Raw genomic sequence first — 55,293 nt, forward strand, 5'->3', positions numbered from 1 at the left:
TTGGCATCCGGGCGCAGCCACGGCAGTAGACCGTTTTTACGCAATTCCGCCTGACGCTCAACCAACCGGTGCGAATAATGGATCGGGGCAGGCATGAACGAATCGGTTTCGTTGGTCGCGTAACCAAACATCAGGCCCTGGTCGCCTGCGCCCTGATCTTCGGGCTTGCTGCGATCCACGCCCTGAGCAATATCGACGCTCTGTTTGCCGATCAGATTGACCACGCCACAAGTGGCACCATCGAAGCCCACATCGGATGAGGTATAGCCAATCTCGTTGATCACATCACGTACCAAGGTTTCGAGATCCACCCAGGCGTTGGTGCTGATTTCACCGGCAATGATCGCCACACCGGTCTTCACCATGGTTTCACAGGCGACGCGCGCCTGTTTATCACGGGCAATAATGGCGTCTAGCACCGCGTCGGAGATCTGGTCGGCAATCTTATCGGGATGCCCTTCGGAGACGGACTCGGAGGTAAACAGGGAAAATGATGCGTGCATTAAGTAATCCGGTTGGTAAGTGAGTTATACGAAAGGGGTAAATGCGCTGGGAAAGACTTAGCTCACGCGGTCGTAGCCGCCGAGTTCGCCTTTTTTGCTGAGCACGAATTGCCAGAGTTGAATATCGCGCGCTCGAAAGGCCCCCGCGCAGCTGAGCAAGTAATAGCGCCACATGCGGTAAAAACGCTCGCTGAACTGATCTTTGAACTGAGGCCAGTTGGCTTCAAAGTTGGCGTGCCAGGCCATTAACGTCTTGTCGTAGTCGGCGCCAAAGTTATGCACGTCTTCCACGACAAATTGCGGTTCCGCCGCATCGGTGACCTGACCGAGGGCAGGTAGCTCACCATTGGGGAAAATATACTTATCTATCCACGGGTCGGGAGAAGTGCCGCGGACATTTTTACCAATAGTGTGCAGCAGAAAGAGGCCGTCGTCTTTCAGGCAGCGATGGGCGACGTCCATGTATTCACGGTAATTTTTACGCCCAACGTGCTCAAACATACCGATACTCACGATACGATCAAACTGCTCGGTTTCGTCGCGATAATCCTGCAAACGAAACTCGACGGGCAGGCCGCTTTTCATCAGGCTCTTACCGTATTCCGCCTGCTCTCGAGAGATCGTTAATCCGACGCATTCAACCCCGTAATACTCGGCGGCGTAAGCCATAAAACTGCCCCAGCCGCAGCCGATATCCAGCACGCGCATGCCGGGCTTAAGCTGCATTTTACGACAGATCAGATCGAGCTTGGCTTCTTGCGCTTCTTCTAGGGTAGTGGCGTTTTTCCAATAGCCGCAGGTGTAGGTCATGCGTTTATCGAGCATGGCCGCATAAAAATCGTTGCCTAAGTCGTAGTGTGCCTCGCCGACCTGAAACGCACGCTTGGCGGTTTGCAAATTAATCAGGCGATTTTTCAGGTGGTGAAAAACGAGCTTGTGCGGGTTGAGTTGTTCAGGGAGACGTGCGCGCAGTAGGTGAAAGAAAAATTGATCCAGCGACTCGGCGTCCCAATCACCCATCATGTAGCGTTCGCCAAGGCCGAGGTTGCCGTGAGAGAGGGCGTCTTCAATGACACCTTGGGCATTGAGGTTAATATCCCAGGGACGACATCCATTGATACGAATATCGGCCTTTTCGAGCAGGTCAGCAATAAAACGTTGGGAAGAAGACGTTTCGTCATAAAAAGCGGTGTGCGTAAAAGTGGAGTTTTTCAAATCCATAGCCCTACAAAAAAGTGTAGTAAAGACCAGTTGGTCGTCTTTACGAGGGAATTAGCCCTCAGTGGGGTCTGGAAAATAACCGCTAGGGTGGAAGTAAGCGCATCTAGTCTTCCTTTTGGCGAGATAAAAGAAGGGAGTGAAATAAAGGGGAGCTTGAGCGGCTAGGGTGGAGTCTGCATCAAAATTTGAGAGGACATCGGAAACTCCAAAGGAAGGGATTGATGCTCGGAGCCTAAAATTCGTAAAAAACAGGCATTAAGCATTGCAATTTTAACGATTATTGAATCAGTTTGCACCTAGGCGGCTAACGTAGAGTCGCAAGGCTGGGCCCTAACCAAACAGCTTCGGGCCAGACTAAGCAGTCCAGCGATCGCCGTGTTAGCGTATGGGCTAACAGCCTTTACCTAGAGATTGATATTTGTCGATGCGCGAAACACTGGAAAAATATCAAGTCTGGCTGTATCTCATGGCGATTTTTGCCGGAATGGGCGTAGGGGTTCGTTGGGACGCGGTGCAGTCGTGGGAAGTGGCGCTTTGGCCGCTCCTTGGTGCATTGCTTTATGCCACCTTTACCCAAGTCCCGCTTTTACATATCTCGTTGGCGTTTCGAGATCGCCGCTTTATGGCGGCCCTGGTGCTGGGCAACTTTATGGCGATGCCTCTGGTGGTGTGGGGGTTGGTAACGCTATTTGCGTTAGAGGGTGGCATATTGCTGGGGGTGCTGCTGGTGTTGTTGGTGCCCTGCACGGATTGGTTCATTAGCTTTACACATCTCGGCCAGGGAGACAGCGCTCGGGCGATTGCCGCAACGCCGGTGCTGTTATTGCTCCAGCTTGTGCTATTGCCGCTGTATGTCGCGGTCATCATGGGTGAGCAGTTGGCCGGCGCCCAGCTGCTAAGCGAATTATTGCCTGCTTTTGGGGGGCTTATTCTGACCCCGCTATTGTTTGCGTGGCTTACCGAGAAAGGGGCCGAGCGTTATGCCTTGCTCAAGCGAGGGGTGAGCGTGATGGGCTGGCTTCCTGTGCCGTTGTTGGCCGCCGTGGTGTTTTTAATTGCCGCCTCGCAAGTTCAGTTGGTGGTCGATACCCGAGAAACGCTGTGGCAAGTGGCGATGATATTTGTGCTGTATCTGCTTGCAGCGGCGTTGCTGGGCAAGGGGCTGAGTTCAATGTGTCGACTGCCCATCGCCTCAGGGCGAACGCTGGCGTTTAGCCTGGGGACGCGCAACTCCTTTGTGGTGCTACCTCTGGCGATTGCCTTGCCTGAGATATGGACGGCCGCCGTGGTGGTGATTGTGCTTCAGTCGCTAGTTGAGCTGCTAGGGATGTTGGTTTACCTGAAATGGCTCCCACGGCTGATAAACGAACGAGCCGCTGACCCATACGAATGAGCATTAAACTGTGCACGATGGGATTGCTCAACGTCGAGTGGCGTAGCGGTGGCCTAACCAAACCGCTGTAAGCCACAGCGGAAGGCTTGCTAGCACATACACACAGGCCAACGTTACGTTCGACCGGGCGAGGGTGATGGCCTCTAAACTAAATAGAGAGAAGGTGGTGAACCCACCGCAAAAGCCTGCCACCCAAAAAGGCTGCCAGTGTGTTATGCGTGCATTAGCTGCCTTTGCAAAATGGGCGGCGAGCCAGCCGATGAGCCAGGCGCCTGCCACATTGACCAGGAGTGTGCCCCACGGAAAGACACTGCCGAATGTGCCCATCGTCAATAAAGAGATGACGTAGCGTAGCGCACTGCCCAAGCCGCTGCCGATGCCCACGGCAGCGTAGGTCGCAAGCATTTTCATAGGCCACCGCCTGCCAGCCACGCGCCTACCCCACAGGCTATGACGCCAAGCACCACCGTAAATAAGACATTGGCAAGCGCCTTGCCGGGCGCACCTTGTTGCCATAGGCCTAGGGTTTGAAGGCTAAACGACGACACCGTGGTAAAACCACCCAGTAATCCGACCGCTATGATCAGCCAGAAGTTGCCGGGTTGCTTGGCGTCGCCCATGTTGAGTGCGCTCGCCAGCCAGCCTAAGGCGAATGCACCCAGCAGGTTAATGGCTAACGTGCCCCATGGGAACGCGCCGCCGACCCATCTGGCGAATAGATTAGCGATGCCGAATCGGGCCATTCCCCCGACTGCGCCGCCGACTGCCACCAGCACAATGCTGTTCAAACCGATACTCATTGGCGCTTCCCTAAACAGTGCGACCGGATAATTAGACAAGCTTAACATGCCACAAAACCTGGTTATGTTGTCCATCGTTGTCGTGAACGGACAGGCGCTGTCACCGGTCAATGAGTTCGTGTAGAAAGGAATTTGAACAACAACAATCAACTCGTTCCACTGTTTAAAGGAGACGCACGCCATGACCGACCAGGTACTCGCGGCCATTGATAGCTCACAATTTTCCACAGGCGTTTGTGACTATGCGGTATGGGCGACCAATCGGCTCGAAGCCCCGCTGTCGTTTATTCATGTTATCGATAATCATCCACAGACCTCGGAACCCGACCTAACCGGTAACTTGGGGCTAGGTACGCGCGAGCATCTGCTTGAAAAGCTCTCAGACGTTGAGGAGCAGCGTGCCAAGCTGGCCCGGGAACAAGGGCGGCTTCTTCTGGAGGATGCCAAACAACGTGCCCTCCATGCGGGTATCGCTGCGCCGGAGACTATGCAGCGCAACGGCACGCTGGTGGAAACGTTGGTCGAGCAGGAAAATAGCGTGCGGCTTCTGGTGGTTGGCAAGCGTGGGGAAACCGCTCACCAAGCAAGCGGTCACCTGGGGTCGAACCTAGAGCGGGTGGTGCGCGAAATGCATCGGCCGATTCTGATGGTACCGAAAGCATTTACCCAACCCGAGACGGTCATGATGGCCTTTGATGGCAGTAATACAGCGCGTAAAGGAATTGAAATGCTGGCCAAAAGCCCGTTGTTTAACGGGGTAACATGCCACGTGGTCATCGTCGGCGCGGAAACCGCCGAGAACCGCTCCCAGCTCGACTGGGCGCTAACCATCCTAGAAAGCGCGGGGTATGCCGCCGAAGGCGCGATTCGTGCGGGTGACGTGGAAGAAACGCTGCGTGCCTACAAGGAAGAACATGCCATCGACATGCTGGTGATGGGGGCCTACGGCCATTCACGCATTCGCCAGTTGCTGGTGGGCAGCACGACGACCGCGATGCTGAGAAAAGCCCAACTGCCGGTATTGATCTTGCGCTAAGCACGGGGCGCTTGCTGAGCCACCTTGAGCGTGCCCTGCGCCAGGCACCACGCCACGACGATAAATAACAGCATCGCACCCAAGATAGCGCTGAAGGGTACTCCCGCGCTTAATGCCAGCCCAAGAGCGGCCGGTGCGATGCCGGTGGAAAACACCATGGAAGCGCTAAGCGCAGAGCGCACGCGACCCAAATGTTCAATGCCCCAGAGCCTGATGAGTAAGCCCGAGGCGATCAACTCCTGGGCTCCCATCGCCAAACCACCGCCCACCATAAGGGCCCAGACACTGGCATCCCCACCGGCCACAGTGGCAAACAACATGGCGGTGGCGTAGGGAAGCAAATAGAGCCGCGCTAACCGCGTCGGGCCGATTTTATCGATCCAGCGGCCGCCCAGCAGCGCCCCAGGCAGCTTAGCGACACCCATTCCGGCCAGGGCCAGGGCATAGACGCTGAGCGAGCTGTCTAACGCCTCGGTAAGCTGAGCCTGGTAAATAAATAGCCCGGTCATGGTAATGGGTAATGCCATTAATAGCGGCAACAGCAACCAAAAGTGAGGATCGCGAAATGGCTGCGGCCCTGAATTATCGCGTTGAACTGGCTTTTCATTTGGCGCGTTAGACCAGGGAGCACGGTGGAGCAACCATAACCACGGTAAGGCCAGCGCTGCACACAGTAGCCACCAAAAGGATGGCCAGCTTAGCCAGAGCAGCGAAAAGGCAACGAGAGGAGGCAGCAACGCTTCCCCAAACGGGATACCCAAGCTTGCTAGCCCCATGGCACGGCCGCGCAGGGTGGTGAACTCCCGGGCGGCCAGCGTATTGCCTAAATGCGTTAACATGCCTTGGCCGCACAAGCGTACCAAGCCTAAGCCGAGAACGCCCAGCCACCACCATGGTGACAGGGTTAGCAGCGCGACCCCGACGATTAGCGCGATCAGCACCGTTATGGCAAATCGGCGCGGGGCGATCCAATCAATTGATGGCCCCAGGCGAAGCATGACAAACCCGGCCACCAGTGTCACGACCGAGTAAGCCGTGCCAAATTGGCCTGCGCTCAGCTGCCAATGGTCGGCCAGAGGGGCCTGAAAAAGCCCTACAAAATAGCTTTGCCCTAGACTTGAGCTGAACATGGCCAAAAAGGCGATACTCAGCACACTACGATGGTCGCGCAGCAAGGTGCGATAGCCCATGGTGCAGTATCCTTTGCATAACTAGCTGGCGGGTGGAATCACTTACAACAAGTTCATTAGCGCAATTGTAACAGCAGATCATAAGGAGACGGTGATGAACCATCCCGATATAGACGTGCAGGCCATGAAGACGCGCTTATTAACGCTGCGCGAAACACTACTCGACGAAAGTGCTGATAGCGCCGGGGCCAGAGATACGGTGACGCTAGATCAAACCTCCGTAGGGCGTCTGTCACGCATGGATGCACTTCAGGGGCAGGCGATGGCTAAGGCCGAAGAGCAGCGCCGGCAGTTAAACGTCACGCGTATCGCCGGGGCGCTTCAGCGCCTGGAGCAGGGCGTTTTCGGCGAATGCATCGAGTGCGGGGAATGGATTAACACCAAACGCTTGGAAAGCGATCCGCTGGTCCTCAAGTGCATCGACTGCGCCGAATAGAGCTTAATCGGCGGGCGTGGTATTTTTAGCCGCGTGTTCGAGACGGATTCAACCATCACCAGGAGCCCTAATGACGATTCAACGCCACGATACCAAAGCTCGCATGAGCCGCGCAGTTCTGCACCAGGGAGTGGCCTATTTGTGTGGCCAAGTTGCTGGGCCGGAGGCCCGCGAAGGTGATATTACCCAACAAACCCACAGCATGCTGGCGCGCGTGGACGCGCTGCTAACCGAGATCGGTTCATCTCGCGAGCAGCTGTTAACCGCGACGGTTTACCTTAAAGACGGCGATGATGTGGCCGCGATGAACGCCGTTTGGGATGCCTGGGTACCCGAAGGCTATGCCCCAGCCCGCACCTGCGTATGTGCTCCGCTGCCGTCAGACGAACTCAAGGTCGAGATTACCGTCACCGCCGCGGTCAATGGCTAATGATCTTTGCTGGCCGGAAAGCGCGTATCGCGCAGGCTGTCTTTGATTTTTTTAAGGTGCGGTAGAAAATCTTCGCCGCGCCTTAGTGTGACGCCGGTGGCTAGGGCATCGATCAGGGTCAACTGAATCACTCGGGACGTCATCGGCATGTAATGGTCGGTGTCTTCCGGCGTGGCGACCTCAAGGGTTGCGGTGCATTCCTGGGACAACGGCGAATTAGGCGCGGTAATGCCCAGCACTACCGCGCCTGACTCACGTGCGACGCGCGCAATATCGACCAGCTCACGTGTCCTTCCGGTATAAGAAATAATCACCACCACATCGCCGGTGTGGCAGGCCGCCGCGATCATGCGCTGCATTAATACATCGATATGCACCATGACCGGCAGGTTAAAGCGAAAGAACTTGTGCTGGGCGTCCTGGGCGACTGCGCCGGACGCGCCCAGGCCAAAAAAGTGGATCTGTTTGGCTTGGGTTAAGTAGTCCACCATGCGCTCGACAGCCCCTAAGTCGATTTCGCGCTGGGCTTCATCCAATGCCGCAATGGTGGCACCAAAAATTTTCGGGGTGTATTGGGTGGCCGTATCACCAGGCTCAACGGCGCGGGTCACGTAGGGTGTGCCGCCGGCTAAACTCTGGGCGAGTTTGATTTTGAAATCAGGATAGCCTTTAGCGCCAAAGTTACGGCAAAAGCGGTTTACCGTTGGCTCGCTGACACTTGCCGCTTGGGCCAGACTGGCAATGCTAAGGCTGGTGGCGACCGCCGGATCATTGAGAATCACATCGGCGACTTTACGCTCTGAACGGTTGAGGTCCTCCAGGCGTTGGCGTATCCGGTCAAGCAAGTCGTGAGCCATTAAACGGTCTCCGTGGTAGTAGATGGCAAGTGCGGATGCCAGTTATCGCACCAGTGGGTAAATTCGTTGGCGGGTAGCGGCCGTGAAAAATAGTAACCTTGGGCGGTTTCGCAGCCAATACGTCGTAGATACATGGCTTGGGGCGCTGTTTCAATGCCTTCCGCGACCACATTACAGCCAACACTATGCGCCAGTTGAGTAATCGTGCGCGCCAGTTGACGGTCTACGTCGCATTCTTCCAAGTCCATGACAAAGGCGCGATCGATCTTCAACGTTGAAAACGGCAGCGTCTTAATATACGCCAATGAAGAATGGCCGGTGCCAAAGTCGTCGATGGCCACGGCAATGTTCGCCTGAGTCAGCTGCGCGAGCTGCTGGCGGGCATTCTGCATATCGCTCATTAAGCCAGATTCGGTAACTTCAATGGCGAGAAACCGAGCGGGTATCCGGCGTGCCGCCAACTGGCATAACAAGCCCTCGGCGAAATCTTTACGCGCCAACTGCCGGGCCGCCACGTTCACTGCAATGTGAAAGTTATCGCCCAGCACGCCCTGTTGTCGCCAGTCGGCGATCGTCCGCATGGCTTCTTCCAGCACCCACTCGCCAATCGCGAAAATATCTCCACTGGCTTCCGCCAAGGGAATAAACATGCCTGGCGATATTTGCCCCAGCTCAGGATGGTGCCAACGCAGTAGCGCCTCGGCGCCGGTAATACGCTGATCAACCAAGCGGAGTTTGGGCTGAAAAGCGAGCGACATTTCACCGCGCTCGGTTGCGCCGCGCAGGGCTTGCTGCACGTGTAGGCGATGGCGTTGCTGAGCCTCGAGGGTTTCACTGTAGCACTGCACCGAAAAGCCATGCGGAGGCGGGAGCGCCAAGGCCGCCATGTGCACAAGCCGTTCGGTATCAAATGCGCCGCTGGCGCGGCTGATACCCACTCTCGCTTCTAGCGGCAGCAGCATATCGTCAACCTGTTGGTCGTTTTCGAACGCCTCCATCAGGTGGTGGGCCAACGACAGAAGTGAACGCTTGTCGTCGGTGGCGCTAATCACTAATAGTTCGCTGCCACCCCACAAGCCGAGGGTGTGTGAGTCACTCAGGCGCTCGTCTAGGCGCTGTGCGATGTGGCGTAGCAGCCGTTCGGCAACTCGGTAACCGTGCAGCCTGATAACGTCATCCAAACGATCCAACACGATAAACAGTAGCCCGGTGGCCTTGTTGTGCGTTGCCGCTTCGCTAAGGGATTGGACGAGACTACGGCGATTGGGTAACTGGGTAATGGGATCGGTGCGCGATTGACGGTAAAGCTCGCGGGTGCGTTTAGCCACCATGCGTTCGAGCGAGTCGGCCTGTTGGTCTCGGACGTGGTAGCGATGCTCGATGCTCAGCACGTTGTGAATACGTTGTAACACTTCGGCACGCTGGAAAGGCTTGGTCACAAAATCGCGCACGCCCAGCGCCAGGGCGCGCTGCTTAGTCTCATCGTCTATTTGGGCGGTTAGCACGATAATCGGCGGCGTTTGGCGTTCAAACGCGTTGTTAAGCTGTTCGATAACCGCGTAGCCATCCAGGTGCGGCATGCGTATATCCAGCAGCAATAGATCGGGTAGCTTCTGCTGGCAGTGGGCGAGCACCTCACGGGGATCACTGAGGCCGTGAATATTATGAAAGCCTTGGTCGTCCAGTAAGTCGAGCATCAACTCAACATTGACTTGATTATCGTCTACTACCAATACGTGCTTGTAATGGAATTTCATGGCTCCTGCCTAATGGGCGCTCCCAGCAAATGGTGCAGTGTGTCGGTAAACTGTGCAATATCAATCGGTTTGGTTAAGTAGGCATCAAACCCCGCGCTGAGGCCCTTTTTGATGTCGCTAGGCAGCGCATTGGCGGAGAGAGCAATCACGCGCACACCGTTGTACTGGGGGGTGTTACGCAAGCGGGTTAGCGCTTCATAGCCATTCATGCCCGGTAGGTGAAGATCCATTATCACGACAGCAGGTATGGAGTAACGCATCATCTCCAGGCCGATCTCAGCGCTTGACGCGGTGCGCAGCGTCACGCTTTCCATGGCGTCGATGATGTCTTCCATCAGGCGTTGATTGGCGGGGTTGTCTTCGATATATAGCAGCGCGTCCTGGTTCGCGGTTTCTAGCGCGCTGTGTTCACCTGCGCCAGGGGGCCGCTTGGTGACAGGCGAGGTCGACACCGGCAGCGTAAACCAGAACGTCGCCCCATGGCCTGGCTGGCTGTCGACGCCGATTTGCCCGTGCATGTGTTCCACTAACTCCCGGGTAATGGATAATCCAATGCCCGTTCCCTCTATATGGCTTTCTTCAGCGTCCAGGCGGTTAAACGGTTCAAACAGCTCGCCGAACCGCGTGGAATCAACGCCGGGCCCTGTGTCGCTTACGCTGATCTTGACGACATCCTGCTGATGTTCCGCGCGGATTTCGATGCGCCCGTTGGCAACGTTGTATTTGATAGCGTTGGACAATAGGTTGAGCAGTATTTGCTTGGTGCGCGTGTAGTCAGCATACACTCGTAAGCTGGTGTCAGGCGGCGTACAGAGCAGCGTGATCCCCGCTGCCGCAGCGTTGGCCTCCAGGGTGCCACACGCATCGTCGAAAACATTGACCAGCGAAATGGCCTCAATGGAAAGCGTCAGTTGGCCCGCTTCGATTTTGGCCAAATCCAGCACGTCGTTGATCAAGCTGAGCAGGTGTTGGCCACTCTTTTCAATTTGGCTGACCTGGCGCTGTTGCTTATCGTTCAACGGGGTTCGCGTATTGCTAGCAAGCAACTGGGCAAATCCCAAAATGGCATTGAGCGGCGTGCGCAGTTCGTGGCTCATCGAGGACAAGAACTCGCTCTTGGCCTGGTTGGCGCTCTCAGCTTGATCGCGAGCGCCGGCTAAGTCTTGCATGACCTGCTCGCGTTCGGCCATTTGACGGTACAGGTTAATCAGCAACGCACAGGTATCGGTGAAGGGTTGCAGCCAGTCCAGCAAGCTTTGGTTCAATGGCTGACGGCTGTTGGCGATAGCGAACATACCGATGAGCTGGCCCCCGCTGACAATAGGCACGCCCAGGTAGTTATCAAGCTGCGGATGCCCCGGTGGATAACTGCCTTGCTGGTTATCTCCGCCTACATTGTTGGTCATGACCACCTCGCCGTAGGCGAAGACGCGACCCAACAGCGAGTCGGGGTTGGTGAGCATCATGTCACTGCTACGTAGTTGCTCCATAAAAGGATGCCATTCGGGGTTCCTCGAGAGGTCAGTAATGGCATGTAGCTTTAGCGCATTGGTGGTCGCGCTGGGAATCACCTCGCCAATCAAGGCGTAGTCGCTGTCGGTGAGGTCGCTGAGTGCTTCCATCAAAAATATCCACAGCTGCTTGCCGGACATCAGCGCCGGGTAGTCGGTAATGCCTTGATGCAGTACTTTGAGTAAGCTCTGTTCTTTTCGGGTGCGCTGATTAGCGGCGTGAATCTGACTTAGGTCGGTCAGAATGCCGATAAACTCCACTACTTGGTGGTGCTCGCCATGAATGGCGTTAATCGCCAATTGCACCGGGACGCGGTGCCCCGCCTTGTGCTGAGCCTCAACTTCGCGACCGCGGCCAATCACCTCTGGGTGGCCGCCGGCTAAAAACTGTTCGATAAACGCATTGTGCTGGTCGTGTATTTCAGGCGGGGTCAGCATGGCCACGTTGTACCCCACCACTTCGTCCTGCGCGTAACCTAATAGCGCCAGGGCGAAGGGATTGATATTCAGTATCATGCCGGTGCTGTCGATGTGCACGATGCCGGTAGCACTGTCATTAAACAGGGCGTCATAGCGGCGGGTGGTTTGCACTAGGGCGTGACGAATGGCGTGCTGCCGAAACAATTCTTCCACCTGACCTGCCAGGCTTTCCATCAACCTCAGTTCTTGCTGGCTAAAGGAGCGGGGTTGGCTATCGAGTAGGCACAGCGTGCCAACCGCGAGACGGTCATCGGTGTGCAGTGGATAGCCTGCGTAAAAGCGAATATGTGGCTCGCCGTGAACGAAGGGGTTATCGATAAAACGCGGATCAAGGCGTGCATCATGCACGATCAATGGTGCATCAGCGGTGATCGTGTGAACGCAAAACGAGGTCTCGCGCTCGGTTTGGCCAACGTTAAAACCCAGATGCGATTTGAACCATTGGCGGTGTTCATCAATTAACGAAATGATCGCAATGGGTACGTCAAACAGCTCGCGGGCAAGCTGAGTCAACCGATCAAACGCCACTTCGGCGGGGGTATCGAGCACGTGAAGCGAACGCAATGCAGCCAGGCGCTGGGGCTCGTTTTCGGGGGGTGGTGGCGCTGGCATGGCCGCTCCGTCAGGCAAAAGACAACAATGTCTTATATCCGTTATCGGCCAATCGCGCCCCGGCTTAAGCCAGGCGGAGCAGTTTTAATAGCCAGCGCCGGTAAGGCGGGTAAAGCTGAGGCGTGGGCGAACGGTTGGCTTGATAAAACACGCCGCGTAGGTGACTGAAGCGATGAAAGCCGTGGCGGCCGTGGTAGGCCCCGTGGCCGCTGGCACCTACGCCGCCAAACGGAAGTCCAGGCACCGAGTAATGCAGTAACGTTGTATTAAATACCAGCGCGCCTGACTGGCTGGCGCGCTGCCATTGGCGCTGACGATCGCGCTGGTGAGTAAACACATAGAGCGCCAAGGGGTGCGGCCGCGCATTAACAAAACCGAGAGCGTGGTCGTTATCTTTGACGCTAATCACCGGCAGACAGCGGCCGAAGATTTCCTCACTCATCACCGTGAGGCGTTGGTGGGGGTCAAGAATCAGCGCGGGGGCATGGGAGCCGTGATCAATCACCCGGCAGCCGTGGTTGCGCGCCTCGGCAAGCATCGCCTCGCTGCGCTTGCGGTGCGCCTCGGTTAGCGGTTGGGTGGCGTCTTGTGCCGAGGGCCGCTGTTTTAAAATTGCCTGGCTCAGGGCGCTCGTTAATGCATCAAAGTGGCGGCTTTCAACCAATACATAATCTGGCGCGATACAGGTTTGCCCGCCGTTCATGCCTTTGCCGAACATAATCGCCTCGGCGGCGCGGGTAAAGTCGGCGTCTTCGGCGACAAAGGCGGGGCTTTTGCCGCCCAGCTCCAGCGTGGTTGGGGTCAGGTTGTGGGCAGCGGCCAGCGCGACCTTTTGGCCCACGGAGGTGGATCCGGTAAACAGTAAATGATCAAACGGTAGGGCGCTAAACGCCTGTCCCGTGGTGGCGTTGCCTTCGATCACGCTGAGCAACTGGGGGCTTAAGTATTGATGAACCAGGCGGCTAAGCAGCGCGCTGGTGTGCGGCGTTAATTCGCTGGGTTTGAGCATTACGCGATTGCCCGCCGCGATGGCATCGATAACCGGCATCAAAGCCAAACTCCACGGGTAGTTCCACGGGGAGATAACGCCCACCACCCCCAACGGTTGAGGAACAATACGCGCTCGCGCCGGCAGCAAACGCCAGGGAACACTGACCCGCCAGGGGCGCATCCAGCGCCATAGGTGCCGACGCGCATGTCGCACGGCATCGAGTACCGGCTGAATATCGGCTAGCTGAATTTCAATGTCGCTGCGCTGGCCAAAATCGGCTTGAATGGCCTCGATGATGGCGTGTCGATGTTGCTTGGTCATCAGCGCAAGCCGGGCTAAATGGGCACGCCGCTCGGCCAGCGATGGGTAGGGCGATTGGCGGAAAGCGAGACGTTGGGTCTCAAGGCAGGCGTTCAAGTGTTGAGTCATGGCGTCTCCTTGGGGCGCTGGCGAAAGGCGCGACGTCGCCAAGCGCCGCAACAGGCAATATGCGCACCGTAACAGGTAGCGGGCCTGCATAGTGTAGAGTAGTTTAACTTAAGCCAACCCAATAGCCGGGAGATGCTATGCCAGCGTCGTTATCGCTTACGCTGTTATCCACTATGGATGCCGTGTCGGCCAGCCAGTGGGATGCGCTGGTTGATCCGGATCAGCCGTTTTTGCGCCATGCCTTCCTGCAGGCGCTGGAGGCCAGCGGCTCGGTTTGCCCAGCGACCGGCTGGCAGCCATGTCATTTAACCGTCTGGCAAGGGGCGCAGCTGGTGGGCGCTATGCCGCTCTATGAGAAGTATCATTCTTACGGCGAGTATGTGTTTGACTGGGGCTGGGCCGATGCCTTTGAGCGGGCCGGGGGTGACTACTATCCCAAAGCGCTGAGTGCCGTTCCGTTTACCCCAGTGCCCGGACCGCGAGCGCTGGTGGCACAAGGGATCGATCCCCAGGCGGTATACGCGGCCTTGGCTCAGGGCTGGCGCGAGCACTGCCAGCGTCAGGCATTGTCGAGCTGGCATTTATTGTTTGCCGACACGCCAGAGGTCGAGGCATGGCTTAAGCAATGTCCCGAATTGATCAGCCGAGAAGGTGTTCAGTTTCAGTGGCGTGATCAGGGCTTCGGCGACTTTGATGGGTTTCTCGCCTCCCTGACATCCAAGCGGCGCAAAATGATCAAGCGCGAACGCCGTCTAGTCGCCGAGCAGGGTTTTGAGCTGGTGCGTTTGTCCGGCGAGCAGATAACGCCCGACGCGCTGAAGCACTTTTACCGCTGTTACGCCATCACCTACCAAGAGCGCGGTCGACCGCCGTATCTAACGCAAGATTTCTTTACCCGCTTATACCGCGATATGCCCGATGCGCTACTTCTGGTGCAAGCTTGTCTAGACGGTCAGCCCGTGGCGGCCGCGCTTTACTTTCAAGGCACTCAGACGCTTTACGGGCGCTATTGGGGCAGCGAGGTACTTGCCGACTGTCTGCACTTTGAAGCTTGCTACTACCAGGGCATCGAGTTTTGTCTTGAGCAAGGGCTTACGCTATTTGATCCGGGGACTCAAGGCGAGCATAAGCTGCTCCGTGGGTTTGCTCCGCAGCGCGTGCGCTCCTTGCATTACCTCACGCATCCCGGCCTGGCAGACGCGGTGGCAACGTTTTGCCGTGAAGAAGGCCATCAGGTGGCGGCTTATCGAGACGCGGCATTCGCCGCGTTACCGTATAAATGAAAGCGACTCGCTGGCCGGTTAGCTTAATGGCATAATGCGCGCCAATTTACCCGCATAACCACAGGCTAGCGCCATTGAAAGGAGAGCGGTCATGCGCAAATGGCTATTACTTGCGCTGCTGCTGGTGTTGGGCATGCTGCAATATCAGCTGTGGCTCGGCGAGGGCGGCTGGCACGACCTACAGCAATTAGAGCAGCGTGTTGCCGTGCAGGAGGCCGAAAATGTCCCCCTGCGCGAGCGTAACGCCCGGATGGCGGCCGAAGTGACCGACCTTAAAAACGGCCTGGACGCCATTGAAGAGCGCGCGCGCAGTGATATGGGGATGGTGCGCACCGATGAACAGTTTTTCTGGGTGCCGGGCGTGGCCATTAAACAAGAGCTGATTGGCATCAATGCCAGCATGATGGACAGACCGGAGTTGCCCGATGAGTAAGCCCTTGTGGTTGGTGGTGCCTGCCGCCGGGCAAGGGCGCCGTATGGCGGCGGATAGACCCAAACAGTACCTGCCGCTGTTGGATCGCCCGGTTCTTGCGCATACGCTGGAGCGCTTGCACAGTGCGTTTCCCCAGGCGCGGCTGATCCTCTGCCTGGACGATGACGACCGTTGGTTTACCCCTGAGTGGGTGCCGTTTGCTCAATGGCAGCGGGTGTCCGGCGGTGCCGAGCGTATGGATAGCGTACTCAACGCGCTTAACGCGATTGACGCGCAGGACAACGATCTGGTGCTTATTCACGATGTCGCCCGGCCCTGCGTGACCCAGAGTGACCTGCTGGCGCTTTATCAGGCGGCCGAATGCCACGCCGCGGGCGCGCTCTTGGCGATGCCGGTGGCGGACACGATGAAACGCGCCAGTGCCTCCGGTACCAGCCTGCATACCGAGCCCCGGGACGCCTTGTGGCACGCGCTCACGCCGCAAGGGTTTCGCTATCGCCAGCTTTATCGAGCGCTAAGCGATGCCCGCCAGCGCGGTACGCTAATCACCGATGAGGCTTCGGCGGTAGAGGCCTTAGGAGACGCGCCACAGTTGGTGCCCGGGCGGCGCGATAACCTTAAAGTGACGCACCCAGATGATCTGGCACTGGCGGCCGCCATTCTCACCTCACAACTGACCCCGCCCGATAGGAGCCTTTAATGCGCATTGGCCACGGATTTGATGTTCATCGTTTCGGTCCCGGCGACCACCTGATGCTGGGTGGTGTGAAGGTGGCGTTTGATCAAGGCTTCGTTGCCCACTCCGACGGTGATGTTCTGCTGCACGCGCTGAGCGATGCGCTGTTGGGGGCCTGCGCGCTGGGTGATATTGGTCATCACTTTCCCGATACTGATCCAGCGTGGCAAGGGGCGGATAGTCGTGACCTCTTGCGTCAGGTGATGGCGCTGGTACGTGCTGAAGGGTATAACGTCGTCAACGTAGACACCACGGTGATGGCCCAGGCGCCCAAGTTGGCGGCCTATATCAGCTCCATGCGTGATGCTATCGCGACGGATCTGGGCGTGACGACGGGCCAGGTAAACGTCAAGGCGACTACCACCGAACGGCTGGGATTTACCGGACGCGGTGAAGGAATCGCCGCCGAGGCAGTGGTATTATTAACACCCCTTGAGACACCCCATGCTTGAATTACCCCATTGGCAGCGCCGCCTGGATGCCACCTTTGGCCCGCCCAAGTCCGGTTGCTTTCGCCAGTCACCGGACGATTTCTTAGTCGACGAGGTGCTGGATTTTGCCCCGGAAGGCCACGGTGAGCATTTATGGCTGCGTATTGAAAAGCGTAATTTAACAACGTTGGAAGTCGTTAAATTGCTCAGTAAGCACTGCGGGGTGACGCCCCGCGACGTGGGCTACTCGGGGATGAAAGATCGTATCGCCGTCACGCGGCAATGGCTAAGCGTGCACTTGCCCGGCAAAGAGGCACCCTCCGGTCTGACGCAAGCGCTAATCGAGGGTGGAGTGCGCGTTTTGGAGCAGGTTCGCCACCCGCGCAAGCTAAAGCGTGGCGTGCATCGCTATAACCGTTTCCAGTTAAGGCTCAGTGGCGAGGCGGTAGAAGCGAGTGAATTCGATCATCGCTGGGCGGCGCTGTGCCAAGCGGGCGTTCCCAACTACGTGGGCCCGCAGCGTTTTGGTCCATCGGGGCGTAACCTGCAGCGTGCCGAGGCATTGCTAGCCCGCGGCTGGCGCAAACGCGATGATCGGCATGGCATCTTGTTATCGACCGCGCGTAGCTTTTTGTTTAACGAGTTGCTCAGTGCAAGGGTGGTCGATGAGCAATGGCATCAGCCGGTTAACGGCGATACGCTAATGCTCGAAGGCACCCAAAGCGTGTTTAGCGTCGACCAAGTAGACGCCACGCTGCGTGCGCGTGCCGACGCTCTGGATTTGCATCCCGCAGGCCCCTTATGGGGAGTTGGCTCAGTAAGCCAACAGGCGGCGGGCGAGTATGAAGCCGCGCTGCTCAATCGGTATCCGACACTCTGCGACGGCTTGCTGCGCAGCGGCGTCAAGCGAGGGCAGCGGGCATTACGCATGTGTTTGAGCGAGTCATCGCTAAACCGGGATGCGCAGAGCGTGGTACTCTCATTCGGACTGCCTCGCGGTAGCTTCGCCACCGCCGTGATTAGCGAACTGATGACGCCGCCTGATTAAGGGGGCGGTCGCGCTGGGGTGGGCGTAACCAACTAAGGAGATTTTCATGCGGCGTTTGCTGCTATCCAACGACGATGGTGTTCATGCGCCGGGGCTTAAGGCGCTTTACGATGCGCTGGCCAAACATGCCAATTTGCGCGTGGTCGCGCCGGATCGTGATCGCAGCGGGGCGAGCAACTCGCTTACGCTTTCGCGGCCCCTGGCGATGACGGCCTTGGACAGTGGTTTCTATAGCGTGGATGGCACTCCCGCTGATTGTGTCTACTTGGGGGTCAATGGTACCTGGGATGAAAAACCCGATTTGGTCATTTCCGGTATTAACCACGGCGGCAACCTGGGTGACGACGTGCTGTATTCCGGCACCGTCGCCGCCGCGATGGAAGGGCGGAATTTGGGCATGTCAGCAATTGCCATGTCGCTGTGCGGTCAAACGCACTTTGCCACGGCCGGCCATTTGGCCGCGAGCCTCGTGGGGGCGGTGGATCAGTTATCGCTGCCGCCGCGTACGTTGCTCAATGTGAACGTTCCCGACGTTCCCTGGGACGAGGTGAAAGGCGTCAAAGTAACCCGTTTAGGCTACCGCGGCCCGGCAGAAAAACCGTTGGCAGTAAAAGATCCTCGCGGCCGCACCCGCTACTGGATTGCCCCGGTAGCGGCCAATGCCGACGACGGCGAGGATACCGATTTTGCTGCGGTCGAGGCTGGCTTTGTATCGATCACGCCGCTGCAAACCGACTTAACGCGCCACCAGGCGCTCAATGACGTTCGAGATTGGTTGGATGCGTTTGCCTGAATTGTCGCCGGAGGAACTGCGCGGCACTGGAATGACCTCGCAGCGTACCCGAGACCGCATGGTCAAGCGCCTAATGCATCAAGGGATTTGTGATGCACGGGTGCTCAAGGTCATGGCCAACGAGCCGCGCCATCTATTTGTCGATGAGGCGCTGGCCCACCGTGCTTATGAAGATACCGCGCTGCCCATCGGGTTTGGCCAAACCTTGTCGCAGCCGCTCATTGTTGCGCGGATGACCGAACTGGTGTTGCGCGCCGAACCGACCCGCGTGCTGGAACTTGGCACCGGTTCTGGCTATCAAACACTAATTCTGGCTCGGTTGGTCGATGAGCTTTTTTCCCTTGAGCGGATAGAGGCTTTACATCGGCGTGCTGCCTTCCGGCTCAGCCGCTTGGGAGCGCGGGCTTCGTTGTCGGTTGCCGACGGCGGCCAAGGGTGGCCGGCTGCCGCGCCGTTTGACGTTATTTTGTTGACCGCCTGCGCGCAAACGTTGCCCGAACCGCTGTTGGAGCAACTGAGCCCAGACGGGGTGTTGATTGCGCCTTTAGAGGCATCCGACGGTAGCCAATGGCTTACCCAGATAAAACGCGTTGGCAGCGCGTTTGAAAAACGCCGCCTGGAACCGGTGCGTTTTGTTCCATTATTGCAAGGAGTGGTCGATTGAAGCGTCAGCCTTTTAGATTGTTATTAACCGGTGTCGGGATGGGCGCCGCTGACGCGGTGCCGGGAGTGTCGGGTGGTACGATTGCGTTTATTAGCGGTATTTATGAAGAACTGATTTTAACCATTAAACAGTTTGGCCCAAGTGCTGTTGGCGCGTGGCGCCGAGGCGGTTTACGTGGGGTGGGCGAGCATCTTAATTTGGCGTTTTTACTGCCCCTACTCGCCGGCATCATCCTCAGCGTATTTAGCGTGGCCCACCTGGCGCTGTGGTTGATGGAGGCGCACCCGCTGTTGCTGGATGGTTTTTTCTTTGGCTTGGTCGCCGCATCGGCGTTGGTGGTGGGCGATTCGGGAATGCGCTTTAAGCTGCGCCACCTTTTTCCGCTGCTCACTGGTTTGTTGCTGGCCCAATGGCTGCCGGGTTTAATGCCGCTGGTGTCAACAATAGGTAATGAATCGCTGGTATTAGTAGTGGCAGGGAGTATTGCCATCAGCGCGATGCTGTTGCCGGGCGTGTCGGGTAGTTTTTTGCTGCTGACCATGGGACTCTACAGTACGGTTTTAGGGGCGGTGCGAAACTTTGATATGGCGACAATATTATTGTTTGGCGGCGGTTGTCTCATGGGTCTAGTGGTGTTTTCCCGGGTGTTATCCTGGTTGTTACGCTACCACCGTGGTTCCACGTTTCAATTATTATTAGGTTTTATTGTCGGTTCACTCCCCGTACTCTGGCCGTGGCGGGAACTCGTGCGTTATCAATTGGGTGGTAACGGTGAAATGATTCCGTTGGAACATCGCTATTTATTGCCCAGCGATTATGCGCAACTAACCGGTGAATCCGCGCAGCTGATCGGCGTTATTGCGTTGATGGCGTTTGGCGCATTACTCGTTGTACTGTTGCATCGGCGTGCCCTTAAGCGCACGCCCCCCTCGTCTCCCCAGACCGCCTCCGCTGCTGAAAAGGAGTAGGCTTTGCATGCGTAAGATAGTAATGATGTCCGCACTGGCGTTAGCCGTTGCCGGTTGTGCCAATCAGCAGGGCGGCGGCCCTCAGGTGCGTGATTTAAGCGCTGCCAGCGATGCGGTGCAGCGCTCTCCCGAATATCAGGTGAAAGAGGGTGATACGCTTTACGGCATCGCTTGGCAGCACAACCTGGATTACCGGGACGTTGCGGCGATCAACAATATTGAGCCGCCTTACCGCATCTATCCGGGCCAGACGATTGCCCTGCGTAAAGGGGCAAACCCATCGACGACCAGTGCTGCCGCGTCGTCTCAAGTCGCCTCCAGCGGTGCGGTTGCGCGTGGCTTAGCACCTGAAGCGTCGTCGTCCAGTGATGACCAACAGATGGACTGGCTGCTGCCCGACGAATCCGCCATTGAGCGCAATCAGCGCCTCAGCGCTGAGCGAGAGGCCGCTGCGGCGGCTGAAGACGAGACCGACAACACGGCTCAAGCACCTCGTGAAGAGGTTGCCAAGGCCGAAACGGTTTCAGAGCCTGAGCCAGCGCCCGTTTCACGGGCTGACACCGAACAAGCTGAGCCAGAGCCAGAACCAGAACCTCAGGCTGAGTCGTCAACTGTTGCAGCCTCCGAGCAAGACACGTCAGCGGCGGCTCCCAATCGCGAAGAGCGTACCTATACGCCAGCCGAGACCATTAATTGGCAATGGCCGAGTGATGGCAACGTGGTGGGCGAATATGGCCAAGGCGAAAGCATCACCGCCGGGATTGATATCGCTGGAGAAAAGGGGCAACCTGTTAGAGCCGCCGGGCCTGGCATTGTGGTGTATGCGGGGAGTGGCGTACGCGGTTACGGCAACCTCATCCTGCTCAAGCACAACGATCAATTCCTTAGCGCCTACGCGCACAATGACAGCATAAATGTCAGCGAGAACGATGTTGTGGAAGCCGGTGAGGTAATAGCCACGATGGGAGATAGTGACGCGGAAGACGTTAGGTTGCATTTCGAGGTTCGCCGCGAAGGCCAGCCACAAGATCCCCTGGAGTTTCTGCCGTCACGCTAATTGTTATCAGCCATTTGAGTCGCGCGTTATATAGACCCTCACAATGGGCAGCGACATGGACGCTTTTAATAATAATAACGGGAGTCGCATGAGCGTATCCCAATCTGAGTTTTAAAGGCGGGTAGGCGATTTTATGGGGGTAAGGCGCATGAGTATGCTGGAAAAAGATCTACAGGAAGTAGACCTCAACGCGGTTGAGGGAGCGCTTGACGACGGTGAGGAGGCGACCGCTGAAGAAGATGCCTTCGAGAAAGCGTTAAGCCGCGAGGATCGTCAGCAGCATCAAAGCCTTGATGCCACGCAGATCTACCTCAACGAAATTGGCTTCTCGCCGCTGTTAACGCCGGAAGAGGAAGTCTACTACGGGCGGCTGGCGCGCAAAGGAGATCCGCTAGGCCGTTCGCGGATGATTGAGTCTAATTTGCGGCTGGTGGTGAAAATTGCCCGCCGCTATTTAAATCGCGGGCTAACCCTGCTCGACTTGATCGAAGAAGGTAATTTGGGGCTGATTCGTGCCGTCGAGAAATTCGACCCCGAGCGTGGGTTCCGCTTTTCAACCTATGCCACCTGGTGGATTCGGCAAACCATCGAGCGGGCGTTGATGAATCAAACCCGCACGATTCGGCTGCCGATTCACGTGGTTAAAGAGCTCAATATCTATTTGCGCGCTGCCCGCGAACTGACCCAAAAGCTCGACCATGAAGCGACACCGGAAGAAATTGCCGATCATCTCGATAAACCCGTGGAAACGGTGAAAAAGATGCTTGGACTGAACGAGCGGGTGTCATCGGTCGATTACCCCATGGGCGGGGAAAGCGATAAGCCGCTGATCGACACGCTGAGCGATGAAGACGAGCATGGCCCCGAATCGAGCTTGGTGGATGGCGACGTTAAGGAGCACGTGGATCACTGGCTTGACGAACTCAACGAAAAGCAGCGCGAAGTCGTCGTGCGGCGTTTCGGTTTGCGTGGCCATGAAGCGGCTACCTTGGAAGAAGTGGGTGCTGAGATAGGATTAACCCGCGAGCGTGTTCGCCAAATCCAAGTCGAGGCACTCAAAAAGCTGCGTCGATCCTTAGAGAAACAGGGCTTATCACTTTCATCTATTTTCGAAAGTTAGCGATCTCTGGAAAATCTCTAATTGTCGCTGACACCGGGCCATGTGCCCGGTGAATTTATTTAGCGACACGGTTAATAAAACTTCATAGTGAATAAACAAGCGAGACCCTGTCATGCGCCCGCTGGTGGCCCATATTGATTTAGACGCACTGCGTCACAACTATCAGCTGGCGTGTCAATGCGCGCCACAAAGCCGTTCGGCGGCGGTTATCAAAGCGGATGGCTACGGCCACGGTGCGCTCGCCTGTGCCCGTGCCTTAGCCGGCGAGACACCGGCGTTTGCCGTGGCCTGCCTGGAAGAGGCGGTGGTGCTGCGGGAAGGCGGTATCACCACGCCGATTATCCTGCTGGAAGGCATCTTTAGCGCCGATGAGTTGGCACTGGTCGACCATCATCAACTATGGATGGCGGTACATAGTGCCTGGCAGGTTGAGGCGCTGCTGGCTTTTTCGCCACGCGAGCCGATTCCCGTCTGGGTCAAAGTGGACTCGGGTATGCATCGGCTGGGATTTGCGCCAGAGAACGTTAGCGCTGTCTGGCAGCAGCTGAGAGAGGCACCCCAGGCCACGTCGCTGCATTTAATGAGTCACTTTGCGACGGCGGACGCTACCGACAGTCGCTACTTTCAGCAGCAGATGGCGTTGCTGCAAATGCTTGCTACGACCCTAAACGCACCGTTGTGCCTGGCCAACTCGCCGGCGACTTTGGCTTGGCCGGTCGCACATGGCGCTTGGAATCGGCCGGGCATTATGCTGTATGGCAGTAATCCGTTGGAAAGCGCGACGCCCGTCACCGACCAGCTACGCCCGGTGATGACGCTACGCTCCGAAATTATTGCCCTGCGCGATGTCGAAGCGGGCGAACCCGTTGGCTACGGCGGCCGTTGGCAGGCACCGCGCCGCTCGCGCATCGCCGTGGTGGCTGGGGGCTATGGCGATGGCTATGACCGCCACGCCCAGGACGGCACCCCCGTGCTGGTGAACGGCCAACGCTGCCCGCTGGTGGGCAAGGTCTCCATGGATATGTTCACGGTTGACGTCAGCGAGGTGCCCGACGCGTCGATCGGCAGCGAGGTCGTGTTATGGGGGCGCGCAGCCAATGGGGCGGTGTTGTCGGTCGACGAGGTGGCCAGTAGCTGCGATACCATCAGCTATACCCTGCTCACAGGGGTGTTGCCCCGCGTACCGCGCCGCTATCATGGCGCTTTTGTATAAATGGCGAGACGCATGTCGACATCATCACCAGACTCATCCTTTTCACGCTCGTTCGCGCACCCGCGTTTTTGGTTAACTTGGCTGGCGATAGCGGCGATGTACGTCGTGGCCTGGTTTCCCTGGCGGCTGAATATCGCTATTGGTTCGGGGATCGGGCGTTTGGCATGGCGATTTGCCAAACGCCGTCGGCACATCACCGACGTCAATATAGCGCTGTGTTTTCCGGAAAAAAGCGCTGCCGAACAACGCCAATTGGTTAAACAAACCTTTATTGCCAATGGCATTGGGTTGGTGGAAACCGCCGTTGCGTGGTGCCGAAGCCCCGAGGATTTTCGCCACCGGGTGGCGTGTATCGGTGAAGAAAATCTCGCTAGGGCGCAGGCACAAGGTAAGGGTGTGTTGATCATTGGCGTGCATTTTTCGCCGCTGGATTTGGGGGGCGCGCTACACTCGCTGTTTTTCACCTCGGACGCCGTGTATCGCCCTCACAATAATCCGCTGTTCGACCGTTTTATGACCCGGGCTCGTTCGCGGGTTTTTGGCCAAATGATTGATCGCCACGACCTGCGTGGGGTGATTCGGCGACTAAAAGCCGGCCATTCGGTATGGTACTCGCCCGATCAGGATTTTGGCCGCGATGCCAGCGTGTTCGCGCCGTTTTTCGGTCAGCAGGCGGCGACCGTGCGGCTGACCGCTAAAATCGCGCGGATGACCGGAGCGCAAGTGGTGCCGTTGATTTTCTATCGCAACCCGGATGATCGTACTTACACCTACGAATGGTTGCCTGCGCTGGAAAACTATCCAAGCAATGATGAGGTCGCCGATGCCACGCGGGTGAATGAATTTATAGAGCAGGCCATCCGCCGGCATCCCGAACAATATTTGTGGCTGCATCGGCGCTTTAAAACGCGGCCGGAAGGCGAGCCTGGGTTTTATTAACCTTGGCGTATGCTATTTAGGCATAAAAAAGCCGGCAGCGATGCCGGCTTTTTGCGCTTCGCGCGTCGATCAGTCGAGATTACGCGAGTAGAAGATCTCCAGCATCTCTTTGCGCAATCGGCTTTCGATATCGCGCGCCTCTTCAAAGCTGATGTCCTTCTGCGAGGTACCAAACAGGTAGTTATCCAGCTCAAAGTTCTTGAGCAGCATCTTGGTGTGGAACATGTTTTCCTGGTACACGTTCACATCAATCATTTGATAGGCGTGCTTGGTATCTTCGGCCAGGTAATCCTGAATCGAGGTGATATCGTGGTCGATAAACAGTTTTTTGCCGTCCACGTCGCGGGTAAAACCGCGCACCCGGTAGTCCACCGTGACGATGTCGGAGTCAAAGCTGTGGATCAGATAGTTCAGCACCTTGAGGGGGCTGATGTGGCCGCAGGTCGACACGTCAATGTCTAGGCGAAAGGTGCTGATGCCGTTATCGGGGTGTGATTCGGGATAGCTATGCACCGTGACATGACTTTTGTCCAAATGCGCGACCACGGTTTCGGGCAGCGGCCCGGGGCCGGGTTCTATTTGCTCGGGGTCTGTCTCGTCCAACTCGTGCTCGGCAATCAGAACCGTCACGCTGGCACCGTGAGGCTCGTAATCCTGGCGCGAGATATTCAGCACATGCGCGCCAATGATGTTGGTCACGTCTTTAAGAATCTGCGTCAAACGTTCGGCGTTGTAGAGCTCATCGATATAATCGATATAAGACTCACGCTGCTCCTCGGTTTTCGCGTAACAAATGTCGTAAATGTTAAAGCTTAGCGAGCTGGTCAGGTTGTTAAACCCGTGGAGTCGGAGATTATCTGACACGTCCGAACCTCCCTATGGCAGATGAAAACACCCCGACGCGCCAACGCCGGAACCGATCATGCATCTTGTAAGCGCTGAATTAGGGCTGGCGCTTGATATGCATGCTGAGGAAAACTCAATTAGACACCCGACAATCGCAGGGGCTAAATAAGCCGGCGTATTATGCCCGCCCCTGGCGCGGGATGCATCTGGCTGCGCAAGTTTTTTTGATCCGCTTGCGGGCCCTTAACGCATCGCCACGCTGTACCGATTAGGCCTCGACAATTTCGAAAGAATGGCGGATTTCAACGCCGCCGTTGGTCAGCATGATCGACGCGCTGCAGTACTTCTCCGCTGACAGCTCAACGGCGCGCTGAACCTGCTTTTCTTTAAGGGCGTGGCCGGTAACCACGAAGTGCACATGAATGCGGGTGAACACAGACGGCACGCTATCGGCTCGTTCAGCGTCAAGCTCCGCCACGCAGTCGGTGACGTCGGCCCGCGCCTTGTCGAGAATATTCAAAATATCGAAGGCCGTGCAGCTGCCCATCCCCATCAGCAGCATCTCCATCGGACGTGGGCCAGTGTTGCGGCCACCATGATCCGGCGGGCCGTCAATTACCACGCTGTGGCCGCTGCCCGATTCCGCGACAAACTGGCGTCCATCCGTCCATTTTACCCGTGCTTTCACGTTGCGCTCCTCGTCCAGGCGATCAAGATTTGTTGCGCAGCATAACATCTCTTGTCCACGTCGCACTGCCTCATTGTGGCGGCCAGCCGCCCTGGGTAATCATCACGCGGCCTTCAACGCTGGGATTATAGAGGTAGACCCATGCCGTGCCGAATTGTGTGGTCAGTAGCTGACGTTGGTACTCGCCCTGTTCGGGGTCGTGATGGCGGTGGTCTTCCAAGGCGTCAAGCTGGGCGAGCTGGCTTGCCGTCACACGATAAACTTCCACGACAATGCCGCGGGAAGCCTGCCACTTTGCGCCGGGGTAGGGGCCGATATCGTAGAGGGTTAAGGCCGTATTGATGTCGCTTCCCAGCCAAGTCGCCGTAGACAGCCAATGAGCGTTGTTTAATCCTCGCTTTAGCGTACCGTATACCGCCACCAGCGCGGTGGTGGCAACGGCGGCGTCGAGGTGATCGTCGTTCATGAAGAGGCGCCCCCAGGTTGCAAGTGGTTTTCCAGCTCGGCCAGCCGCGCGGGTGTGCCAACGTCCACCCAGTGGCGGGCGGTGTGCTCACCGCTAACGTGCTGGGCGTTGATGGCGTCTCTTAACAGCGGGGCCAGGGCAAAGGCGCCCGCTGGTTGGCCCGCTATCAATTCAGGCCGAATCAGGCTGATGCCCGTATAGGTGAGGCGCGGGGCGGGGCCCTGGAAAACACGACCGCCGCGCAGGGCAAAATCCCCGTCTGGATGGTGGTCGGGATTGTCGACTAACACCAGGTGCGCGAGGTCATCGGCGGCTAGCGCGTGCTCGCTGGGTAAGTGATCGCACCAGACGTCACCATTGATCAGTAAAAACGGCGCTTCGCCGAGTAACGGCAGGGCCTTATGAATTCCCCCGCCGGTTTCCAGCGGACTTGTTTCACGGCTCCATTGAATGGACACGCCATAGGCGCCACCGTCGCCTAGCGCTTCGATTATCTGATCCGCCCGGTAACTAACGTTAATGACTATCTGGTCGAACCCTGCGCGCTTAAGCCGTTCTAGGTGATGCACGATGAGCGGTTTTCCAGCGACCGGCAGTAAGGGTTTGGGGCAGTGGTCGGTAAGCGGTTGCATCCGTTTTCCCAGGCCCGCGGCCAGAATCATAGCTTTCATGTATCGACCTCGCTCAAGCGCGCGGCAATGGCGGGCCGCAAAGTTTGGCGAACCCAGTGAGCGAAATCAGCATGCGCCGGCAATCCTGCCAGGCTGTCATCTAGATGGTCCATAAAGTGGGGCAGGCGCGCCAAGTAGCCCGTTTTTTGGTCGCGCAGGGTTAAACGACAGAAAATGCCCAGCACTTTTAAAGTGCGCTGGGCGGCCATCGCTTGGCTTTGGTGGAGGAAGGTGGTGGCATCGATGCTTGGGGGCATTCGACCATCGCGCCGGGCTTGTGCGTGAAACGCAAGGATGAACGCCGTAAACTGGTCGTCGTTAAAGCGCCAGTAACGCCCGCGCAGCAGCGAAATAACATCGTAGCTGATCGGCCCGGCCACCGCGTCCTGAAAGTCGATCATAAACAGGCGCTGATCGTGAGCCATCAAATTCATGGCATCAAAATCGCGGTGGACGCATACAACGGGCTGCGCTAACGCCTGGTCGACCAGCTCAGCGCGCAACGCTTTCCAGCTGTCTGGCACGGCCAGGTCAAGCCATGCTGAGAGGCACCACTCGGGGAAGAGGTCGAGCTCCCGGCCCAATAGCGCAGCGTCGTAGGTGGGAAGTGCCTGGGGTGAAACGCGATTTTGTAAATCGGCAATCAGCGTTAGCGCCTGATTATGGTAGCCTCGGACACGGGTTTCATCCGTGAATAACTGCTGCAACGGCGTATTGCCTAGGTCGTCTAGCAGTAAAAAACCTTGCTCAAGGTCGGCGGCATGAACCTTAGGCACGGGCAAGCCCGCGCCATGCCAGCTGTGGGCGATAGTCACAAACGGCTGGCTATCTTCCTGACTGGGCGGGGCATCCATAACTACCTGGGTAGCGCCGTCGGGCAGAGTTAACCGGAAATAGCGCCGAAAACTGGCGTCGCCTCCGGCCGGGGCGAGGGTGATGGCGTCCGCTGAGAGACCGTGCTGATGCGCGGCCCAAGCGATAAGGGCGTTAATCCTCGATGAAGACATGCAAGCTCCTGGCTGGTCGGGCATGATGCGGACTGTATAATACCGATTCTCGATGCCAAGGATAACGAACATGGGCAAGCGATTTTCGCGCGCGGTGCCAGTGGCGCAAACATTGATGGGCAGTTTGCTGGCCGGCGCCTCGTTTTCTGCCGTGGCACAGAGCGAACCGCTCTCGGCAGACGCGCTAGACTGGGAACCCTGGGGGAAGGAAGAAGCGGCGACTCAACTATGCCGTGGACGTTATGTGATGCCCGGCTATCGCTTGGCTGAACAAGATAGCCCCGAAACGCTTGCGGCAGAGGCCACTGAGGCAGATTACGACATCGACGGCCGAACAATTTTGCGTGGCGATGTGGTATTGCGGCGGGCCAATGAAGAAGTCGAAGCTGATCAGGTCACCATGCCTGCGGATCGCGAGCGGGTGAACGCCGAAGGCAATATTGCGCTGCGCGATGGCACAGCGCTGGTGCGTGGTGATAGCGCTGAAATAATGCTCAACGAAGACCGCACACAGTTGGATAATAGTCGGTTCGTGCTTTACGACCAGCACCTGCGTGGTCAAGCCGGGCAGCTCGAACAGTTGGAAAAAGACCAGTACCGTCTTCAGGATGCCCGCTTTACCACCTGCGACCCTGGCAAAAATACCTGGCAGCTTGTGAGTAGCGACATCCACCTGGATCAAGCCGAAGGTTTCGGCACAGCGCGACATGCGCGCCTGGAAATCAAAGACGTGCCCGTGATGTATGTCCCCTGGGTGCGCTTTCCGATTGACGACCGCCGCCATACCGGCTTGTTAACCCCAGCGATCTCCTTGTCCGGCGATGGTGTCGACTATACCCAGCCGTTTTATTGGAATATCGCCCCGAACCGCGATGCGACCATCACCCCGCGCTGGATGTCTGACCACGGCCTGCTATTGAACGGTGAGTTTCGCTACCTGCTTGAAGAAAGCGGAGGCACCGTGGAAGCCGGCTTTTTAAACAGCGATAACGGCGGTTCAGGCGGAGCTGAAGGTCGCTTGGAAGGAGAGGATCGCTGGTATTTTGAGGCGCAGCACGTCGGGCGCGTTAACCCGCGTAGCGGGTATCGCTTACGTTACGGTGCGGCCAGCGACGGTCGTTACTTCGATGACTTTGGCGGCGAGTTTGGCAGCAGTGACCGCGCTAGTATGGAACGCTTGGCACAGGTCGATTATCGCGGTGAGCGCTGGCAGTTGGATGCCCGGGCTCAAGGCTTTCAGCGGTTGGACTACCCGCTTAACGAGCGTGACAAACCGTTTTATCGTCTGCCGAGTTTAACCGCCAATGCCCGTTGGCAATTAGGTAATGGCTTGTATAGCCAATGGCGCTCTAATGCCACTTACTTCTGGCGCGATGTGAACGAGCAGCGGGTGATCGAGCGCGAGGCCGCTACGGGTAGCCGACTGCACTTAACGCCGGCGTTTGGTTGGCGGTTTGATCGACCCTGGGGCTATATCGAGCCACGCACGGAGTTTTGGTACACCGGTTATCAGTTGGATTACGGTGACCGTGCCACCGAGAATAGCGAATCGCCGAGCCGCAGTATTGCGGTATCTTCGGTGGACAGCGGCTTGATATTCGAGCGCGAATTGGCGCTGGGCGGGCGCGAGTACCGTCAAACCTTAGAGCCTCGCTTGAACTACGCCTACGTGCCGCGCACTGACCAAAGTGAACTGCCCGACTTTGATAGCAGCGAGCGGCCCTTTTCCTGGAACCAGCTTTGGTCTGCTCAGCGCTTCTCCGGGGCTGATCGGGTGGGTGATTTGAATCGGCTGTCGCTGGGGGTCGAGTCGCGGTTGCTTGAAGATGAGACGGGGCGTGACCGGCTATCCGTGGGGATTGGTCAAAGTGTCTACTTTGACGAGCGCCGGATTGATATTGAAGGGGATGCTGATACGCTGCCGCCGCGCAGCGACGGCGAGCGTTACTACCAAGCCACTCGGGATCGCTCCCCCCTGGTGACGCGGGTCGATTGGCAAATTAATAACCGCTGGAGCACCGGCTACGAGTGGCTTTATGACGATAACCTCGACCGCACCGAAAGTTCCACCGTGGACGTACGCTATCGTCATCCTCGAGGCCACGTAGTGAACCTTGGCTACCGCTGGGAAATCCAAGACTTCGACCCTGGCGTAGAGCCGAGTGATGACAGCTTCCGCAACTACAATCGTGAAGAATGGGATCTTTCGTTTGCGTGGAAGGCCAGCCCGCAGATTGATCTGATCGGCCGATACCTTCACGATCAAACCAACGACCGCGCATTGGAACAGCTAGCAGGCGTGCAGTGGAGCGACTGTTGCTATGGCCTCCAGTTGGTATGGCGCGAATGGGTCGACGACAGCGACACCGCACGTATCGGCGATGACTTTAATGACCGGGGCCTTTTCTTACGTTTTGTGTTCCGTGGTTTAGGCGGCGTTGGCCAAAGTACCGATGGTTTCTTTGAACAAGCCATTCCGGGTTACCGCCCGGCGCCTTTATAAATTCGCTTTTTGAATGGCAACTGACAGAGATTGACGTTATGAAAATGAGAAAGACCTTGCTCGCCCGCGCCACGATGCTCTCGCTAGGCGGTGCCTTGGCCCTGTGCATGGCGGCAGCCGTTCCGCTGAGTGCTCAGGCCCAAACATCGGCACCCACTGAGCGCCAGACGCTCGACAGTGTGGTCGCTGTGGTTAACGAGGGCGTTATCATGCGCAGCGAGCTGGATGACCGTATGGCCCAGGTCGAGCGTCAGGCCGAGGCACGCGGTGAGTCGCTTCCTGCCCGTGGTCAACTGGAGTCGCAGGTGCTGGAGCGCATGATTGTTGAGGAGATTCAGCTGCAAATGGCTCGCGACGCCAACCTCAGCATCGACGATACTGAGTTGAACCGTCAGGTTCGCTCGATTGCCGAGTCGAACAACATGAGCCTGGAAGAATTTGCCGATGCGCTGGAAGCCGATGGCATTACGCTGGCGAGCGTGCGCGAAGACGTGCGCCGAGAAATGCTGATGCGTCAGGTTCAGCAGCGCCAAGTCGGCAACCGAGTCAATATCAGCGACAGCGAGGTGGATCGCTTACTAAGCCAGCAGTCGAGCCAGTCAGGCGAACAAGCCGTTATCCAGGAAACCCGTGCCCGCCACATACTGATTGAACTAACCCCGACCCGCAATGAAAGCCAAGCCAGGGCGAAAGCTCAAGAGGTGCGCGAGCGGTTAGGGCGAGGCGAAGATTTTGCTAAGGTTGCCCGTGAAATGAGCGACGATAACGGCAGCGCGCTCAACGGTGGGGGGCTTGGCTGGCTGCGTCCAGGACAAACAGTGCCTGCGTTTGAAGACGCAATGCGCGAACTACCGCTGAATCAAATTTCTGAGCCGATCCGCTCGCAGTTTGGTTACCACATTATTCAAGTCCAAGAGCGCCGTCAGCAAGACGTGACCCAGGAAGCCCAACGTGAAGAGGTACGGCAGGCCATTTTCCAGCGCCGCGCCAATCAGGAGCTGGAAACCTGGCAGCAGCAAATTCGCTCTCAAGCCTTTGTTGATGTTCGCCTGTAATGCAATGCACCCAGACATCGCCGGTGGTGATTACCACCGGTGAGCCCGCCGGTATTGGGCCTGAGCTTGTGCTGATGCTGGCTGCCCAAGGGGCCTTGCCTGCTGGTACCATAGCGATTGGTGACCCGCAGATGCTGCGCCAGCGAGCGGCGGCTTTAGCGCTTGTGGTCGACATTATTGAAACTGCGCCTGGGCAATCCTTGCCTGAGCGACCGGCGTCGACGCTGCCGGTTTGGCCCGTCGCGCTGAGTGAGCCTGTAATTCCCGGCGTGCTCAACACGGCTAACAGCCGCTATGTGCTTGAGACGTTGGCGTTGGCGGTGGACGCTTGCTTGGCCGGGCAGGCGGCAGCCATGGTGACCGCTCCGTTGCATAAAGGCGTGATTATCGATGCGGGCGTCACGGGGTTTACCGGGCATACCGAATGGCTGCGCGATGCCTGCGGCGTCGACGAGGTCGTCATGATGTTGGCGACCGATAACGCGCTCCACGCCCAAGCACCCGGCTGGCAGGGCAGTGGCGATTTGCGTGTTGCCCTGGCGACCACGCATTTACCGCTGCGTGAAGTGGCGGAGGCGATCACCTATGAGCGTGTAATGCGCATTAGCCGCTTGCTGGACGCCGATTTGCGCCAACAGTTTGGGCTAACGTCGCCGCGAATTGCGGTGTGTGGTTTGAACCCCCATGCAGGGGAGGATGGCCATCTGGGGCGCGAGGAGTTGGATATCATCATTCCCGCCCTCGATGCTCTGCGTCAGGAAGGTCTTGCAATGTCTGGCCCTTTCCCAGCGGATACGCTGTTTACGCCGCGCCATCTAGCCGATGTTGACGCCGTTCTGGCCATGTATCATGACCAAGGCTTGGCGGTGCTAAAGTACGCCGGCTTTGGTCAGGCTGCCAATATCACCCTGGGTTTGCCACTGGTGCGTACCTCGGTGGATCATGGCACGGCGCTGACGTTGGCTGGAAAAGGCGTCGCCGACCCCCGCAGCCTTCAGGTTGCGCTATCATTGGCGCGACGGCTCGCCGAGCAACGCGCTTCCTCGCTCCATTAACCCGGTGCGTAGCCAACGATGTATTTGCTCAGGCTTATATTTGCCCAACGACTGACCCCCAAGGAATCGTGTTAGATGTCTCACGCGCCCCAGCAACACCGCGCTCGTAAACGCTTTGGCCAGAATTTTCTGCGTGATCTCGGCATTATTTCGCGCATTGTGCGCGCTATTGGGCCACGAGAAGGCGACCGTCTGATTGAAATCGGCCCCGGCCAGGGTGCCTTGACCGAGCCGCTGCTAGACGCTGCCGGTTCACTGGAAGTTATCGAGCTCGACCGCGACCTGATTCCAGGCCTGCGGGTGCAGTTTTTCAACTACCCCGATTTTGTCATCCACGAAGGCGATGCGCTGAAGTTCGACTTTGCCGCCTTGAAAGGCGAAGGGCCGGCGCTGCGCGTGGTGGGCAATCTACCGTATAACATCTCGACGCCGCTGATCGTGCATTTGCTAACCATGGGCGATGCCATTGCCGATATGCATTTCATGCTGCAAAAAGAAGTCGTCGAGCGTTTGGCGGCGGAACCCGGCGGCCCCGATTGGGGGCGCTTATCGGTGATGGCGCAGTATTATTGCCAAGTAGAACAGCTGTTTATTGTGCCGCCTGAGGCCTTTGTGCCGCGCCCCAGCGTGGATTCGGCCATCGTTCGCCTCACGCCACACACGGCGCTGCCGCATACCGCGGATGATCCCGTGCTGCTGTTTGAGCTCGTTAAACTGGCCTTTGGCCAGCGGCGCAAAACGTTGCGTAATAACCTAAAAGGACGGGTCAATATCGATGTGTTGGAAGCGCTGGGCATTGACCCGGTGCGCCGCCCGCAAACGCTGACGGTCGCCGAGTTTGTGGCGATTGCCAACCGTGTGGCGGCCGATGAAGGGGGTGTCACGCAGTGAGCGACTTAGCGATCGACGTCACGGTCACACCGGAGTACCGCGCAGAAGAGTCGAACGAGGCAGACTCGCGTTACGTATTTAGCTACACCATTAACGTGCGCAATGACAGCCCGCACAGCGTCCAGTTAATGGATCGCTACTGGAAAATCACTCAGGGCAGCGGTGACTATCAGGAAGTGCGTGGTAAAGGGGTGGTAGGTCAACAGCCGTTGATTGGTCCGGGCCAGCAGTTTCGTTATACCAGCCGGGCAATGCTGCAAACGCCGGTAGGTGTGATGGAAGGCGTCTATACGCTGCTGGATACCTCAACCCAGCGCGTTTTTGAAGTTGCCATTCCTGCGTTTCGTCTGGCGGTTCCCTATCAATTGCACTGAATACTCAATGACTTAAGAGGCCCCGCATGAGTACCTACGCGATTGGCGACCTGCACGGCTGTTACAACGAATGGATGGCCTTGTTGGACGTCCTCAGTTTTAACCCGGCGCAGGATACCCTTTGGCTGGTCGGCGATGTGGTGAACCGCGGGCCTGATTCGCTGGCTTGCCTGCGCGAGGCCGAAGGACTGGGCAGTGCCGTACGCTGCGTATTAGGTAACCACGACTTTCATTTGCTGGTGGCCGCACGGGGCGGGGGTAACCTCAAAAGTAACCCTGGACTCCAAGCGGTATTAGAGGCGCCCGACCGTGAGCGGTTGCTCGACTGGCTGCAGCAACAGCCTTTGGCGGTGCGAGACGGCAACCGGTTGATGACCCACGCAGGCTTATTGCCCCAGTGGTCCCTTGCCCAGACCGAAGCGCTGGCCGGTGAGGTACAGGCGGCGTTAGCCAGCGACCAGTCAGGGGCATTTTTAAGCCAGCTTTATGGTAATCACCCCGACCGCTGGCGCGACGAGCTTGACGGTATGGATCGACTACGTTGCATTGTTAACGTGCTAACGCGAATGCGCTTTATTGACGCCGACGGCCGTCTGGATTTCAAGGCCAATCAGGGCATTGATAGCGCGCCGGCGGGATTTGCCCCGTGGTTCCAATTTCCCCGCGACGATGATCCTGAGCTGTTGTTTGGCCACTGGGCCGCGCTTGAGGGGCATGCGCCCTATGCTCGCGTCCATGTCGACGCTTTGGATACCGGCTGCGCTTGGGGCGGCTTGCTGACCGCGCTCAATCTGGCGACCGGCGAACGCACCAGCGTTCCGAGCCACAAGTCTCTAGGCGCGGCGCAATGAGCGTGCAACGCGACGACCCGCGTCTTGCCGGGCTTGAGGTTTACCGCGTGGGTGGCGCCGTGCGCGATAAATTGCTGGGCTGGCCCGTTTACGATAACGATTGGGTGGTCGTGGGTGCGACCCCCGATGCCATGCTAAAGCGGGGTTTTAAGCCGGTAGGGCGAGATTTTCCGGTGTTTCTGCATCCCGACAGCGCCGAAGAGTACGCCCTGGCCCGTACCGAGCGTAAAGCGGGGCATGGCTACGCTGGTTTTCAGGTCATTGCCAGCCCCGATGTGACACTGGAAGACGATTTGCTGCGCCGCGATCTGACCATTAACGCCATTGCCGAAGCACCGGATGGCATGCTGATCGATCCCTTTAACGGACAGCAGGATATTGAGGCGCGGCGGCTTCGCCACGTTTCGCCAGCGTTTAGCGAGGATCCGCTCAGGGTGCTGCGCACGGCGCGCTTTTTGGCTCGCTACCAACCGTTGGGGTTCGCCATTGCGTCGGAAACCCTGGCGCTAATGAACGATGTCAGCCGCAGCGGTGAGCTGGCTTACCTGGCCGCCGAGCGGGTGTGGCTGGAAACCCAAAAAGCGTTGGGCGAAGCGGCGCCGGCGAGCTATTTCACCACCCTTGAGCAATGTGAGGCGCTTTCTACGTGGTGGCCCGAGTTGGCGGGCGATGCGTTAAAGCAGGCGCTTGTCGACATGGCACTGGGTATGGATAGCGCGTCGTTAGCCAGCGCCGATTGGCGCTATGCGTTATTGGTATCGCGATTAACAGAGACGGAGCGTGAGGCATTGGCCCAACGGCTTCGCTTGCCAAATGCCGTGGCGCAGTTAGCGCGGCATGTGGCGTTGACCCGTGAGTTGTTGGCGGATGCGCTTAATCCATCCGCCGTTGCGCGCTGGCTGGAGCGACTTGATGCCTGGCGCAAACCGGCCCAGGTAGATGCCCAACTAACGCTGGTAGCGGTATTGGCGCCTGAGCAAGTGGCCGCGTTGAAAGGTGCCTGGCAGGCGACGCAGCAGGTAAGTCCGCAAACGCTAATGGCCGAAGGCTACCAGGGCGCAGCGTTGGGGGCCGCACTGAAAGAACGGCGACAGCAAGCCATCGTCGAAGCGCTGGCCTAGAAAAATCCGCGTTACCGGGCCATCGCTTGCTGGGGTAGCGAGTCGGCCTGTGAAATCCAGCGACCCCGCCAATCAAAATCGATTGCCCATAGGCGCTGGCTGCCCAGGGAGAACGCCGCCCACAGCGTTGCATAAGGTGTATGGCAGCAGGGATGTCGCGTCTCGGGGAGTAACTCAGCCAGCGGTTGTAACACAAAGGCATTGAAGGTGATTTCGGCGCGGGGGAGTTCGATGCCGTCAACCGTTCCGCAAGCTTCCCCCACGGTTAGTAAGTCAATGTCCAGCGCTCGCGGGCTGTATTTTGCCATGTCGGGCGTTCGGCCGTAGGCGATCTCGAGTTGTTTTGCCCAGGCTTGCAGCTCACCGGGTGTCCAGTCGCTGTGAAACGCTACCACCAAGTTATAAAAATTACGCTGATCGTTAAAACCCACGGGCTCGCTTTCAAACACTCGGGAAATCGCTAGCGAGCCGAAGGTGTCGGCCAAGGCATCAAGGCACAAGCGGATATGCCGGGTGGGTTCGATATTGCTGCCCAGGCTGACGGTTACTAAGCTCATGATGGAGGCGCTCCGGTCGTCTCGGTTAGCGTGCCGCGGGTAATTTCCAGCCCTACGCTGCCAGCGTTGGGGACGGCCCCCGGCTTGCGAACGGTCAATCGTAGCCAGCTGATGGGAAAATCGTTGCGTAGGCAAGCCGCAAGCCGCTCGGCGAAGGTTTCCACGAGGGCAAACTGGTGAGTATCGGCAAACTGCTGAATACGCTGACAAATGGCCGCGTAATCAAGGGTCAGTCGAAGATCGTCGGTGGCCGCCGCCGAGCGAATATCCGTCGCGAGGATTAAGTCTAACCGTAGCGACTGATGAATGGTGCGCTCCCACTCGTAGACACCGATGACGGTGTCGACCTCTAGCGCTTCAATAAAAATATGATCCATGGGCCTTCCCAAACAGCCGGCGAGCGAGCGATTGTACGTGAGCAAAGCGCTTAGCAACAGTCGATTTGGGCGGCAGGGTGAGCATAGCAGCATGATATGGATAGTGATGGGGTACGTCAGTGGCAGTTGGTTGGCGGCGCTTAGCGTCTGCCGCTGGGCGGGTGTGCCTGATCCTCGGCAACATGGCTCGTGCAACCCAGGGGTTTCCAACGTGCTGCGGTTGTATGGCATGCGATTAGCGGCGGTGACACTGGTGTTAGATGCGTTAAAAGGCATCCCGGCGGTCTTTGCTGCTAAGTTTTTGCACTTACCAGTGTGGCTACAGGGGCTGGTTGGGCTGGCCGTGCTGCTGGGCCACAGCTATCCACTTTGGCATGGGTTTCGCGGCGGCAAGGCCGTGGCGAGCGCATTCGGCATCCTGTTGGTGTTGGTGCCCACCGTGGCGCTAATCAGTGCCTTGGTCTGGGGGCTGCTGGCTTGGCGGCTGAGAACCGCTGCGGTGGCGTCGCTGGTCAGCGCCTTGATCGCCCCGCTGGTATGCCTATGGTGGGCCCCTGACTACGTTATGGTGGTGGGCGGGTTCAGCCTGCTGGTGCTGATCCGCCACGGGTTAAATATTCGCCGATTGCGCCGGGGTGAAGAGCCCCCTTTCTGATAACCGACCACCCTGTGCTGTTGGGCCTAGGGGGCGTGGTCGGCTTGAAGAGTCGGCGCGGCTAGGTCGGCGAGCGGCCAGCGCGGTGTTGCTTGCATCATGCCGCTTGGGTCGTGTTCGCCAACGGCTAATCGCTGTGCGCCTACATAGGCAATCATCGCGCCGTTGTCGGTGCAAAAACGCCCGCGGGGATAGAATGCCTTTGCCTGGCGCTTTTCGCAGGCCAGCGCAAGCCGCTCGCGCAGCCGTTGGTTGGCGCTCACACCGCCCGCCACAACCAGCCGCTTGAGGCCAGTTTGATCCAGCGCGCGGCGGCACTTAATCACTAGTGTATCGACCACGGCTTCTTCAAACGCGCGGGCCACGTCGGCGCGTGCTTGGTCGTCCAAAGCGTCTTTCGCTTCTAACTGGCGAATCGCGGTGAGGGTGTGGGTTTTTAATCCTGAAAAACTGAAATCCAGCCCCGGCCGATCGGTCATGGGACGTGGAAAACGAAACCGGTTTGGGTCTCCTTGTTCGGCCAGAGCAGCGACGTGAGGGCCGCCGGGGTAAGCGAGGCCGAGCATTTTGGCTGCTTTATCGAAGGCTTCGCCAGCGGCGTCGTCCACCGACTCGCCGAGCAACTGGTAGTGGCCAAGCCCTTGAACGTCTACCAGTTGGGTATGGCCACCTGATACCAGCAAGGCCACAAACGGAAAATCGGGGGCGTCGTCTTCAAGCATGGGAGCCAACAGGTGGCCTTCCATATGATGAACGCCAAGCACTGGGATACCCAAGCCCCGCGCCATTCCATGCGCGGTGCTAGCACCGACCATTAACGCGCCGACCAGCCCAGGGCCGGCGGTATAGGCAATGCCGTCAAGCTCGTGACGGGTCAAGTTGGCTTCCGCGAGCACTTGCTCAATGAGCGGTAACAGCTTGCGAGTATGGTCGCGCGAGGCAAGCTCAGGCACTACGCCGCCGTAGTCGGTATGCATGGCGATTTGGCTGTAAAGTGCGTCGGCTAGCAGGCCTTGGCCGCCAGTGAGCGAGGTGTCGTAAATGGCCACGCCGGTTTCGTCGCAGGACGTTTCAATGCCCAGTACACGCATAGGACAATAACTCTGTGAAAAAAATAGTCTGCATAGTCTAGCATTCTCATTGCTGGGCATGCGTATGCATTTGCAAAGCTAGGCAAGCAGGATTAGACTATTGTGCGCTGTAAAACTGGGTCGTGCACTGTACTCGCAATTATGCATTAACGGTGTGCGTACTATCCGAACTCAAGACTCCTTAAGGTAGGTGAGTGCTTAATGCCTTCTGTAAAAGTACGTGATAACGAGCCGTTTGACGTCGCCCTGCGTCGCTTCAAGCGTTCTTGCGAAAAAGCCGGTGTTCTCTCTGAAGTACGCCGTCGCGAGCATTACGAGAAGCCGACTGCTGAGCGTAAACGCAAAGCGGCAGCTGCCGTGAAACGCCACGCCAAGAAGATTCAGCGTGAGCAAAAGCGTTTCGAACGGCTCTATTGATCCGTACCGAAATACGCTAGGTAACTCATAGCGTGTTTCAAGAGGGATGCCAAGCGGCCGCCACTAAGGTGGCCGCTTGTTTTGCGTTTTAGTTACGCTTATTTAAGGTGATCGGGCAAGTCGTCTGATGACGTTAGATTAGCGAATCAGCTCAGCGCCCGCGCGCGAGGATGCCTGCAGTCCATGGCTGGTCAAATTCCACAGCGTTTTATCGACGATCTGCTCGGCCGCGTTGACGTGGTGGAGGTGGTGGGCGAGCGTGTGCAGCTCAAAAAGGCGGGCCGTAATTTTTCGGGGCTTTGTCCTTTTCATCAGGAAAAAACGCCGTCTTTTACGGTCAGCGCCGACAAACAGTTTTATCACTGCTTTGGCTGCGGCGCACACGGTAACGCGCTGCGTTTTTTGATGGAATACGACAAACTGCCGTTTCCTGAGGCAGTTGAGCAATTAGCCGGACGTATGGGCATTGACGTGCCTCGCGAAGGCGCCGACGACCCCCGCGCCCAGCAGCGCGAGAAGAAACGAAAAGAGGGCGTTAACCTGCTTGAGTTGGCGGCCAACTTCTACCGCGAACGACTCAAGATGCAGGAAGGCCAGCCTGCTCAGCGCTACTTGGCGAATCGCGGGCTCTCGGACGATGTGATTAAGGCCTATGGCATTGGCTATGCGCCGGCTGAATGGGAGGCGCTGAAGCTGCATTTGAATGAGCGCGGCATCAGCGAGCCGGTTCAGGTGGAGTACGGCCTGCTGATTCATCGTGAGGATACCGGGCGCACCTACGATCGTTTCCGCGACCGGGTGATGTTCCCCATTCGTGATCTGCGTGGGCGCACCATTGCCTTTGGTGGGCGGGTGATGGGCGATGATCAGCCTAAATATCTGAACTCCCCCGAAACGCCGGTGTTTCATAAAGGCCGAGAGCTGTACGGTCTTTATGAAGCACGCCAGGCGTCTAACAAGCTTGAGCAGTTGGTCATGGTGGAAGGCTACATGGATGTGGTCGCGTTGGCTCAGTACGGTATTCACAATGCCGTTGCAACGCTTGGGACGGCGACCACGGAAGACCATTTGAGCCGTTTGTTTCGGTTGGTGAGCCGCGTGGTGTTTTGTTTTGACGGTGATCGCGCCGGTCTGCAGGCGGCCAGTCGAGCGCTCGAAACCGCCCTGCCCATGATGATCGATGGCCGCGAGGCGCGTTTTTTGTTTCTGCCGGAAGGCGATGACCCGGATACGTTGGTGCGCCGCGAGGGCACTGAGGCATTTCAGAACCGCGTTACCTGTGCGATGCCGCTGTCTGAATTTCTTTTCGAACAAGCAGCTCAAGGGCGCGATTTGAACACCGTGGAAGGGCGCGAGCGGTTTGCCAGTCAGGTGCTTGAGTCATTGGGAAAAGTGCCTGAAGGCATGCTCAAATCGCTACTGCTTGAGTCGTTGGCCAAGCGGAGCGGTTTGGCGCAGGAGCAGTTGAAAGGGTTGCTCGAAAAGCGTGCGGCGAAGACGGCTAGTCAGCGCCAAGCGCAGGAAGAGCCGAAGAGCACGCCGGGTATCGCGCCCTCTAACGAGGAGGCGCAAGCGCCCGCGCGTCGGTCGACGCGCAAGCAAGCGCTCTCGCCGGTGGGTCGAATTATCCAGTTGTTGCTTCACGAGCCGAGGTTAGTGACCGCCTTGCCCGAAGGCGATGGCTGGTTGCCGATGAGTAGTGACGGGGTGGGCAGTGATGAAACTCGGCTCTGCCGAGACTTGCTAGCACTTCTCAGGGCGGGTCGTTATCGCAGCCCGCAAGTGATTTTGGCGCATTTTCAAGGCAGTGCCGAAGGCGAGCAATTAAGTGCCTTGGCTCAGCGGGAGTTGTTAATTTCGAAAGCGACGCGCGAGACAGAGCTAGCCGGTTTAGTGGCGCACCTGGATCATGTTCGGCGTCAGCAATCTCCTCAGGAGGAATATGATGCCTTGCTTGCCCAAGAACGTGATGGACAAAAGCTTGATAAAGCCCAGAAGCAGCGAGTTAAAGAGTTGCTAGTAGAGCTGTCTCAGCGGCAGCAATAACGTAATGCGGGGCAGGCGGTGGGTTGAAATACCGTCGGGTTGCCTCCAGATAGGTGGCTAGAAGCTAAAAACTGGCTAACCAATCAACCTAACACACCTGAATGACAGCGCAAATACACAAACTGGAAAAACTCGTGCCGATCGCGCTATACTGTTCGGCTCATTAGGTTTTTTATCAGCGCTTCAGGTGCTTCATTCTTCTTCGTCGAGATAGGGTTTCTATGGCTGGAAATGCGCAGCAGCAGTCACGTCTGAAGGAGTTGATCGCGCGCGGCAAGGAACAGGGCTACCTGACCTATGCCGAGGTCAACGACCATCTACCCGAGGACATCGCCGACCCGGATCAAGTGGAAGACATCATTGGCATGATCAACGACATGGGTATTAGTGTCGTTGAGGAAGCGCCAGATGAAGACACTTTGATGATGTCGGATCAATCCACGGACGAGTCCGCTGCGGAAGAGGCCGTCGCGGCCCTCGCCGCCGTGGAAAGCGACGTCGGTCGCACCACTGACCCAGTGCGTATGTATATGCGCGAAATGGGTACGGTTGAGCTTTTGACCCGCGAAGGCGAAATTGAAATCGCCAAGCGGATCGAAGAGGGTACCCGTGAAGTCATGTCGGCGCTGGCCTATTTGCCGGGTGCCGTTGCGTCTATTTTGGACGCCTACGACGCGACTCAAGACGAGGAGGCTCCTGGCCGCTTGTCTGATCTTTTCTCCGGCTTTATTGACCCCGATGAAGGCATCCCCGGCGTGGCTGAAGCCGAAGTGCCCGAGCCGGAGCCCGAGGCAGAGGTCGACGACGACGTTGAAGGTGATGGCGACGACGAGGACGACGATTCCACGGCAAGTGAAGGCGGTCCGGATCCTGAAGAGGCGCGTGCGCGTTTTGAACAGATTCGCGAGCAGAACGCCTTGGTGGAAGCCGCGCTTGCTAAGCACGGTCGCGGCAGTGCCGAGCTAAAAGCCGAAAAAGCCCGCTTGGCGGTGCTTTTCTCACCGATCAAACTGGTGCCCAAGCACTTTGAACGCCTCGTTGGGCAAGTGCGTATCAGCGTTGAGCAAGTGCGTGCCCAAGAAAAAGCGGTGATGCAACTGTGCGTGAAGAAAGCCAAGGTGCCGCGTAAGACCTTTATCAAGTCATTCCCGGGGAGTGAGTCTGATCCCAAGTGGCTTGATGCTTTCCAGGCCGAGCAGCCCAAATTTGCCGATCGTTTAGAGCCGCTGCGTGCTGATATCGCCCGTTCTCAGCGCAAGATCGCATTTGAAGAGGACATGGTTCAGCTCAGCGTGGCCAATCTTAAAGAGGTCAATCGCAAACTCTCGATTGGTGAAGCGAAAGCGCGTCGTGCCAAGAAAGAAATGGTTGAAGCCAACCTGCGCTTGGTGATCTCGATTGCTAAGAAGTACACCAACCGGGGTCTCCAATTCTTGGATCTAATCCAGGAAGGCAATATCGGCTTGATGAAAGCGGTAGACAAGTTTGAATATCGCCGCGGCTATAAATTCTCCACCTACGCGACATGGTGGATTCGTCAGGCGATCACTCGCTCTATCGCCGACCAGGCGCGCACCATCCGTATTCCGGTGCATATGATCGAAACGATCAACAAGCTCAACCGTGTATCGCGCCAGATGCTGCAGGAAATGGGCCGCGAACCGACGCCGGAAGAGCTGGGCGAGCGTTTGGAAATGCCCGAAGACAAAGTGCGCAAGGTGCTCAAAATCGCCAAAGAGCCGATCTCCATGGAGACGCCCATTGGTGACGACGATGACTCGCATCTCGGCGACTTTATCGAAGACGGTACGATGCTGCTGCCGATCGATATGGCCACAGGCGAAGGGTTGATCGAAGCCACACGCAATGTGCTGGGTGGTTTGACGGCCCGTGAGGCGAAAGTGCTGCGCATGCGTTTCGGTATTGATATGAATACCGACCATACGCTGGAAGAAGTCGGCAAACAGTTCGACGTGACCCGTGAGCGAATTCGTCAGATTGAAGCGAAGGCGTTACGCAAGCTGCGTCATCCCAGCCGCTCCGAACCGCTGCGTTCATTCCTCGACGAATAGCGCGTGGCGTCATTCGCTAAAAAGCCCGCCGTTTGCAAAAACGGCGGGCTTTTTTATCGTTATCAAACAAGAATGTGTCTAGGATCGTTCAAGGCGCGCTTTATGCACACGGCGGGCGAATAGCATTAGCTCAATCATGGCGAACAGAATCAGCGAATAGCCCAAGAGCTCGACCACTTCTTCAGCGATATCTTTAAAGTCGCGTACGAAATTTTCCTGAAGAACGGCTTGCCACATTTCCTGACGGCCATACAGGCGTGAAAAGATATAAGTGGTTAACACGCCGGCGGTGAACAAGCCGAAAGAAAACGAGTTGCTATAATGCATAAATTCGTCCATGAATCGGCGCCGATGTAGCACAACCCAGATTAACGAAGGCACCACAATCAACGTCACAATGATTTGCCAGGCACCATCGGCCACAAAACGGTCAAGGAAATAGTCCTGTTCGCGAACGAGCGACGAGCCGATAAACGCCAACAGCAGCAGCGTGACCGTGGGCCATACTTTGAGAATGTGGCGTACATAAATCAGCAGTAGGCAGCTCAAGGAAAGCACTAAGGTCTGCGTTAGCTCGGTAAATCCGAATTCGGGGAAGCGCACCTCAGGGAGATAGAGTGCTTCGAGGTAGGCCCCTTGGGAAATCGCGCCAACGGCCAGCAGGTATAGAATGGCTTTGATTAACGTTGAGCGGAAGCCAAGTGGCCAAGCGAGGGGGGTGTCAGACATGCAGTATCCTTGTGAATAGAAATAACCGAGCCGTTCATAAACATCCGATAGTGAATGTTCATTATATCGTCACCTTTCTATGACCGCACGCCGAGATTGGCATCTTCTACTCGACGTCGATACACCTGCACTGCAAAGTAGCACTAGGTATTGCTTAAGGAATACGGGAGGGGGATATGGCGATCAGCGTGTTTGACCTATTTCGGATCGGAATCGGACCCTCGAGTTCGCACACAGTGGGCCCGATGCGGGCGGCGCGGGATTTCAGTCTCGGATTAAAAGCGTTGTCGGTCAGTCGTCTTGAGGTGACGCTGTATGGTTCCCTCTCGGCCACCGGGATAGGCCACGGAACCGACCGCGCTGTAATCATGGGCTTGATGGGCGAAACGCCAGAGGCGATAGACCCGATGACCATCGACGCCCGTGTAAAAGCGCTGGATGAAGGCACTCCGCTGGAACTAGCGGCTGGCCAGCAGGTCGATTTCTCGCGCCAGCATGATATCCACTGGTCGTCGGAGAGCCTCGACTTTCATCCTAACGCCATGACGTTGTGCGCCTATCAGGGCGAAGAATGCGTGGCGAGCAATACCTATTACTCCCTCGGCGGCGGTTTTTATGTTGATCAGGCCCAGGCCGATCAGGGTGGACCTGGGGAGGACAACGCCGTCCTTACCTACCCGTTTAATACGGCGGAAGAACTGCTTTCGCAATGCGCCAAACACCAGCTATCGATTAGTCAACTGATGCGCGCCAATGAGCGAGTATGGCGCAGTGAAGCACGCATTGACGATGAACTGGCGCGTATTTGGCAGGCCATGCGCGAATGTATCGACAACGGGTTGCGTGCTACCGGTTATTTGCCCGGTGGCTTGAATGTGAGGCGTCGTGCCCACCAAGTGCATCAGCAGTTATTGCATCCGGTAGACGACCAGCGGCTGATTGTAACGAGCTTTTCGGCCATGGACTGGGTCAATGTTTACGCCCTAGCGGTGAACGAAGAAAACGCCGCGGGTCGGCGCATGGTCACCGCCCCGACCAACGGGGCCGCCGGCATCGTGCCAGCCGTACTGGCTTATTATCTCAAGTTTGAACCCGAGGCAGGGGCCGAAGATATCGTGAAATTTTTACTTGCCGCCGGAGCGGTGGGTATTTTATGTAAGCAAAATGCGTCTATTTCGGGGGCGGAAGTCGGCTGCCAAGGCGAGGTGGGATCGGCGTGTGCTATGGCCGCCGCCGGGTTGGCCGAAGTGTTGGGCGGAACGCCAGCGCAAGTTGAGAATGCCGCTGAAATCGGCCTGGAGCACAACCTTGGTTTAACCTGCGACCCGGTAGGAGGGCTTGTGCAGGTGCCGTGCATCGAGCGCAACGCGATTGCGTCGGTGAAAGCCATTAATGCGGCGCGCATGGCATTGCACGGCGACGGCCAGCATTTTATATCGCTTGATAAGGTGATCCGCACCATGCGCGATACCGGGCGCGATATGCAGGATAAATACAAAGAAACATCGCGTGGGGGGCTCGCGGTTAACGCCATTGAGTGTTAGGCAGAACCTGATCAATATGCGCGACGAGGTAGTCCACCAGCTGGCGTATTTTGGGAGAAAGATGGCGGTGGCGGGGGTAAACTGCCCATACCCCTGTATCGTGATGCTGAAAGGGCTCCAGCACCGCCACCAATTCACCGCTGGCAAGATAAGGCGCCACATAATAGTCAGGCAGTTGGGCAATACCCAGGCCTTTTAGCGTGGCATCGAGTAACGCGGGCCCTGAGTTTGCCTGCCAACAGCCGGTAACTTTTACTTCGCGCTGCTGGCCGTTGACTTCAAACAGCCAGTTAGGCCGCGAGCCCACCAGGCAGCGGTGTTGACTTAATTCGCTGAGCGTATGCGGCCGCGTCGCTTGGCGAAAGTAGGCTTGCGAGCCAACGATGTACTCGCGACGTTTACACAGGCGGCGCGCGATCATACTCGAATCCCTGAGCACCCCCATGCGAATGCCAATATCAAATCCTTCATCAATCAGTTCGACCGGACGATTGGTAAAGTGCATGTGCACGTCCAACTGGGGGTGCAAGCATTGAAAATCATTGACTAGCGGCGCGATATAGCGCTCGCCGAAGGTCGTCGCTGAGGTGAGCTTTAATACGCCGTGGGGTTTGGCCTGCTGTTCGCTTAGCGCTTGCTCGGCATCGCGTAAGCCGTCAAATAAGTGCCGACAGTGCTCGACGTAAATAGCCCCGGCATCGGTCAAGCGGATCTGACGGGTAGTGCGGTACAACAGTTGAACGCCCAACTGGTTTTCCAACTGACTTACCAGACGGCTGATGTGAGACGTGGAGACCTTGAGGTGGCGAGCCGCTGCCGAGAAACTCTCGTGGCGTACGACTTCAATAAAAGCTTCAATTCGGTCCCAGCGTTGCATAAGGCTGTCCTGCTTGGTGTGTATTGTTGCACAGTGGCAATAATCTTATGAGTGTATCCCGCTTTATCCCCATCGCCTAGCTGACCTACACTGTCATTAATCGAAGCGCTATGTACTAGCTTTGTAGAGTAAGTGCCTCGTGCCGTGAATAACCTCGGACTATCGGGCGGGGCAGCTCTATTTTTAAACCAGGAGGTGATCAGTGTCTCAGCATTTATTGATTCCAAGCGCCGGCAAAGCAGCGTTGCTGCTGACCATGGGGGTTTCGTTAAGCGCGGTGGCGGCCCCTGATCAACGGCCCGAGCAGGTGTCAGGCTGGTTCAGGATGATGGTCGATGACCACGAAGTCACGGCGCTGTACGACGGGTATACCGCCATTGAAACCCAGCTGCTCAAGGGCATGGGGCAAGATGATATTCGTGAGCACCTCAATGCGCTGTTCATCGACACCGAAGACGGCGTGCAGACTGCCGTGAACGCCTTTTTGATCAATACCGGTGAAAACCTCGTCCTGGTGGATGCGGGTTCGGCGGCTTGCTTTGGCCCGACGCTTGGGCATGTTGAAGATAATCTTCGCGCGTCCGGCTACCAGCCCGAAGACGTCGATACCATTCTGATGACCCACCTTCACCCGGATCATGTCTGCGGGCTGACCCGCGACGGTGAGGCCGTCTATCCCAACGCCGAGCTGCGCGCCAGCCAGCAGGACGCCGATTTCTGGCTCAGCGAATCCCATGAAGAAGAGGCCGAGGAAGGCAGCAAGGCGTTTTTCAGGATGGCTCAGGACGCCGTTGCGCCCTATCAGGAAGATGGCCGCTTCACACCCTTCGAACCGGGTGACGAAATGCTGATGGGCATTGTGGCCCAGGACACCCACGGCCATACGCCGGGCCATACCAGCTTCATGTTGCGCGGTGACGACGACGCCATGCTGGTATGGGGCGATGTAGTCCATAGCTACGGCGTCCAGTTTGACGATCCCACGGTCGCCATCGAGTTCGACTCCGACCCGGCTCAGGCGATTGAAACCCGCGAAGCCGTGCTCGACGAGGCGGTCAACGACAAGCATTGGGTCGCTGGCGCACATATGCCGTTCCCGGGTATCGGGCATATTATCGAGGACGGCGACGGTTATCAGTGGCTACCCATTGAGTATCAACCGGTCACGTCCGACGACGAGTAAATCATACGCCCGCGCTGAACGGCGCGGAGCCGACAGGCTGTAAAGGAGCAATAGAATGAAGTCACGTGCTGCGGTAGCACTGGAAGCAGGTAAGCCCTTAGAACTCGTCGAGATTGATGTGGAGGGCCCTAAAGCGGGCGAGGTCTTGGTCAAAATGGCCGCCACCAGCGTTTGCCATACGGATGCCTATACGCTTTCCGGCGCGGATCCAGAAGGTAACTTTCCCGCTGTGCTGGGTCACGAAGGCGCCGGGGTCGTTCAGGAAATTGGCGAGGGCGTTACCAGCCTCAAGCCCGGCGACCATGTCATTCCGCTTTATACCGCCGAGTGTGGTCAGTGTAAATTCTGTTTATCGGGTAAAACCAACCTATGTGGCAGCGTTCGCGCCACTCAGGGCAAAGGCGTAATGCCGGATGGCACCTCGCGTTTTTCGTTAGACGGCAAGATGCTCCACCACTATATGGGCACCTCCACGTTCAGCGAATATACCGTGCTGCCTGAAGTATCTCTTGCGGTGGTTTCCAAAGAAGCGCCGATGGATAAAATCTGCCTGCTGGGCTGCGGCGTGACCACCGGTATTGGCGCGGTGCTCAATACCGCCAAGGTGGAGCCTGGCGCGACGATTGCCGTCTTCGGTCTGGGCGCGATTGGCCTGGCGGTCATCCAAGGGGCCGCCATGGCCAAGGCGTCGAAAATCATCGCGATTGACGTCAATCCCGACAAATTCGAGTTGGCCAAGCAGTTCGGCGCCACGGATTTCGTCAACCCCAAAGACTACAGCGACCCGATTCAGCAAGTCATCGTCGATATGACCGACGGCGGGGTGGATTACTCGTTCGAGTGTATCGGCAACGTCAATGTCATGCGTTCGGCGCTTGAGTGCTGCCACAAAGGTTGGGGCGAGTCGATCATCATCGGTGTCGCCGGCGCTGGTGAAGAAATCTCTACTCGCCCGTTCCAACTGGTCACAGGCCGGGTCTGGAAAGGCTCGGCGTTTGGTGGCGTAAAAGGCCGTACCGAACTGCCGGGCTATGTTGAGCGCTATATGAACGGCGAACTCAATATCGACGACTTTATCACCCACGATATGCCGTTCGAAAAGATTAACGAGGCGTTTGACCTGCTGCATGCGGGTAAGAGCATTCGTACCGTACTGCATTACTGAGTATGATAGAGGGCATAAGAAAGGGCGCGGCGGGGATCCCCGCCGCGTTTTGCTGCTTAAAAGGAGCCAGCTCATGAGCATGAGTGAAACCCTAGAATTGGTCTCGGCTAACCGCAGTCATGGTGGTTGGCACAAGCGCTATCGCCACTACTCACGTGCGCTGGACTGCGACATGGTCTTTGCCGTCTATTTACCGCCTCAAGCGGAAGAGGAACGGGTGCCGTTGCTGTGGTGGTTGTCGGGGCTGACCTGCAACGACGAAAATTTCATGCAGAAAGCTGGCGCGCATCGCTTGGCCGCGGAGCTGGGCATCGCCATTGTCTGCCCTGATACCAGCCCGCGAGGCACCGATTTGCCTGGCGAGCATGAAAGTTATGACCTCGGCTCCGGCGCTGGCTTTTACGTCAACGCCACTGAGACCCCGTGGAAGTCCCACTACCGTATGTATGATTACGTGATCGAGGAGTTGCCGTCGGTGGTTCGTCAGCACTTCCCGGTGAACGGTCGCGAATCGATCAGCGGTCATTCCATGGGCGGGCATGGTGCCCTCATTCTGGCGCTGCGCCATCCGGGGCGGTTTCGTTCTGTATCAGCCTTCTCGCCGGTTGTGAACCCAATGAACTGCCCGTGGGGCCAAAAGGCATTTTCCAGCTACCTGGGTGATGACCCGGCGCGGTGGCGCCAGTACGATGCCTGCGAGCTAGTCGCCAACGGCGCTTCGCGCCAACGGTTGTTTATCGACCAAGGTGAAGCTGATCAATTCCTTGAAGAGCAGCTGCAGCCCGAGCGCTTAGAAGCAGTGTGCGAAGAACACGACCATCCGCTGACGTTGCGTCGGCAACCGGGTTACGATCACAGCTATTTCTTTATTGCATCCTTTATCGACGATCACCTGCGTTACCATGCTGACCACTTGATAAAGCGTTGAGGGGGCTGCATGTTGAAACGCGCGCTACGTCGCTTGGCAAGCTGGCTTTGGTGGTGGGTCTGGCGTGGCGTGTTTCTTTTCGTGGCCTTGTCGGTGAGCCTGGTGATGCTGTTTCGCGTGGTTCCTCCGCCGGGCTCTATGGTGATGGTCGAGCGTAAAATCCAAAGCTGGGTTTACAGCGAACCGATACGTTTGCACCAGGAGTGGCGAGGTTGGGAAGAACTCGCCAGTTCGGCGAAGGTGGCGGTTATCGCCGCTGAAGATCAGCGATTTCCCAACCACCATGGGTTCGATTTCGTTGAGTTGCGCCGTGCCTTAGAGGCCAGCCGTGACGGCGGTCGTTTACGAGGGGCGAGTACGCTGAGTCAGCAAACCGCTAAAAATGTCTTTTTATGGACGGGTAGAAGTTGGATCCGTAAGGGATTTGAAGCGTGGTTTACGGTCTTGATTGAGCTGCTATGGGGCAAGCAGCGAATTTTAGAGGTCTATCTCAACGTGGCAGAGTGGGATACCGGAGTGTTTGGGCTAGAAGCCGCCGCGCAGCACTATTTCGGCGTATCGGCAAGCGCGTTAACAGATCGCCAGGCCAGTCTGCTAGCGGCGATTTTGCCTAGCCCTCTCACGCGAAGCGCATCGCAGCCTAGTCCGCAAGTGGAGCAACGCAGCCAATGGGTGCGTCAACAGATGCGCAACTTAGGTGGGGCCGAGTATTTGCAGCATATCTCGGCTAATAACTAACCTGGTATCGTTGCCATGGTCGCTGTTTGGGTTAGTCGTATAGTTCGTCAGCGATGACAGGCAGCGCTTCGAGTTGCGGCCGGGCAAAGTAAAAACCCTGCTGTACCGGGATGCCCAGCGCCAGCAAACAGCGTGATTCATCACGGGTTTCGACACCTTCCGCGACTAGCTGGGTGCCCAATGTCTTTGCCAACGCGACCAAGCTGCGCAGGATTGCCTGGCGGCGCTTATTGCTATCGCAGTTCATCACAATGTCGCGGTCAATCTTCAGGGTGTCCGGGCGCAGGTCGGTGAGTAAATCCAGATTAGCGTAGCCATTGCCGAAGTCGTCCAGTGAGGTGGTAAAGCCCATCTCGCGGTAACTTTCGATGATGTTACGCATATGCTGCCGGTCTTGGACGCGTTCTGTTTCGGTAATCTCAAAGTTCAGCCGTTCGGTCGGCCAGCCTACCCGCTTTGAGGTTTCCAGCGTGGCTTGGATGCATGCCTCCGGCTCGTAAACCGCATTAGGTAAAAAGTTGATCGACAGGCGCGCCTGCATGTCTAACGCGCTGGCTAATTCAATCGCTTTTATTCGGCATTCTTGATCAAATCGATAGAGCAACTCATCGGTGACCTGCCCAAGTATGCTACCGGCTGACTCTCCATCAGGGCCGCGAACCAGCGCTTCATAATAAATCACTCGCCGCGCAGCAACATCGACAATCGGTTGGAATGCCATGGTAAAGGCAAAAGGAACCGGGGTGTCGCAACGGTTACAGCGCCCGTTTACGCGCGCGCAATGATGATGTTCAGACGTTTTCATACAAACCCTAGGGTATTAATATCGTTATGTTAATGACGCTTTGATAGCGGTTTACGTACCGTTAGCACGACACCGGCAATGGCAATGAACATCCCTCCAAGCCCTACCCAGGAAAGCCGCTCATCGAATAGCCACCACGCTTGCAATGCGGTAACGGGGGGAACCAAGTAAAATAGGCTCGCTACCCGCGATGCTTCGCCTTTTTTGATTAGCGCCATGAGTAATAAGATGGCGGCTATTGAAAGAACCAGTACTAACCAGCTAAGCGTCAAGATAAAAGTAAGTGACCAGGTGACGTCTCGGCTTTCGAATAGCAGTGCCCCGACCCCCAATAGCCCGCCAGCGGCAAGGTATTGAATAACGGCCCCTGACAGCAGCGGCATGCGCGTACAAAAGCGTTTTTGGTAAAGCGTACCCAGTGAAATTCCCACCAGTGCCGCTAGCACACTTAACAAAGCGCCCACGCCAAAACCACTGAACAGCGATTGTCCCAGCTCCAGTTGGCTGCCGAGTACGGCACTAATGCCGACCAAGCCTAGCACTAAGCCTAGCCATTGCTGCTTGACCAGGCGCTCACCCAATAGAGGGCCAGCGCAGGCGGCCGTGAGCAGCGGCTGCAGCCCTACCAATAATGAGGCCAAGCCCGCCGGCATGCCGAGCGCGATACCGTAGAAAACGCCACCCAGATATGTGCCATGCACAAGAAGACCCGAAATAGCGATGTGCATCCATAACTTAGGTGATGAAGGCCAGGAAATTTTTAACATCCATACAAGGGGCGTTAGTAGGAGGATCGTCAGGGCAAAGCGTATAAACAAAAAAGTGAAGGGTTCAGCGTAAGGAAGACCAAACTTGGCCCCAATAAAGCCCGTGCTCCAGAGCAGTACAAACACCACGGGCATGGCGAGTAATCCTAACGACGCAGCGTCTCGCTGACGGATAAACGATGGAACAATGTTCATAAGTCTCTCAATGTGGGTCGGTGCAATAATTATCTAATGCTCTTTTAGTTACATACTTTTACACGAAAAATTGAACCTCGTTAATTCGTCCACGTCCTAGTAGGCACATTCATAACGCGTTAACTGAGGTTTTCTTATATGCAACGTATGACTGCTCTATTTTTTGCCGCTCTACTCGCGACCGGTCTAATGACGGCAACGGCTCACGCTCAGCAGGATCAGGAATCTACCCAAGGGTCGATGGCCACTCAAGAAGCAGCGCCAACCCAAGATTTCTCTGATGAGCAGCTACAGCAGTTTGCCGATGCGTCTCAAGAAATTGCGGTACTTTCTCAAGAGTACACCCAGCGCCTGCAAGAAGCAGAAGATGAATCTGCTCAGCAGGAAGTTCGCACCGAAGCCAATGAGCGTATGATCGAAGTGGTGGAAGATAGCGGCCTGGATGTTGATATCTTCAATGCGATTGGTCAAACTATCCAGCAAGATCCTGAAATGATGCAGCGTGTTCAGGAAATGGCGCAATCGTAAGCAGTCACCACATGTTGCATAGCTAGTTATATAACATTGTTGGCAAAATGTGTTTGTAACATGACTGGCTGATATCGCAACAAGGCGATTCCCTAAGCCCGGCGCAACAGCGCCGGGCTTTTTTATGGTTGGGGTTTACGCGTCTTAAGCTTCGCGCCACACTCTTGTTAAGAGGGCCTGGGAATGAGGTTGTGGCGCGGAACTCATCGTTGCGGCATGAGGAGGAAGCATGGACGTTGAACTATTAGAAGTACGCCAGCATATGGGGCAGTTTCCGCCTTTCGATAGGCTCCCCGACGCCCTATTGGATGAAATCGCCAGCCGGATTGAGGTCAGTTACTTTAAAACCGGCAGCGATATTCTGACGCTGAACGAAACGATGACCGACCTTTGCTATATCCGCAGTGGCGCGGTGGAGGTGTATCGTCGCCAGGGTGAGCTTTACAATCGGCTGGGGGAAGGCGATATCTTTGGTCACTTCAGCTTGCTGCGCGACCAGAAGGTGCATTTCCCTGCCCGCGCCATCGAAGACACCCTGATTTACTTTATTCCCGGCGATGTCTTCAAACAGCTATGCGACGACGACGATGACTTTGCTGATTTTGTTGAGCTAGAACGCCCCCGCCTGGAAACCGCTGCCGAGCAGCAAAAGAAATCCAATGACATGATGGTCACGCGGATTCGTAAGCTGGTGACGCGTTACCCCGTGATGGTTGAAGAAACCACCACGGTTCAGAAGGCGGCAGAGCAGGTTAGCCTGGCCCAAGCGTCGGCGGTGTTGGTGCTTAAAGAGGGCAGCACACATCCACGCTTTAGCTTTCAAGACAGCGAAGGGCACACCTGGCAGGTATGCGGTATTTTGACCGATAGCGATTTCCGTACCCGTGTGGTGGCCGAGGGGCTTTCGCCGCAAACTCCCGTGGGTGAGGTCGTGTCGCCACGACTCATTTCGGTTCAGTCGGACGCCTCGATTTACGAAGCAATGCTCACCATGCTGCGTAACAACGTTCATCACTTGCCGGTTCTCTACCGTCAGCGACCGATGGGCGTGGTGCATCTTTCCGATATTATCCGCTACGAAACCCATAGCGGGCTTTATTTGGTGAGCAATATTTTCAACCAATCGAGCGTTGAGGGCTTGGCGCGCTTGGCTCCGGACGTGCGCGCTGCTTTTGTTAGGATGGTACAGGAAGGGGCTAATTCCCACATGGTGGGGAGCGCGCTGTCGACGATTGGGCGCAGTTTTACCCGCCGCCTGCTGGAACTCGCTGAGGAGTCGCTCGGCCCGCCGCCCGTGCCCTATTGCTTCATGGTGAACGGGTCGATGGCAAGAAACGAGCAAAGCATCGTCACCGATCAGGATAATGCGCTGATCCTCTCTGACGACTTTGTACCCGACGAGCACGACGCCTATTTTAAAGCGCTGGCGACCTTCGTTAGCGATGGTTTGGACGCCTGTGGGTACACTTACTGCAAAGGCGACGTGATGGCGACCAATACTCAGTGGCGTCAACCGCTGAGTGTCTGGAAAAGCTACTTTACCGACTGGATCGCCAACCCTACGCCCGAGAGGCTGCTGCATAGCTCGATCTTTTTTGATCTTGATAGTCTTTACGGCGAGGACGTGTTCGTTGAGGCTCTGCAGGATCTTATTGCCGAACAGGCGCCTCAGTCGCCGCTCTTTTTAGCGGCCATGGCACGCAACGCTCTAAATCGCACGCCGCCCTTAGGGTTCTTCCGCACCTTCGTGATGGAAAAAGATGGCAAGCACAATAACTCGATTAATCTAAAGCGCCGGGGAACCGCCCCCATGGTCGACTTAATCCGCGTGCACGCCTTGGCCTGTGGCTCAAAGGCCCAAAACACCTTTCAGCGGCTGGACGCCATTGCCGATACCCAGCTATTGGCCTCTGGGGTGAGCGACAAGCTAAGCTATGCCTTTGAGTTTATGTGTATGTCCCGCCTGCGCCACCAGGTGATCGATCTTGAGGAAGAACGCGTGCCTGATAACAATATCGAGCCGGAAAACGTCGCCGACAGCGAGCGGCACACGCTTAAGGATGCCTTTCAGGTGCTAAGCAATGCGCAAAAATTCCTGAAGTTCCGCTATCCGGTGCCGGCCCACCGGGCGGGACGCTGAAATGACGCTTATTCGCCCGCGGCAAAAAATCACCCAGGCAGATTGGGCGGCATACATGCAAAAACGTGCGGCGGTGAGTCATGAGCCGTCGCTTAAACGTTTTTTCACGACGCCTCCGCCGAGCCTGGATACGCCTATTGCCGAGGTGCCGATGGTCGCCTTGGATATGGAGACCACGGGGCTTGATGAACGTCGCCACGCCATCGTAAGTATTGGCTTGGTGCCATTTACGCTTGGGCGTATCAAGCTCGCTGAACGTCGCTATTGGGTGGTGAAACCACCGCGACCGCTCGATGAAAAGTCGATTACCTTTCATCATATCACCCATTCTGAGATCGCTAACGCCCCGGATCTAGAGGCGATAACCGATACCCTGCTAGACGCAATCGCCGGACGTATTGTCGTGGTGCATTTCCGCCACATAGAACGCCCGTTTCTGGATGCGGCTATCAAAGCGCGGCGGGGAGAAGGGGTCATGTTTCCGGTGATCGATACAATGTCGCTTGAAGCGCGCATTTATCGCCAGAAGCTCTGGGCACGCTTTCGTCGTTGGTTGGGGCGCCCGCCGGTATCAATACGCCTTGATGCCAGCCGTCGTCGCTATGGGCTACCTAGCTATC

Annotated in this window: 56 protein-coding genes (1 of these 56 only partly in view); 35 read left to right on the forward strand and 21 right to left on the reverse strand. The window is 57.1% G+C overall.

Features of this window, described 5'->3' with window-relative positions; genetic code table 11:
• The coding region (locus BLR97_RS16205; RefSeq protein ID WP_280140206.1) for an S-adenosylmethionine synthetase N-terminal domain-containing protein at window positions 1–503 on the reverse strand (503 nt) is incomplete at its 3' end.
• Window positions 504–560: 57 nt separating this feature from the next.
• Window positions 561–1,718, reverse strand: coding sequence for a cyclopropane fatty acyl phospholipid synthase (cfa, locus tag BLR97_RS16210; RefSeq protein WP_244511341.1), 1,158 nt, complete (start codon window positions 1,716–1,718; stop codon window positions 561–563).
• Window positions 1,719–2,148: 430 nt separating this feature from the next.
• Here cfa and BLR97_RS16215 point away from each other — a divergent pair, with 430 nt between their 5' ends.
• Window positions 2,149–3,117, forward strand: coding sequence for a bile acid:sodium symporter (locus BLR97_RS16215; RefSeq protein WP_089707571.1), 969 nt, complete (start codon window positions 2,149–2,151; stop codon window positions 3,115–3,117).
• A 27-nt stretch (window positions 3,118–3,144) separates the two neighbouring features.
• Here the strand turns inward: BLR97_RS16215 and crcB (BLR97_RS16220) are convergent, their stop codons facing one another.
• Window positions 3,145–3,528, reverse strand: coding sequence for a fluoride efflux transporter CrcB (gene crcB, locus BLR97_RS16220; protein ID WP_244511342.1), 384 nt, complete (start codon window positions 3,526–3,528; stop codon window positions 3,145–3,147).
• Window positions 3,525–3,917: a fluoride efflux transporter CrcB gene (gene crcB / locus BLR97_RS16225; RefSeq protein ID WP_089707572.1), complete on the reverse strand. Its 393-nt coding sequence runs from the start codon at window positions 3,915–3,917 to the stop codon at window positions 3,525–3,527. The genes crcB (BLR97_RS16220) and crcB (BLR97_RS16225) overlap by 4 nt, the downstream gene beginning before the upstream one ends.
• A gap of 181 nt (window positions 3,918–4,098) precedes the next feature.
• Here crcB (BLR97_RS16225) and BLR97_RS16230 point away from each other — a divergent pair, with 181 nt between their 5' ends.
• Entirely contained in the window at window positions 4,099–4,953 is an 855-nt protein-coding gene (locus BLR97_RS16230) for a universal stress protein (protein WP_089707573.1), read from the forward strand.
• Here the strand turns inward: BLR97_RS16230 and BLR97_RS16235 are convergent.
• The gene (locus BLR97_RS16235; protein ID WP_089707574.1) at window positions 4,950–6,143 is read right to left on the reverse strand and encodes an MFS transporter; all 1,194 of its coding nucleotides are present in this window, start codon (window positions 6,141–6,143) and stop codon (window positions 4,950–4,952) included. The genes BLR97_RS16230 and BLR97_RS16235 overlap by 4 nt on opposite strands.
• A 94-nt stretch (window positions 6,144–6,237) precedes the next feature.
• Here BLR97_RS16235 and BLR97_RS16240 point away from each other — a divergent pair, with 94 nt between their 5' ends.
• Both BLR97_RS16240 and BLR97_RS16245 read left to right on the forward strand, forming a co-directional pair.
• Window positions 6,238–6,579 (forward strand): TraR/DksA family transcriptional regulator, encoded by a 342-nt coding sequence (locus BLR97_RS16240; protein WP_089707575.1) that lies wholly within the window; start codon window positions 6,238–6,240, stop codon window positions 6,577–6,579.
• Between the two features lie 70 nt (window positions 6,580–6,649).
• Window positions 6,650–7,009 (forward strand): RidA family protein, encoded by a 360-nt coding sequence (locus tag BLR97_RS16245; RefSeq protein ID WP_089707576.1) that lies wholly within the window; start codon window positions 6,650–6,652, stop codon window positions 7,007–7,009.
• On the opposite strand, the gene BLR97_RS16250 is transcribed toward BLR97_RS16245, so the two are convergent.
• The 4 genes from BLR97_RS16250 to BLR97_RS16265 all read right to left on the reverse strand — a co-directional run bounded on the left by BLR97_RS16250 (window position 7,006) and on the right by BLR97_RS16265 (window position 13,646).
• On the reverse strand, window positions 7,006–7,866 hold the full coding sequence (locus BLR97_RS16250) for a MurR/RpiR family transcriptional regulator (RefSeq protein WP_089707577.1): 861 nt from the start codon (window positions 7,864–7,866) through the stop codon (window positions 7,006–7,008). The genes BLR97_RS16245 and BLR97_RS16250 overlap by 4 nt on opposite strands.
• Window positions 7,866–9,623 (reverse strand): putative bifunctional diguanylate cyclase/phosphodiesterase, encoded by a 1,758-nt coding sequence (locus BLR97_RS16255; protein ID WP_089707578.1) that lies wholly within the window; start codon window positions 9,621–9,623, stop codon window positions 7,866–7,868. Before BLR97_RS16255 ends, BLR97_RS16250 begins: the two co-directional genes overlap by 1 nt.
• On the reverse strand, window positions 9,620–12,226 hold the full coding sequence (locus BLR97_RS16260; RefSeq protein ID WP_089707579.1) for a GAF domain-containing protein: 2,607 nt from the start codon (window positions 12,224–12,226) through the stop codon (window positions 9,620–9,622). The genes BLR97_RS16255 and BLR97_RS16260 overlap by 4 nt, the downstream gene beginning before the upstream one ends.
• Before the next feature lie 64 nt (window positions 12,227–12,290).
• Window positions 12,291–13,646 (reverse strand): aldehyde dehydrogenase family protein, encoded by a 1,356-nt coding sequence (locus BLR97_RS16265; RefSeq protein WP_089707580.1) that lies wholly within the window; start codon window positions 13,644–13,646, stop codon window positions 12,291–12,293.
• 137 nt (window positions 13,647–13,783) lie between these two features.
• Between BLR97_RS16265 and BLR97_RS16270 the strand changes: the two genes are divergently transcribed.
• From BLR97_RS16270 to lpxL, 12 genes are all read left to right on the forward strand, one after another.
• Window positions 13,784–14,929 carry a GNAT family N-acetyltransferase gene (locus BLR97_RS16270; protein WP_089707581.1) on the forward strand — a complete coding sequence of 382 codons (1,146 nt, stop codon included), beginning with the start codon at window positions 13,784–13,786 and terminating at the stop codon, window positions 14,927–14,929.
• Window positions 14,930–15,020: 91 nt separating this feature from the next.
• Complete coding sequence (gene ftsB, locus BLR97_RS16275) at window positions 15,021–15,362, forward strand: cell division protein FtsB (protein WP_089707582.1); 342 nt, start codon at window positions 15,021–15,023, stop codon at window positions 15,360–15,362.
• The gene (gene ispD / locus BLR97_RS16280) at window positions 15,355–16,062 is read left to right on the forward strand and encodes a 2-C-methyl-D-erythritol 4-phosphate cytidylyltransferase (RefSeq protein ID WP_089707583.1); all 708 of its coding nucleotides are present in this window, start codon (window positions 15,355–15,357) and stop codon (window positions 16,060–16,062) included. Before ftsB ends, ispD begins: the two co-directional genes overlap by 8 nt.
• Window positions 16,062–16,550 (forward strand): 2-C-methyl-D-erythritol 2,4-cyclodiphosphate synthase, encoded by a 489-nt coding sequence (gene ispF, locus BLR97_RS16285; RefSeq protein WP_089707584.1) that lies wholly within the window; start codon window positions 16,062–16,064, stop codon window positions 16,548–16,550. The genes ispD and ispF overlap by 1 nt, the downstream gene beginning before the upstream one ends.
• Complete coding sequence (gene truD, locus BLR97_RS16290; protein WP_089707585.1) at window positions 16,543–17,577, forward strand: tRNA pseudouridine(13) synthase TruD; 1,035 nt, start codon at window positions 16,543–16,545, stop codon at window positions 17,575–17,577. The genes ispF and truD overlap by 8 nt, the downstream gene beginning before the upstream one ends.
• Before the next feature lie 46 nt (window positions 17,578–17,623).
• Window positions 17,624–18,370: a 5'/3'-nucleotidase SurE gene (gene surE / locus BLR97_RS16295; protein WP_089707586.1), complete on the forward strand. Its 747-nt coding sequence runs from the start codon at window positions 17,624–17,626 to the stop codon at window positions 18,368–18,370.
• Window positions 18,357–19,034: a protein-L-isoaspartate(D-aspartate) O-methyltransferase gene (locus BLR97_RS16300; protein WP_089707634.1), complete on the forward strand. Its 678-nt coding sequence runs from the start codon at window positions 18,357–18,359 to the stop codon at window positions 19,032–19,034. Before surE ends, BLR97_RS16300 begins: the two co-directional genes overlap by 14 nt.
• Window positions 19,031–20,002: a DUF368 domain-containing protein gene (locus tag BLR97_RS16305; RefSeq protein ID WP_089707587.1), complete on the forward strand. Its 972-nt coding sequence runs from the start codon at window positions 19,031–19,033 to the stop codon at window positions 20,000–20,002. Before BLR97_RS16300 ends, BLR97_RS16305 begins: the two co-directional genes overlap by 4 nt.
• A gap of 7 nt (window positions 20,003–20,009) precedes the next feature.
• Window positions 20,010–21,059, forward strand: coding sequence for a peptidoglycan DD-metalloendopeptidase family protein (locus BLR97_RS16310; protein WP_089707588.1), 1,050 nt, complete (start codon window positions 20,010–20,012; stop codon window positions 21,057–21,059).
• 148 nt (window positions 21,060–21,207) lie between these two features.
• A complete protein-coding gene (gene rpoS, locus BLR97_RS16315) occupies window positions 21,208–22,179 on the forward strand; it encodes an RNA polymerase sigma factor RpoS (protein WP_089707589.1) in 972 nt (323 codons plus the stop codon).
• 112 nt (window positions 22,180–22,291) lie between these two features.
• On the forward strand, window positions 22,292–23,392 hold the full coding sequence (gene alr, locus BLR97_RS16320) for an alanine racemase (RefSeq protein ID WP_089707590.1): 1,101 nt from the start codon (window positions 22,292–22,294) through the stop codon (window positions 23,390–23,392).
• A gap of 12 nt (window positions 23,393–23,404) precedes the next feature.
• Complete coding sequence (lpxL, locus tag BLR97_RS16325) at window positions 23,405–24,331, forward strand: LpxL/LpxP family Kdo(2)-lipid IV(A) lauroyl/palmitoleoyl acyltransferase (protein WP_089707591.1); 927 nt, start codon at window positions 23,405–23,407, stop codon at window positions 24,329–24,331.
• A 69-nt stretch (window positions 24,332–24,400) separates the two neighbouring features.
• Here the strand turns inward: lpxL and speD are convergent, their stop codons facing one another.
• The 5 genes from speD to BLR97_RS16350 form a co-directional block, all read right to left on the reverse strand.
• Complete coding sequence (speD, locus tag BLR97_RS16330) at window positions 24,401–25,195, reverse strand: adenosylmethionine decarboxylase (protein WP_089707592.1); 795 nt, start codon at window positions 25,193–25,195, stop codon at window positions 24,401–24,403.
• 250 nt (window positions 25,196–25,445) lie between these two features.
• Window positions 25,446–25,865, reverse strand: a complete 420-nt coding sequence (locus BLR97_RS16335) for an OsmC family protein (protein WP_089707635.1) — start codon at window positions 25,863–25,865, stop codon at window positions 25,446–25,448.
• Between the two features lie 70 nt (window positions 25,866–25,935).
• A complete protein-coding gene (locus BLR97_RS16340) occupies window positions 25,936–26,331 on the reverse strand; it encodes a gamma-glutamylcyclotransferase family protein (RefSeq protein WP_089707593.1) in 396 nt (131 codons plus the stop codon).
• Entirely contained in the window at window positions 26,328–27,002 is a 675-nt protein-coding gene (gene murU, locus BLR97_RS16345; RefSeq protein ID WP_089707594.1) for an N-acetylmuramate alpha-1-phosphate uridylyltransferase MurU, read from the reverse strand. The genes BLR97_RS16340 and murU overlap by 4 nt, the downstream gene beginning before the upstream one ends.
• Window positions 26,999–28,009 carry an aminoglycoside phosphotransferase family protein gene (locus BLR97_RS16350; RefSeq protein ID WP_089707595.1) on the reverse strand — a complete coding sequence of 337 codons (1,011 nt, stop codon included), beginning with the start codon at window positions 28,007–28,009 and terminating at the stop codon, window positions 26,999–27,001. Before BLR97_RS16350 ends, murU begins: the two co-directional genes overlap by 4 nt.
• A gap of 70 nt (window positions 28,010–28,079) precedes the next feature.
• Here BLR97_RS16350 and BLR97_RS16355 point away from each other — a divergent pair, with 70 nt between their 5' ends.
• The 7 genes from BLR97_RS16355 (at window position 28,080) to BLR97_RS16385 (ending at window position 35,859) form a co-directional block, all read left to right on the forward strand.
• Window positions 28,080–30,512, forward strand: coding sequence for an LPS-assembly protein LptD (locus BLR97_RS16355; protein WP_089707596.1), 2,433 nt, complete (start codon window positions 28,080–28,082; stop codon window positions 30,510–30,512).
• Between the two features lie 38 nt (window positions 30,513–30,550).
• Complete coding sequence (locus BLR97_RS16360) at window positions 30,551–31,567, forward strand: peptidylprolyl isomerase (RefSeq protein WP_089707597.1); 1,017 nt, start codon at window positions 30,551–30,553, stop codon at window positions 31,565–31,567.
• Window positions 31,567–32,622, forward strand: a complete 1,056-nt coding sequence (gene pdxA, locus BLR97_RS16365) for a 4-hydroxythreonine-4-phosphate dehydrogenase PdxA (RefSeq protein ID WP_089707598.1) — start codon at window positions 31,567–31,569, stop codon at window positions 32,620–32,622. The genes BLR97_RS16360 and pdxA overlap by 1 nt, the downstream gene beginning before the upstream one ends.
• Before the next feature lie 75 nt (window positions 32,623–32,697).
• Complete coding sequence (gene rsmA / locus BLR97_RS16370; protein WP_089707599.1) at window positions 32,698–33,513, forward strand: 16S rRNA (adenine(1518)-N(6)/adenine(1519)-N(6))-dimethyltransferase RsmA; 816 nt, start codon at window positions 32,698–32,700, stop codon at window positions 33,511–33,513.
• Window positions 33,510–33,887 carry a Co2+/Mg2+ efflux protein ApaG gene (gene apaG, locus BLR97_RS16375; RefSeq protein WP_089707600.1) on the forward strand — a complete coding sequence of 126 codons (378 nt, stop codon included), beginning with the start codon at window positions 33,510–33,512 and terminating at the stop codon, window positions 33,885–33,887. Before rsmA ends, apaG begins: the two co-directional genes overlap by 4 nt.
• A gap of 26 nt (window positions 33,888–33,913) precedes the next feature.
• Entirely contained in the window at window positions 33,914–34,738 is an 825-nt protein-coding gene (locus tag BLR97_RS16380; protein ID WP_089707601.1) for a symmetrical bis(5'-nucleosyl)-tetraphosphatase, read from the forward strand.
• Window positions 34,735–35,859 (forward strand): tRNA nucleotidyltransferase/poly(A) polymerase-related protein, encoded by a 1,125-nt coding sequence (locus BLR97_RS16385; RefSeq protein WP_089707602.1) that lies wholly within the window; start codon window positions 34,735–34,737, stop codon window positions 35,857–35,859. The genes BLR97_RS16380 and BLR97_RS16385 overlap by 4 nt, the downstream gene beginning before the upstream one ends.
• An 11-nt stretch (window positions 35,860–35,870) precedes the next feature.
• Here the strand turns inward: BLR97_RS16385 and folK are convergent, their stop codons facing one another.
• Both folK and folB read right to left on the reverse strand, forming a co-directional pair.
• Window positions 35,871–36,416, reverse strand: coding sequence for a 2-amino-4-hydroxy-6-hydroxymethyldihydropteridine diphosphokinase (gene folK, locus BLR97_RS16390; protein WP_089707603.1), 546 nt, complete (start codon window positions 36,414–36,416; stop codon window positions 35,871–35,873).
• A complete protein-coding gene (gene folB / locus BLR97_RS16395) occupies window positions 36,413–36,793 on the reverse strand; it encodes a dihydroneopterin aldolase (protein ID WP_089707604.1) in 381 nt (126 codons plus the stop codon). The genes folK and folB overlap by 4 nt, the downstream gene beginning before the upstream one ends.
• A gap of 91 nt (window positions 36,794–36,884) precedes the next feature.
• On the opposite strand from folB, the gene plsY reads away from it, so the two are divergent.
• The gene (gene plsY / locus BLR97_RS16400) at window positions 36,885–37,448 is read left to right on the forward strand and encodes a glycerol-3-phosphate 1-O-acyltransferase PlsY (protein WP_089707636.1); all 564 of its coding nucleotides are present in this window, start codon (window positions 36,885–36,887) and stop codon (window positions 37,446–37,448) included.
• A 26-nt stretch (window positions 37,449–37,474) separates the two neighbouring features.
• On the opposite strand, the gene tsaD is transcribed toward plsY, so the two are convergent.
• Window positions 37,475–38,539, reverse strand: a complete 1,065-nt coding sequence (gene tsaD, locus BLR97_RS16405) for a tRNA (adenosine(37)-N6)-threonylcarbamoyltransferase complex transferase subunit TsaD (RefSeq protein ID WP_089707605.1) — start codon at window positions 38,537–38,539, stop codon at window positions 37,475–37,477.
• Window positions 38,540–38,740: 201 nt separating this feature from the next.
• On the opposite strand from tsaD, the gene rpsU reads away from it, so the two are divergent.
• From rpsU to rpoD, 3 genes are all read left to right on the forward strand, one after another.
• Complete coding sequence (gene rpsU, locus BLR97_RS16410) at window positions 38,741–38,956, forward strand: 30S ribosomal protein S21 (RefSeq protein WP_007113641.1); 216 nt, start codon at window positions 38,741–38,743, stop codon at window positions 38,954–38,956.
• A 183-nt stretch (window positions 38,957–39,139) separates the two neighbouring features.
• Window positions 39,140–41,002 carry a DNA primase gene (gene dnaG, locus BLR97_RS16415; RefSeq protein ID WP_089707606.1) on the forward strand — a complete coding sequence of 621 codons (1,863 nt, stop codon included), beginning with the start codon at window positions 39,140–39,142 and terminating at the stop codon, window positions 41,000–41,002.
• Window positions 41,003–41,223: 221 nt separating this feature from the next.
• Window positions 41,224–43,074, forward strand: coding sequence for an RNA polymerase sigma factor RpoD (gene rpoD, locus BLR97_RS16420; RefSeq protein WP_089707607.1), 1,851 nt, complete (start codon window positions 41,224–41,226; stop codon window positions 43,072–43,074).
• Window positions 43,075–43,152: 78 nt separating this feature from the next.
• On the opposite strand, the gene BLR97_RS16425 is transcribed toward rpoD, so the two are convergent.
• Complete coding sequence (locus BLR97_RS16425; protein WP_089707608.1) at window positions 43,153–43,803, reverse strand: hypothetical protein; 651 nt, start codon at window positions 43,801–43,803, stop codon at window positions 43,153–43,155.
• 176 nt (window positions 43,804–43,979) lie between these two features.
• Between BLR97_RS16425 and BLR97_RS16430 the strand changes: the two genes are divergently transcribed.
• Window positions 43,980–45,347, forward strand: a complete 1,368-nt coding sequence (locus BLR97_RS16430; protein WP_089707609.1) for an L-serine ammonia-lyase — start codon at window positions 43,980–43,982, stop codon at window positions 45,345–45,347.
• On the opposite strand, the gene BLR97_RS16435 is transcribed toward BLR97_RS16430, so the two are convergent.
• Complete coding sequence (locus BLR97_RS16435; protein ID WP_089707610.1) at window positions 45,328–46,224, reverse strand: LysR family transcriptional regulator; 897 nt, start codon at window positions 46,222–46,224, stop codon at window positions 45,328–45,330. The two genes, BLR97_RS16430 and BLR97_RS16435, sit on opposite strands and share 20 nt — an antisense overlap.
• A 202-nt stretch (window positions 46,225–46,426) precedes the next feature.
• Between BLR97_RS16435 and BLR97_RS16440 the strand changes: the two genes are divergently transcribed.
• The 4 genes from BLR97_RS16440 to mtgA all read left to right on the forward strand — a co-directional run bounded on the left by BLR97_RS16440 (window position 46,427) and on the right by mtgA (window position 50,238).
• Entirely contained in the window at window positions 46,427–47,407 is a 981-nt protein-coding gene (locus BLR97_RS16440; protein WP_244511343.1) for an MBL fold metallo-hydrolase, read from the forward strand.
• A 55-nt stretch (window positions 47,408–47,462) separates the two neighbouring features.
• Window positions 47,463–48,572, forward strand: a complete 1,110-nt coding sequence (locus BLR97_RS16445; protein WP_089707611.1) for an S-(hydroxymethyl)glutathione dehydrogenase/class III alcohol dehydrogenase — start codon at window positions 47,463–47,465, stop codon at window positions 48,570–48,572.
• Between the two features lie 73 nt (window positions 48,573–48,645).
• Window positions 48,646–49,500: an S-formylglutathione hydrolase gene (gene fghA / locus BLR97_RS16450; protein WP_089707612.1), complete on the forward strand. Its 855-nt coding sequence runs from the start codon at window positions 48,646–48,648 to the stop codon at window positions 49,498–49,500.
• Window positions 49,501–49,509: 9 nt separating this feature from the next.
• Window positions 49,510–50,238, forward strand: a complete 729-nt coding sequence (mtgA, locus tag BLR97_RS16455; protein ID WP_089707613.1) for a monofunctional biosynthetic peptidoglycan transglycosylase — start codon at window positions 49,510–49,512, stop codon at window positions 50,236–50,238.
• A 31-nt stretch (window positions 50,239–50,269) separates the two neighbouring features.
• Here mtgA and BLR97_RS16460 read toward each other — a convergent pair whose 3' ends face one another.
• Both BLR97_RS16460 and BLR97_RS16465 read right to left on the reverse strand, forming a co-directional pair.
• Complete coding sequence (locus tag BLR97_RS16460) at window positions 50,270–51,043, reverse strand: EAL domain-containing protein (protein ID WP_479694210.1); 774 nt, start codon at window positions 51,041–51,043, stop codon at window positions 50,270–50,272.
• A gap of 29 nt (window positions 51,044–51,072) precedes the next feature.
• Window positions 51,073–52,005, reverse strand: coding sequence for a DMT family transporter (locus BLR97_RS16465; protein WP_089707614.1), 933 nt, complete (start codon window positions 52,003–52,005; stop codon window positions 51,073–51,075).
• 138 nt (window positions 52,006–52,143) lie between these two features.
• Here BLR97_RS16465 and BLR97_RS16470 point away from each other — a divergent pair, with 138 nt between their 5' ends.
• From BLR97_RS16470 to BLR97_RS16480, 3 genes are all read left to right on the forward strand, one after another.
• On the forward strand, window positions 52,144–52,533 hold the full coding sequence (locus tag BLR97_RS16470) for a DUF4168 domain-containing protein (RefSeq protein ID WP_089707615.1): 390 nt from the start codon (window positions 52,144–52,146) through the stop codon (window positions 52,531–52,533).
• A gap of 229 nt (window positions 52,534–52,762) precedes the next feature.
• Entirely contained in the window at window positions 52,763–54,673 is a 1,911-nt protein-coding gene (locus tag BLR97_RS16475; protein ID WP_089707616.1) for a DUF294 nucleotidyltransferase-like domain-containing protein, read from the forward strand.
• A gap of 1 nt (window position 54,674) precedes the next feature.
• Window positions 54,675–55,293, forward strand: partial view of a 3'-5' exonuclease gene (locus tag BLR97_RS16480; protein WP_089707617.1) — the 5' portion only. Its footprint extends 107 nt past the window's final position; only the first 619 of its 726 coding nucleotides appear in the window; it begins with the start codon at window positions 54,675–54,677; its stop codon lies beyond the right edge, outside the window.

The organism is Vreelandella arcis, from assembly GCF_900103865.1.
GTDB classification, from domain to species: Bacteria; Pseudomonadota; Gammaproteobacteria; order Pseudomonadales; family Halomonadaceae; genus Vreelandella; species Vreelandella arcis.

What these genes read in the sequence shown, in the direction of transcription:
- surE (WP_089707586.1), top strand. Translation starts at nt 17,624, where the DNA reads ATGCGGCGTTTGCTGCTATCCAACGACGATGGTGTTCATGCGCCGGGG.
- BLR97_RS16250 (WP_089707577.1), bottom strand. Translation starts at nt 7,866, where the DNA reads ATGGCTCACGACTTGCTTGACCGGATACGCCAACGCCTGGAGGACCTC.
- rpsU (WP_007113641.1), top strand. Translation starts at nt 38,741, where the DNA reads ATGCCTTCTGTAAAAGTACGTGATAACGAGCCGTTTGACGTCGCCCTG.
- BLR97_RS16475 (WP_089707616.1), top strand. Translation starts at nt 52,763, where the DNA reads ATGGACGTTGAACTATTAGAAGTACGCCAGCATATGGGGCAGTTTCCG.
- lpxL (WP_089707591.1), top strand. Translation starts at nt 23,405, where the DNA reads ATGTCGACATCATCACCAGACTCATCCTTTTCACGCTCGTTCGCGCAC.
- crcB (WP_089707572.1), bottom strand. Translation starts at nt 3,917, where the DNA reads ATGAGTATCGGTTTGAACAGCATTGTGCTGGTGGCAGTCGGCGGCGCA.
- BLR97_RS16245 (WP_089707576.1), top strand. Translation starts at nt 6,650, where the DNA reads ATGACGATTCAACGCCACGATACCAAAGCTCGCATGAGCCGCGCAGTT.
- folB (WP_089707604.1), bottom strand. Translation starts at nt 36,793, where the DNA reads ATGGATCATATTTTTATTGAAGCGCTAGAGGTCGACACCGTCATCGGT.
- BLR97_RS16465 (WP_089707614.1), bottom strand. Translation starts at nt 52,005, where the DNA reads ATGAACATTGTTCCATCGTTTATCCGTCAGCGAGACGCTGCGTCGTTA.
- mtgA (WP_089707613.1), top strand. Translation starts at nt 49,510, where the DNA reads ATGTTGAAACGCGCGCTACGTCGCTTGGCAAGCTGGCTTTGGTGGTGG.
- BLR97_RS16240 (WP_089707575.1), top strand. Translation starts at nt 6,238, where the DNA reads ATGAACCATCCCGATATAGACGTGCAGGCCATGAAGACGCGCTTATTA.
- BLR97_RS16355 (WP_089707596.1), top strand. Translation starts at nt 28,080, where the DNA reads ATGGGCAAGCGATTTTCGCGCGCGGTGCCAGTGGCGCAAACATTGATG.
- murU (WP_089707594.1), bottom strand. Translation starts at nt 27,002, where the DNA reads ATGAAAGCTATGATTCTGGCCGCGGGCCTGGGAAAACGGATGCAACCG.
- BLR97_RS16255 (WP_089707578.1), bottom strand. Translation starts at nt 9,623, where the DNA reads ATGAAATTCCATTACAAGCACGTATTGGTAGTAGACGATAATCAAGTC.
- rsmA (WP_089707599.1), top strand. Translation starts at nt 32,698, where the DNA reads ATGTCTCACGCGCCCCAGCAACACCGCGCTCGTAAACGCTTTGGCCAG.
- ispD (WP_089707583.1), top strand. Translation starts at nt 15,355, where the DNA reads ATGAGTAAGCCCTTGTGGTTGGTGGTGCCTGCCGCCGGGCAAGGGCGC.
- BLR97_RS16360 (WP_089707597.1), top strand. Translation starts at nt 30,551, where the DNA reads ATGAAAATGAGAAAGACCTTGCTCGCCCGCGCCACGATGCTCTCGCTA.
- BLR97_RS16435 (WP_089707610.1), bottom strand. Translation starts at nt 46,224, where the DNA reads ATGCAACGCTGGGACCGAATTGAAGCTTTTATTGAAGTCGTACGCCAC.
- plsY (WP_089707636.1), top strand. Translation starts at nt 36,885, where the DNA reads ATGATATGGATAGTGATGGGGTACGTCAGTGGCAGTTGGTTGGCGGCG.
- BLR97_RS16235 (WP_089707574.1), bottom strand. Translation starts at nt 6,143, where the DNA reads ATGGGCTATCGCACCTTGCTGCGCGACCATCGTAGTGTGCTGAGTATC.
- rpoD (WP_089707607.1), top strand. Translation starts at nt 41,224, where the DNA reads ATGGCTGGAAATGCGCAGCAGCAGTCACGTCTGAAGGAGTTGATCGCG.
- BLR97_RS16340 (WP_089707593.1), bottom strand. Translation starts at nt 26,331, where the DNA reads ATGAACGACGATCACCTCGACGCCGCCGTTGCCACCACCGCGCTGGTG.
- BLR97_RS16260 (WP_089707579.1), bottom strand. Translation starts at nt 12,226, where the DNA reads ATGCCAGCGCCACCACCCCCCGAAAACGAGCCCCAGCGCCTGGCTGCA.
- BLR97_RS16380 (WP_089707601.1), top strand. Translation starts at nt 33,914, where the DNA reads ATGAGTACCTACGCGATTGGCGACCTGCACGGCTGTTACAACGAATGG.
- truD (WP_089707585.1), top strand. Translation starts at nt 16,543, where the DNA reads ATGCTTGAATTACCCCATTGGCAGCGCCGCCTGGATGCCACCTTTGGC.
- fghA (WP_089707612.1), top strand. Translation starts at nt 48,646, where the DNA reads ATGAGCATGAGTGAAACCCTAGAATTGGTCTCGGCTAACCGCAGTCAT.
- BLR97_RS16270 (WP_089707581.1), top strand. Translation starts at nt 13,784, where the DNA reads ATGCCAGCGTCGTTATCGCTTACGCTGTTATCCACTATGGATGCCGTG.
- BLR97_RS16230 (WP_089707573.1), top strand. Translation starts at nt 4,099, where the DNA reads ATGACCGACCAGGTACTCGCGGCCATTGATAGCTCACAATTTTCCACA.
- BLR97_RS16460 (WP_479694210.1), bottom strand. Translation starts at nt 51,043, where the DNA reads ATGAAAACGTCTGAACATCATCATTGCGCGCGCGTAAACGGGCGCTGT.
- BLR97_RS16265 (WP_089707580.1), bottom strand. Translation starts at nt 13,646, where the DNA reads ATGACTCAACACTTGAACGCCTGCCTTGAGACCCAACGTCTCGCTTTC.
- BLR97_RS16350 (WP_089707595.1), bottom strand. Translation starts at nt 28,009, where the DNA reads ATGTCTTCATCGAGGATTAACGCCCTTATCGCTTGGGCCGCGCATCAG.
- BLR97_RS16430 (WP_089707609.1), top strand. Translation starts at nt 43,980, where the DNA reads ATGGCGATCAGCGTGTTTGACCTATTTCGGATCGGAATCGGACCCTCG.
- BLR97_RS16445 (WP_089707611.1), top strand. Translation starts at nt 47,463, where the DNA reads ATGAAGTCACGTGCTGCGGTAGCACTGGAAGCAGGTAAGCCCTTAGAA.
- BLR97_RS16310 (WP_089707588.1), top strand. Translation starts at nt 20,010, where the DNA reads ATGCGTAAGATAGTAATGATGTCCGCACTGGCGTTAGCCGTTGCCGGT.
- pdxA (WP_089707598.1), top strand. Translation starts at nt 31,567, where the DNA reads ATGCAATGCACCCAGACATCGCCGGTGGTGATTACCACCGGTGAGCCC.
- tsaD (WP_089707605.1), bottom strand. Translation starts at nt 38,539, where the DNA reads ATGCGTGTACTGGGCATTGAAACGTCCTGCGACGAAACCGGCGTGGCC.
- BLR97_RS16425 (WP_089707608.1), bottom strand. Translation starts at nt 43,803, where the DNA reads ATGTCTGACACCCCCCTCGCTTGGCCACTTGGCTTCCGCTCAACGTTA.
- BLR97_RS16215 (WP_089707571.1), top strand. Translation starts at nt 2,149, where the DNA reads ATGCGCGAAACACTGGAAAAATATCAAGTCTGGCTGTATCTCATGGCG.
- crcB (WP_244511342.1), bottom strand. Translation starts at nt 3,528, where the DNA reads ATGAAAATGCTTGCGACCTACGCTGCCGTGGGCATCGGCAGCGGCTTG.
- rpoS (WP_089707589.1), top strand. Translation starts at nt 21,208, where the DNA reads ATGAGTATGCTGGAAAAAGATCTACAGGAAGTAGACCTCAACGCGGTT.
- dnaG (WP_089707606.1), top strand. Translation starts at nt 39,140, where the DNA reads ATGGCTGGTCAAATTCCACAGCGTTTTATCGACGATCTGCTCGGCCGC.
- ftsB (WP_089707582.1), top strand. Translation starts at nt 15,021, where the DNA reads ATGCGCAAATGGCTATTACTTGCGCTGCTGCTGGTGTTGGGCATGCTG.
- ispF (WP_089707584.1), top strand. Translation starts at nt 16,062, where the DNA reads ATGCGCATTGGCCACGGATTTGATGTTCATCGTTTCGGTCCCGGCGAC.
- BLR97_RS16385 (WP_089707602.1), top strand. Translation starts at nt 34,735, where the DNA reads ATGAGCGTGCAACGCGACGACCCGCGTCTTGCCGGGCTTGAGGTTTAC.
- folK (WP_089707603.1), bottom strand. Translation starts at nt 36,416, where the DNA reads ATGAGCTTAGTAACCGTCAGCCTGGGCAGCAATATCGAACCCACCCGG.
- alr (WP_089707590.1), top strand. Translation starts at nt 22,292, where the DNA reads ATGCGCCCGCTGGTGGCCCATATTGATTTAGACGCACTGCGTCACAAC.
- BLR97_RS16470 (WP_089707615.1), top strand. Translation starts at nt 52,144, where the DNA reads ATGCAACGTATGACTGCTCTATTTTTTGCCGCTCTACTCGCGACCGGT.
- BLR97_RS16300 (WP_089707634.1), top strand. Translation starts at nt 18,357, where the DNA reads ATGCGTTTGCCTGAATTGTCGCCGGAGGAACTGCGCGGCACTGGAATG.